General features: G+C 68.7%; 55 protein-coding genes (2 of these 55 cut by a window edge). 21 read left to right on the top strand and 34 right to left on the bottom strand.

The window, feature by feature from the left end:
- On the bottom strand, nucleotides 1-206 hold the start of the coding sequence (locus NI2_RS22460; RefSeq protein WP_084476634.1) for a PucR family transcriptional regulator. The gene continues 1,069 nt to the left of window position 1, outside the view; only the first 206 of its 1,275 coding nucleotides appear in the window; it begins with the start codon at nucleotides 204-206; its stop codon lies beyond the left edge, outside the window.
- A gap of 147 nt (nucleotides 207-353) precedes the next feature.
- On the opposite strand from NI2_RS22460, the gene NI2_RS22455 reads away from it, so the two are divergent.
- The gene (locus tag NI2_RS22455; RefSeq protein ID WP_067493714.1) at nucleotides 354-986 is read left to right on the top strand and encodes a TetR/AcrR family transcriptional regulator; all 633 of its coding nucleotides are present in this window, start codon (nucleotides 354-356) and stop codon (nucleotides 984-986) included.
- A 52-nt stretch (nucleotides 987-1,038) separates the two neighbouring features.
- On the opposite strand, the gene NI2_RS22450 is transcribed toward NI2_RS22455, so the two are convergent.
- The 11 genes from NI2_RS22450 to NI2_RS22400 all read right to left on the bottom strand — a co-directional run bounded on the left by NI2_RS22450 (nucleotide 1,039) and on the right by NI2_RS22400 (nucleotide 10,949).
- Nucleotides 1,039-1,467, bottom strand: coding sequence for a DUF4189 domain-containing protein (locus NI2_RS22450; RefSeq protein ID WP_067493712.1), 429 nt, complete (start codon nucleotides 1,465-1,467; stop codon nucleotides 1,039-1,041).
- A 148-nt stretch (nucleotides 1,468-1,615) separates the two neighbouring features.
- A complete protein-coding gene (locus NI2_RS22445; protein ID WP_067493710.1) occupies nucleotides 1,616-2,044 on the bottom strand; it encodes a DUF4189 domain-containing protein in 429 nt (142 codons plus the stop codon).
- Nucleotides 2,045-2,224: 180 nt separating this feature from the next.
- Nucleotides 2,225-2,659, bottom strand: a complete 435-nt coding sequence (locus tag NI2_RS22440) for a DUF4189 domain-containing protein (protein ID WP_067493708.1) — start codon at nucleotides 2,657-2,659, stop codon at nucleotides 2,225-2,227.
- A gap of 170 nt (nucleotides 2,660-2,829) precedes the next feature.
- Nucleotides 2,830-3,222, bottom strand: coding sequence for a metal-sulfur cluster assembly factor (locus NI2_RS22435; RefSeq protein ID WP_067493905.1), 393 nt, complete (start codon nucleotides 3,220-3,222; stop codon nucleotides 2,830-2,832).
- Nucleotides 3,222-3,698, bottom strand: a complete 477-nt coding sequence (sufU, locus tag NI2_RS22430) for a Fe-S cluster assembly sulfur transfer protein SufU (RefSeq protein WP_067493706.1) — start codon at nucleotides 3,696-3,698, stop codon at nucleotides 3,222-3,224. The genes NI2_RS22435 and sufU overlap by 1 nt, the downstream gene beginning before the upstream one ends.
- A gap of 3 nt (nucleotides 3,699-3,701) precedes the next feature.
- Nucleotides 3,702-4,964: a cysteine desulfurase gene (locus tag NI2_RS22425; RefSeq protein ID WP_133733774.1), complete on the bottom strand. Its 1,263-nt coding sequence runs from the start codon at nucleotides 4,962-4,964 to the stop codon at nucleotides 3,702-3,704.
- A gap of 5 nt (nucleotides 4,965-4,969) precedes the next feature.
- Entirely contained in the window at nucleotides 4,970-5,737 is a 768-nt protein-coding gene (gene sufC, locus NI2_RS22420) for a Fe-S cluster assembly ATPase SufC (RefSeq protein WP_067493704.1), read from the bottom strand.
- A 33-nt stretch (nucleotides 5,738-5,770) separates the two neighbouring features.
- A complete protein-coding gene (sufD, locus tag NI2_RS22415; protein ID WP_067493702.1) occupies nucleotides 5,771-6,949 on the bottom strand; it encodes a Fe-S cluster assembly protein SufD in 1,179 nt (392 codons plus the stop codon).
- On the bottom strand, nucleotides 6,949-8,385 hold the full coding sequence (gene sufB / locus NI2_RS22410; protein ID WP_067493700.1) for a Fe-S cluster assembly protein SufB: 1,437 nt from the start codon (nucleotides 8,383-8,385) through the stop codon (nucleotides 6,949-6,951). The genes sufD and sufB overlap by 1 nt, the downstream gene beginning before the upstream one ends.
- Nucleotides 8,382-9,158, bottom strand: coding sequence for a helix-turn-helix transcriptional regulator (locus NI2_RS22405; RefSeq protein WP_371851999.1), 777 nt, complete (start codon nucleotides 9,156-9,158; stop codon nucleotides 8,382-8,384). The genes sufB and NI2_RS22405 overlap by 4 nt, the downstream gene beginning before the upstream one ends.
- Before the next feature lie 315 nt (nucleotides 9,159-9,473).
- Nucleotides 9,474-10,949: an FAD-dependent oxidoreductase gene (locus tag NI2_RS22400; protein WP_067493696.1), complete on the bottom strand. Its 1,476-nt coding sequence runs from the start codon at nucleotides 10,947-10,949 to the stop codon at nucleotides 9,474-9,476.
- A 189-nt stretch (nucleotides 10,950-11,138) separates the two neighbouring features.
- On the opposite strand from NI2_RS22400, the gene NI2_RS22395 reads away from it, so the two are divergent.
- The 5 genes from NI2_RS22395 (at nucleotide 11,139) to NI2_RS22375 (ending at nucleotide 16,568) form a co-directional block, all read left to right on the top strand.
- A complete protein-coding gene (locus NI2_RS22395; RefSeq protein WP_067493694.1) occupies nucleotides 11,139-12,035 on the top strand; it encodes a rhomboid family intramembrane serine protease in 897 nt (298 codons plus the stop codon).
- Nucleotides 12,036-12,108: 73 nt separating this feature from the next.
- Nucleotides 12,109-13,824, top strand: a complete 1,716-nt coding sequence (gene mptB, locus NI2_RS22390) for a polyprenol phosphomannose-dependent alpha 1,6 mannosyltransferase MptB (protein WP_067493692.1) — start codon at nucleotides 12,109-12,111, stop codon at nucleotides 13,822-13,824.
- A complete protein-coding gene (locus tag NI2_RS22385; RefSeq protein ID WP_174552227.1) occupies nucleotides 13,818-14,753 on the top strand; it encodes an ABC transporter ATP-binding protein in 936 nt (311 codons plus the stop codon). The genes mptB and NI2_RS22385 overlap by 7 nt, the downstream gene beginning before the upstream one ends.
- Nucleotides 14,750-15,529: an ABC transporter permease gene (locus NI2_RS22380; protein WP_067493687.1), complete on the top strand. Its 780-nt coding sequence runs from the start codon at nucleotides 14,750-14,752 to the stop codon at nucleotides 15,527-15,529. Before NI2_RS22385 ends, NI2_RS22380 begins: the two co-directional genes overlap by 4 nt.
- 67 nt (nucleotides 15,530-15,596) lie before the next feature.
- Nucleotides 15,597-16,568, top strand: a complete 972-nt coding sequence (locus tag NI2_RS22375; protein ID WP_067493685.1) for a COX15/CtaA family protein — start codon at nucleotides 15,597-15,599, stop codon at nucleotides 16,566-16,568.
- Between the two features lie 106 nt (nucleotides 16,569-16,674).
- Here the strand turns inward: NI2_RS22375 and NI2_RS22370 are convergent, their stop codons facing one another.
- A complete protein-coding gene (locus tag NI2_RS22370; RefSeq protein WP_067493899.1) occupies nucleotides 16,675-17,040 on the bottom strand; it encodes a hypothetical protein in 366 nt (121 codons plus the stop codon).
- Nucleotides 17,041-17,116: 76 nt separating this feature from the next.
- Between NI2_RS22370 and NI2_RS22365 the strand changes: the two genes are divergently transcribed.
- Complete coding sequence (locus NI2_RS22365) at nucleotides 17,117-18,082, top strand: quinone oxidoreductase family protein (protein ID WP_067493683.1); 966 nt, start codon at nucleotides 17,117-17,119, stop codon at nucleotides 18,080-18,082.
- Between the two features lie 59 nt (nucleotides 18,083-18,141).
- Here NI2_RS22365 and NI2_RS22360 read toward each other — a convergent pair whose 3' ends face one another.
- The gene (locus NI2_RS22360; protein WP_067493681.1) at nucleotides 18,142-19,131 is read right to left on the bottom strand and encodes a heme o synthase; all 990 of its coding nucleotides are present in this window, start codon (nucleotides 19,129-19,131) and stop codon (nucleotides 18,142-18,144) included.
- A 418-nt stretch (nucleotides 19,132-19,549) separates the two neighbouring features.
- Here NI2_RS22360 and tkt point away from each other — a divergent pair, with 418 nt between their 5' ends.
- From tkt to pgl, 5 genes are read left to right on the top strand one after another with little or no spacing between them, the layout of a single operon-like run.
- Nucleotides 19,550-21,691: a transketolase gene (gene tkt, locus NI2_RS22355; RefSeq protein WP_067493679.1), complete on the top strand. Its 2,142-nt coding sequence runs from the start codon at nucleotides 19,550-19,552 to the stop codon at nucleotides 21,689-21,691.
- Nucleotides 21,692-21,695: 4 nt separating this feature from the next.
- Nucleotides 21,696-22,832, top strand: a complete 1,137-nt coding sequence (gene tal / locus NI2_RS22350; protein WP_067493676.1) for a transaldolase — start codon at nucleotides 21,696-21,698, stop codon at nucleotides 22,830-22,832.
- Between the two features lie 4 nt (nucleotides 22,833-22,836).
- Complete coding sequence (gene zwf / locus NI2_RS22345; RefSeq protein ID WP_067493674.1) at nucleotides 22,837-24,405, top strand: glucose-6-phosphate dehydrogenase; 1,569 nt, start codon at nucleotides 22,837-22,839, stop codon at nucleotides 24,403-24,405.
- A complete protein-coding gene (gene opcA, locus NI2_RS22340) occupies nucleotides 24,402-25,310 on the top strand; it encodes a glucose-6-phosphate dehydrogenase assembly protein OpcA (protein WP_067493895.1) in 909 nt (302 codons plus the stop codon). The genes zwf and opcA overlap by 4 nt, the downstream gene beginning before the upstream one ends.
- Nucleotides 25,303-26,100: a 6-phosphogluconolactonase gene (pgl, locus tag NI2_RS22335; protein ID WP_084476612.1), complete on the top strand. Its 798-nt coding sequence runs from the start codon at nucleotides 25,303-25,305 to the stop codon at nucleotides 26,098-26,100. The genes opcA and pgl overlap by 8 nt, the downstream gene beginning before the upstream one ends.
- A gap of 43 nt (nucleotides 26,101-26,143) precedes the next feature.
- Here the strand turns inward: pgl and NI2_RS22330 are convergent, their stop codons facing one another.
- Together NI2_RS22330 and NI2_RS22325 are read right to left on the bottom strand one after the other, a co-directional pair.
- Nucleotides 26,144-26,599, bottom strand: coding sequence for a MarR family winged helix-turn-helix transcriptional regulator (locus tag NI2_RS22330; protein ID WP_067493672.1), 456 nt, complete (start codon nucleotides 26,597-26,599; stop codon nucleotides 26,144-26,146).
- Complete coding sequence (locus NI2_RS22325; protein ID WP_208115303.1) at nucleotides 26,596-26,883, bottom strand: hypothetical protein; 288 nt, start codon at nucleotides 26,881-26,883, stop codon at nucleotides 26,596-26,598. Before NI2_RS22325 ends, NI2_RS22330 begins: the two co-directional genes overlap by 4 nt.
- A 264-nt stretch (nucleotides 26,884-27,147) precedes the next feature.
- Between NI2_RS22325 and NI2_RS22320 the strand changes: the two genes are divergently transcribed.
- The 3 genes from NI2_RS22320 (at nucleotide 27,148) to NI2_RS22310 (ending at nucleotide 34,089) form a co-directional block, all read left to right on the top strand.
- A complete protein-coding gene (locus NI2_RS22320) occupies nucleotides 27,148-29,325 on the top strand; it encodes a dehydrogenase E1 component subunit alpha/beta (protein ID WP_067493891.1) in 2,178 nt (725 codons plus the stop codon).
- A gap of 119 nt (nucleotides 29,326-29,444) precedes the next feature.
- On the top strand, nucleotides 29,445-29,921 hold the full coding sequence (locus NI2_RS22315) for a hypothetical protein (RefSeq protein WP_166655709.1): 477 nt from the start codon (nucleotides 29,445-29,447) through the stop codon (nucleotides 29,919-29,921).
- Between the two features lie 112 nt (nucleotides 29,922-30,033).
- Nucleotides 30,034-34,089, top strand: coding sequence for a non-ribosomal peptide synthetase (locus tag NI2_RS22310; RefSeq protein ID WP_067493668.1), 4,056 nt, complete (start codon nucleotides 30,034-30,036; stop codon nucleotides 34,087-34,089).
- On the opposite strand, the gene NI2_RS22305 is transcribed toward NI2_RS22310, so the two are convergent.
- From NI2_RS22305 to NI2_RS22295, 3 genes are read right to left on the bottom strand one after another with little or no spacing between them, the layout of a single operon-like run.
- Nucleotides 34,090-34,650, bottom strand: coding sequence for a hypothetical protein (locus NI2_RS22305; RefSeq protein WP_133733775.1), 561 nt, complete (start codon nucleotides 34,648-34,650; stop codon nucleotides 34,090-34,092).
- Between the two features lie 36 nt (nucleotides 34,651-34,686).
- On the bottom strand, nucleotides 34,687-34,920 hold the full coding sequence (gene secG / locus NI2_RS22300; RefSeq protein ID WP_067493884.1) for a preprotein translocase subunit SecG: 234 nt from the start codon (nucleotides 34,918-34,920) through the stop codon (nucleotides 34,687-34,689).
- A gap of 34 nt (nucleotides 34,921-34,954) precedes the next feature.
- Nucleotides 34,955-36,562 carry an MFS transporter gene (locus tag NI2_RS22295; protein WP_067493664.1) on the bottom strand — a complete coding sequence of 536 codons (1,608 nt, stop codon included), beginning with the start codon at nucleotides 36,560-36,562 and terminating at the stop codon, nucleotides 34,955-34,957.
- A gap of 124 nt (nucleotides 36,563-36,686) precedes the next feature.
- Here NI2_RS22295 and NI2_RS22290 point away from each other — a divergent pair, with 124 nt between their 5' ends.
- Nucleotides 36,687-37,472 (top strand): META domain-containing protein, encoded by a 786-nt coding sequence (locus NI2_RS22290; RefSeq protein WP_084476610.1) that lies wholly within the window; start codon nucleotides 36,687-36,689, stop codon nucleotides 37,470-37,472.
- A gap of 57 nt (nucleotides 37,473-37,529) precedes the next feature.
- On the opposite strand, the gene tpiA is transcribed toward NI2_RS22290, so the two are convergent.
- From tpiA to uvrC, 7 genes are all read right to left on the bottom strand, one after another.
- Nucleotides 37,530-38,318: a triose-phosphate isomerase gene (gene tpiA / locus NI2_RS22285; protein WP_067493662.1), complete on the bottom strand. Its 789-nt coding sequence runs from the start codon at nucleotides 38,316-38,318 to the stop codon at nucleotides 37,530-37,532.
- A gap of 3 nt (nucleotides 38,319-38,321) precedes the next feature.
- On the bottom strand, nucleotides 38,322-39,536 hold the full coding sequence (locus NI2_RS22280; protein ID WP_067493659.1) for a phosphoglycerate kinase: 1,215 nt from the start codon (nucleotides 39,534-39,536) through the stop codon (nucleotides 38,322-38,324).
- 5 nt (nucleotides 39,537-39,541) lie between these two features.
- A complete protein-coding gene (gap, locus tag NI2_RS22275; RefSeq protein ID WP_067493657.1) occupies nucleotides 39,542-40,558 on the bottom strand; it encodes a type I glyceraldehyde-3-phosphate dehydrogenase in 1,017 nt (338 codons plus the stop codon).
- Between the two features lie 201 nt (nucleotides 40,559-40,759).
- The gene (gene whiA / locus NI2_RS22270; protein WP_067493655.1) at nucleotides 40,760-41,743 is read right to left on the bottom strand and encodes a DNA-binding protein WhiA; all 984 of its coding nucleotides are present in this window, start codon (nucleotides 41,741-41,743) and stop codon (nucleotides 40,760-40,762) included.
- Nucleotides 41,734-42,798 (bottom strand): gluconeogenesis factor YvcK family protein, encoded by a 1,065-nt coding sequence (locus NI2_RS22265; protein ID WP_067493653.1) that lies wholly within the window; start codon nucleotides 42,796-42,798, stop codon nucleotides 41,734-41,736. The genes whiA and NI2_RS22265 overlap by 10 nt, the downstream gene beginning before the upstream one ends.
- Nucleotides 42,795-43,751, bottom strand: a complete 957-nt coding sequence (gene rapZ, locus NI2_RS22260; protein WP_084456406.1) for an RNase adapter RapZ — start codon at nucleotides 43,749-43,751, stop codon at nucleotides 42,795-42,797. Before rapZ ends, NI2_RS22265 begins: the two co-directional genes overlap by 4 nt.
- A gap of 106 nt (nucleotides 43,752-43,857) precedes the next feature.
- Nucleotides 43,858-45,861: an excinuclease ABC subunit UvrC gene (gene uvrC, locus NI2_RS22255; RefSeq protein WP_067493652.1), complete on the bottom strand. Its 2,004-nt coding sequence runs from the start codon at nucleotides 45,859-45,861 to the stop codon at nucleotides 43,858-43,860.
- Between the two features lie 136 nt (nucleotides 45,862-45,997).
- On the opposite strand from uvrC, the gene NI2_RS22250 reads away from it, so the two are divergent.
- Entirely contained in the window at nucleotides 45,998-46,408 is a 411-nt protein-coding gene (locus NI2_RS22250) for a hypothetical protein (RefSeq protein ID WP_067493649.1), read from the top strand.
- Nucleotides 46,409-46,494: 86 nt separating this feature from the next.
- On the opposite strand, the gene NI2_RS22245 is transcribed toward NI2_RS22250, so the two are convergent.
- Entirely contained in the window at nucleotides 46,495-47,184 is a 690-nt protein-coding gene (locus NI2_RS22245; protein WP_067493647.1) for an HAD family hydrolase, read from the bottom strand.
- A 75-nt stretch (nucleotides 47,185-47,259) separates the two neighbouring features.
- Here NI2_RS22245 and NI2_RS22240 point away from each other — a divergent pair, with 75 nt between their 5' ends.
- Nucleotides 47,260-49,209 (top strand): gamma-glutamyltransferase family protein, encoded by a 1,950-nt coding sequence (locus tag NI2_RS22240; protein ID WP_067493645.1) that lies wholly within the window; start codon nucleotides 47,260-47,262, stop codon nucleotides 49,207-49,209.
- 105 nt (nucleotides 49,210-49,314) lie between these two features.
- Here NI2_RS22240 and NI2_RS22235 read toward each other — a convergent pair whose 3' ends face one another.
- From NI2_RS22235 to NI2_RS22220, 4 genes are all read right to left on the bottom strand, one after another.
- Nucleotides 49,315-49,773: a PH domain-containing protein gene (locus NI2_RS22235; RefSeq protein WP_243749680.1), complete on the bottom strand. Its 459-nt coding sequence runs from the start codon at nucleotides 49,771-49,773 to the stop codon at nucleotides 49,315-49,317.
- Complete coding sequence (ribH, locus tag NI2_RS22230; RefSeq protein WP_067493643.1) at nucleotides 49,770-50,246, bottom strand: 6,7-dimethyl-8-ribityllumazine synthase; 477 nt, start codon at nucleotides 50,244-50,246, stop codon at nucleotides 49,770-49,772. Before ribH ends, NI2_RS22235 begins: the two co-directional genes overlap by 4 nt.
- A gap of 25 nt (nucleotides 50,247-50,271) precedes the next feature.
- Nucleotides 50,272-51,516 (bottom strand): bifunctional 3,4-dihydroxy-2-butanone-4-phosphate synthase/GTP cyclohydrolase II, encoded by a 1,245-nt coding sequence (locus NI2_RS22225; protein WP_067493641.1) that lies wholly within the window; start codon nucleotides 51,514-51,516, stop codon nucleotides 50,272-50,274.
- A 203-nt stretch (nucleotides 51,517-51,719) separates the two neighbouring features.
- Nucleotides 51,720-52,343, bottom strand: a complete 624-nt coding sequence (locus NI2_RS22220; protein WP_067493640.1) for a riboflavin synthase — start codon at nucleotides 52,341-52,343, stop codon at nucleotides 51,720-51,722.
- A 403-nt stretch (nucleotides 52,344-52,746) separates the two neighbouring features.
- On the opposite strand from NI2_RS22220, the gene NI2_RS22215 reads away from it, so the two are divergent.
- Entirely contained in the window at nucleotides 52,747-53,220 is a 474-nt protein-coding gene (locus NI2_RS22215; protein ID WP_225280667.1) for a hypothetical protein, read from the top strand.
- 10 nt (nucleotides 53,221-53,230) lie between these two features.
- Here NI2_RS22215 and rpe read toward each other — a convergent pair whose 3' ends face one another.
- Nucleotides 53,231-53,887, bottom strand: a complete 657-nt coding sequence (gene rpe, locus NI2_RS22210; RefSeq protein WP_067493871.1) for a ribulose-phosphate 3-epimerase — start codon at nucleotides 53,885-53,887, stop codon at nucleotides 53,231-53,233.
- A gap of 96 nt (nucleotides 53,888-53,983) precedes the next feature.
- Between rpe and NI2_RS22205 the strand changes: the two genes are divergently transcribed.
- Both NI2_RS22205 and NI2_RS22200 read left to right on the top strand, forming a co-directional pair.
- Nucleotides 53,984-54,406 (top strand): ATP-binding protein, encoded by a 423-nt coding sequence (locus NI2_RS22205; protein WP_067493638.1) that lies wholly within the window; start codon nucleotides 53,984-53,986, stop codon nucleotides 54,404-54,406.
- Between the two features lie 83 nt (nucleotides 54,407-54,489).
- Nucleotides 54,490-55,296 (top strand): RNA polymerase sigma factor SigF, encoded by an 807-nt coding sequence (locus NI2_RS22200; RefSeq protein WP_371851998.1) that lies wholly within the window; start codon nucleotides 54,490-54,492, stop codon nucleotides 55,294-55,296.
- 27 nt (nucleotides 55,297-55,323) lie between these two features.
- Here the strand turns inward: NI2_RS22200 and NI2_RS22195 are convergent, their stop codons facing one another.
- Both NI2_RS22195 and NI2_RS22190 read right to left on the bottom strand, forming a co-directional pair.
- Nucleotides 55,324-55,662, bottom strand: a complete 339-nt coding sequence (locus tag NI2_RS22195; RefSeq protein WP_067493866.1) for an MmcQ/YjbR family DNA-binding protein — start codon at nucleotides 55,660-55,662, stop codon at nucleotides 55,324-55,326.
- Between the two features lie 329 nt (nucleotides 55,663-55,991).
- Nucleotides 55,992-56,853 carry the 3' portion of an RsmB/NOP family class I SAM-dependent RNA methyltransferase gene (locus tag NI2_RS22190; RefSeq protein WP_243749798.1) on the bottom strand. The gene runs 497 nt beyond the window's last position, so only the last 862 of its 1,359 coding nucleotides appear in the window; its start codon lies off the right edge, out of view — the gene reads right to left on this strand; it ends in the stop codon at nucleotides 55,992-55,994.

The raw sequence follows: 56,853 nt of genomic DNA, 5'->3' as shown, positions 1-56,853 counted from the left end.
CCCGACGCCGCGACCGCGAGCCGGTGCAGCTTGGCCTCCTCGTCGCGCCCGTCGAGCAACCCGGCGCAGATCTCGAGGCACATCCTCGTCACCGAGGTCACCTCGCCGGAGATCGCGTCACCGGGCAACGTCCGGCAGGTCGCCACGTTGTTCACGAAATGGGTGACCAGCGTGGATGTCAGCCCCCTGTCCACTGGGATCGTCATCGTCGACTCCTCCTCGTTCACACCGTTCGGTGCTGCTTCCCCGGTACGTGTCCCAACGTGATGGCCGACACCGAGGCCTTCCTCGTGACATGACTGTAGGGTGAGTAACCGCTCACCTTCTACTCCTCTTTCCCGCGAGGTGCACCGATGCCCCCACAAGCCGATAAGCAGCGCAAACGTCCGAAACAGGATCGGGCACGGGAGACGCGGGCACGCATTCTGGAGGTATCCGCTCACCTTTTCGGCACCCGGGGCATCGGCAACACCTCGACCAACCGGATCGCCAGCGAGGCGGGCATCAGCATCGGCACGCTGTACCGGTATTTCAACGACCGCGACGAGATCGTGAAAGAGCTGACCGACAGTCTGTTTCTGCAGGTGGAGGACCGATACAGCAAGTTCCTCACCGTCGCCGCGGACAAGACACCGCGCGATTCGGTCGCCGAGGTGATCCGCACCGCCGTGCAGATTCTCGTTGCCAACGGGCCCCTGGTCCGGGCACTCGTCGCCGATCTGCACTTCTACGGCAGCGGTATCCCCGAATTCGAGCCGCGGCTGCGCATGATCATCAAGTTGTATCTGATCCACCTGCTCGGCCCGACCAAGACCATCGATATCGACACGATGGCGTTCGTGGTGCTCAACGCCGGTTTCGCCACGGCGCTGCGGTCGGTGGAAATGGAAGACGAGGGTCTGGACCGCGATGTGGTGATCGACCAGACCGCCGACATGATCGGCGCCTGGATCGCCTCGGCGCTCGAGGCCGAACCGGCCCGATAACGCGACGGGCCCGGATCCCACGAGAGGATCCGGGCCCGGTGTTCCGTATCGATCAGCGCGCGTTGGCGGTGCAGATCGCGTCGACGACGTGAGCGCCGCTCAGGTTGGCCGAACCGGTGTTGGCCAGCATGGCGGTCGGGGTCAGCTCGGTCAGGCTCTCGTAGGCCGTGCGCTCGGCATCGGCGCGGGTCGGGCCGGACGCCCACGCGAGGCCGTCGTTGCTCTGGACCAGAACGCCGCAGCCGTTGGCCCAGGTCATGACCTCGTTGCAGTCGGCCAGGTGGCAGTCGGCGATCGCCGCGGCGATGGCGGCCTCGGCGCTGCCCTCGTTCACGCTGATGCCGTAGATGGCCTCGTTGTCGCTCAACGCGACCGACGCCCACTGGTCACCCGCCGCGCTCGCCGAACCGGCACCGAGCACCGACCCGGCCGCAAGGCCGAGTGCCACAACGGCGAAGCCGGCCCTACTCATGAAACTCATTCGAATGTTCTCCTCTGGAAACTGTTCCGGAAGTCCGGAACCTTCCAGATCATCATCGAAAGATCGGTGATAGCCAACTCGAGGGGGAAAGGCACCGACGCAAAAGGGCCCGGATCCGCTCGAGATCCGGGCCCGATTGCTATCGCGTTCAGCTCGCGTTGGTGGTGCACACCGTTTCGATCACGGTGCCCCCTGCCATCTGCGACGAGCCGAGGTTGACGAGCAGGTTCTGCGGGGTGCCCTCGGTGAGCGCGAGGTAGGCCTCCCGCTCGGCCTCGGCGCGGTTCGAGCCCTTGCCCCAGGCGATGTACTGCTCGTTCTCCACCAGGGCCAGGCAGCCGTTCACCCAGGACACCTCGATGGCGCAGCCGTCCGCGCCGCACTGATCCAGTGCGGCGGCCTCGGCCTCGGCGCGGGTGGGGTAGTCGACCGAACGGCCGTAGTTCGACCAGTCGGCGTCCACGGCCATGGCGCCCCACTGGTCACCCGCCGCACTCGCCGAACCGGCACCGAACACCGACCCGGCCGCAAGGCCGAGTGCCACAACGGCGAAGCCGGCCTTACTCATGAAACTCATTCGAATGTTCTCCTCTGGAAGCAGTTCCGGAAGTCCGGAACTTTCCAGATCATCATGCAATTCGCGTGAAAGGCCAACCGAAACGCGAAATCTCACATCACCGGCTTCGGTGTATCACCGACGGAGAAAACGAGGGGCCCGGATCACGAGAGAGGATCCGGGCCCGCGTCGTACGGTCGATCAGCGCGCGTTGGCGGTGCAGACCACGCGGGCGACCTTGGCGCCACTCAGGTCCGAGGACCCGAAGTTCGCGAGCTGCGCGGTCGGGGTGAGCTCGGAGAGCCGCTCGAACGCCGCGCGCGTCGCCTCGGCCGCGGTGCGCCCGGAGGCGGCCGCGACGCCGTCGTCGCTGACGACCAGCGTGCCGCAGCCGTTCGCCCACGAGATCATGACCCTGCAGTCGGCGGCGCCGTTGGTGCCGCAGCTCGCGATCGCCTGCTCGCGCGCCTCTTGCTCACTCGGCCAGCTGCTGCTCGACCCGTAGGTCCAATCGGTCGTACTGAAAGCGATCGCGCCGAACATGCTCTGCGCGTTCGCGGCACCGGCGCCGAACACCGACCCGGCCACAAGACCGAGCGCCGCGACGGCGAAGCCGGCCTTACCCATGAAACTCATTCGAAAGTTCTCCTCTGACAAACAGTTCCGCGATCGCGGAACCGACAAGTGGACCATTTGGGACCACCGGCCGCCAATCGGAGTGACGCACTTCACGTTTGAACGCAGATGCGAAAACGCCGCAGGCCCGGCACCCACGCGGGGTCCGGGCCTGCGGCGAAAAGTGTTGTCTAGACCGTGAAGCCGAGGGCGCGCAGCTGTTCGCGGCCGTCGTCGGTGATCTTGTCCGGACCCCACGGGGGCATCCAGACCCAGTTGATCTTCAGGTCCTCGACCAGGCCGCTGCGCACCAGGGCGTTGCGGGACTGGTCCTCGATGACGTCGGTCAGCGGGCAGGCCGCCGAGGTGAGCGTCATGTCGAGGGTGCAGATGTTGGCGTCGTCGACGGACATGCCGTACACGAGGCCGAGGTCGACGACATTGATCCCGAGTTCGGGGTCGACCACATCGCGCATGGCCTCTTCCAGATCGGCGATGTGCTGGATCTGCTCGGGCGTCAACTCCGCTTCGGGAGTGGGCGCGGCAGTTTCGGTCGTGGCTTCGTCAGCCTTGGTCTCACTCATCACGCATCCCCATTTCCCATGGCAGGCTTCACATCTTCGGCCGAGGCGATCTGCACGACAGCGTCCTTGAACGCCATCCACCCCAGCAGGGCGCACTTCACGCGCGCGGGGTACTTGGCGACACCGGCGAGCGCGATACCGTCGCCGATCATGTCCTCGTCGCCCTCGACGGTGCCGCGGCTCGAGATCATCTCGCTGTAGGAGTCGACCACCTTCAGCGCCTGCTGCACCGGCAGTCCGATCACCTGATCGGTGAGGATCGAGGTGGCGGCCTGGCTGATCGAGCAGCCCTGACCGTCGTAGGAGACATCGGCGACCTCGCCCGCGTCGTCGATGTGCACGCGCAGGGTCACCTCGTCACCGCAGGTCGGGTTCACGTGGTGCACCTGGGCACCGAACGGTTCCCGCAGCCCGCGGTGGTGCGGGTGCTTGTAGTGGTCCAGGATCACTTCCTGGTACATCTGCTCCATGCGCATGTTCTATGCAACTCCGAAGAAGGTCTGAGCCTTCCGCACGGCCGTGACCAGTGCGTCGACCTCGTCGAGCGTGTTGTAGGCGGCGAAGGACGCCCGCGCGGTCGCGGCGACACCGAAGCGTCGGTGCAGCGGCCACGCGCAGTGGTGCCCGACCCGGATGGCGACACCCTGGTCGTCGAGGATCTGGCCCACGTCGTGGGCGTGTACCCCGTCGACGACGAACGACACCGCGCCACCGCGCTCCACGTTCTCGGTGGGCCCGATGATGCGCACACCCTCGATGGCGCCCAGACCTTCGAGCGCGGCACCGGTGAGCGCGTGTTCGTGCGCGGCGATCGCGTCCATGCCGAGATCTTCGAGATACCGCACCGCGGCGGCCAGACCGACGACCTGCGAGGTCATCGGGGTGCCCGCCTCGAAGCGCTGCGGCGGCGGCGCGTAGGTGGTCTTCTCCATGGTGACGGTCTCGATCATCGACCCGCCCGTGATGTACGGCGGGGTCTCCTCGAGCAGCGCCCGACGACCGTACAGGCCGCCCACCCCCATCGGGCCGAACATCTTGTGACCCGAGAACGCGGCGAAATCGACGCCGAGCTCACGGAAGTCCACCCCGAGGTGCGGTACCGACTGGCAGGCGTCGAGCACGACCAGCGCGCCGACTTCCTTTGCGCGCCGGACCAATTCGGCAACCGGAGCAACCGCACCGGTGACGTTGGACTGGTGGGTGAACGCGAGAACCTTTGTCGCGGGCGACAGTTCGAGCGAATCCAGGTCGATGCGTCCGTCGTCGGTGACCCCGTACCACTCGAGCGTGGCACCGGTGCGACGCGCGAGTTCCTGCCACGGCACGAGATTCGCGTGGTGTTCGAGTTCGGTGATCACGATCTCGTCGCCGGGTCCGACCTTGTACGGGAACCGGTCGTCACCGAAGGCGTTGGCCACCAGGTTCAACGACTCGGTCGCGTTCTTGGTGAACACGATCTCGCCCGCGTCGGCACCGACGAAGCGCGCGATGACCTCCCGCGCGTCCTCATAGGAGTCGGTGGCCTCCTCGGCGAGCTGATGCGCACCGCGGTGCACCGCCGAGTTGCGGGTGAGCAGGAAGTCACGCTCGGCGTCGAGCACCTGCAGCGGACGCTGCGAGGTGGCACCGGAATCCAGGTACACCAACGGTTTCCCGTCCCGCACCGTGCGGTGCAGGATGGGGAAGTCGGCCCGGATGCGGGCCACGTCGAGGGCCGATCCCGAGACGGACACAGCGGTCATGGTCGTCAGGCTCCAGTGGTCGCGGACGTGAAGCGCACGTAGCCGTTCGCGTCGAGTTCCTCGGCCAGCTCGGAGCCGCCTTCGGCGACGATGCGGCCGTTGACGAACACGTGCACGAAGTCGGGCTTGATGTAGCGCAGGATGCGGGTGTAGTGCGTGATCAGCAGGACGCCGCCGTCCTCGCGATCCTTGTAGCGGTTCACGCCGTCGGAGACGATGCGCAGCGCGTCGACGTCGAGGCCGGAGTCGGTCTCGTCGAGGATCGCGATCTTCGGCTTGAGCAGGCCGAGCTGCAGCACCTCGTGGCGCTTCTTCTCGCCACCGGAGAAGCCCTCGTTCACCGAGCGGTCGGCGAAGGCCGAGTCGATGTCGAGCTCCTTCATCGACTCCTTGACTTCCTTGACCCAGGTGCGCAGCTTCGGCGCCTCACCGCGCACGGCGGTGGCGGCGGTGCGCAGGAAGTTCGACATCGAGACACCGGGGACCTCGACCGGGTACTGCATGGCCAGGAACAGGCCCGCGCGGGCACGCTCGTCGACCGACATGTCCAGGACGTTCTCGCCGTCGAGGGTGATGGTGCCCTGGGTGACGGTGTACTTGGGGTGTCCGGCGATCACGTAGGACAGCGTGGACTTGCCCGAGCCGTTGGGGCCCATGATGGCGTGCGTCTCGCCGGACTTCACCGTGAGGTTCACACCGTTGAGGATCTGCTTGGACTCACCCTCGGGGGTGGTGATCTCCGCGTGCAGGTCCTTGATTTCCAAGGTGGTCATCGAATTCGAATCCTTCGTTGCAGTAAGTGGGTGTCAGATACCGACAGTGGCGAGTTCGGCCTCGATGGCCGCCTCGAGCCGCTCCCGGACCTCGGGGACCGTGACCTTCTGGATGATCTCGAAGAAGAAGCCACGCACGACGAGGCGGCGGGCGACGTCCTCGGGGATGCCACGAGCGCGCAGGTAGAACAGCTGCTCGTCGTCGAAGCGGCCGGTGGCACTGGCGTGTCCGGCACCGGCGATCTCACCGGTCTCGATCTCCAGGTTCGGCACCGAATCGGCGCGGGCGCCGTCGGTGAGCACCAGGTTGCGGTTCGCCTCGTAGGTGTCGGTGCCCTCGGCCGCGGCGCGGATCAGCACGTCGCCGATCCAGACCGTGCGGGCGTCGCCCTTCGGCGAGGACGGGTCACCCTGCAACGCACCCTTGTACAGCACGTTGGACTTGCAGTTGGGCTCGGCGTGATCGACCAGCAGTCGCTGCTCGAAATGCTGGCCCGCGTCGGCGAAGTACAGACCGAACAGCTCGGCCTCGCCGCCGGGACCGGCGTAGCGCACGGTGCCCGACAGGCGGACCAGGTCGCCGCCGAGGGTCGCCGACACGTGCCGCAGGTTCGCGTCGCGACCCAGCTTCAGGTGATGCGCGGTGACGTGCACGGCGTCGTCGGCCCATTCCTGGACGGCGACGACGGTGAGCTTGGCGCTGTCACCGAGCACGAATTCGACGTTCTCGGCGTAGGTTCCGCTGCCGCGCTGATCGAGCACGATCGTGGCGACGGCGAAGTTGTCCAGCCGGATCTGCAGGTGACCGTAGGCGGTCTTGCCCTCGCCCGGACCGGTGACGGTCACGGTGACGGGGTCGGAAACCTCGGTCTCCTTGCCGACGGTGATGACGGTCGCGGTCTCGAAGCCCGAATAGGCCTGGGCGGCAACGCGATCGGCGGGGATACCGGCCTGACCGAGCCGGGCGTCGGTGCGGTCGACCGTTTCCACGGTGACACCGGCGACCTGGCTCACCTCGACGGTCGCCTGACCGTCGGCCACAGCCGTACCGTCGTGCAGGCCGCGCAGACGACGCAGCGGGGTGAACCGCCACGCCTCGTCACGACCCGACGGGATCTCGAACTGGTCGACATCGAACGAGGTGAAGACCTCGCCCTTGTTGACCGCGGCGCCCGCGCCCGGGTTCTGGGTCGGCGTCTCGAGCGTCGACATCAGCCCACGGCCCCTTCCATCTGCAGCTCGATGAGCCGGTTCAGTTCCAGTGCGTATTCCATCGGCAGTTCCTTGGCGATGGGCTCCACGAAGCCGCGCACCACCATGGCCATCGCCTCGTCCTCGGTGAGACCGCGGCTCATCAGGTAGAACAGCTGATCCTCGGACACCTTGGAGACCGTGGCCTCGTGGCCCATGGTCACGTCGTCCTCGCGGATGTCGACGTAGGGGTAGGTGTCGGAGCGGCTGATCGTGTCGACCAGCAGCGCGTCACACTTCACCGTCGACTTGGAGCCGTTGGCACCCTTGTTGACCTGCACCAGGCCGCGGTACGACGCGCGACCGCCGCCACGCGCCACCGACTTCGACACGATGGTCGAGGAGGTGTGCGGGGCCAGGTGCAGCATCTTGGCGCCGGTGTCCTGGTGCTGGCCGGGGCCGGCGAACGCGACGGAGAGGACCTCGCCGTGCGCGTGCTCACCGGTCATCCAGACCGCCGGGTACTTCATGGTGACCTTGGAGCCGATGTTGCCGTCGACCCACTCCATGGTGGCGCCCGCCTCCGCCTTGGCCCGCTTGGTGACCAGGTTGTAGACGTTGTTGGACCAGTTCTGGATGGTCGTGTAGCGGCAGCGGCCGCCCTTCTTCACGATGATCTCGACGACCGCGGAGTGCAGCGAGTCGGACTTGTAGATCGGCGCGGTGCAGCCCTCGACGTAGTGGACGTAGGCGTCCTCGTCGACGATGATCAGCGTCCGCTCGAACTGGCCCATGTTCTCGGTGTTGATCCGGAAGTAGGCCTGCAGCGGGATGTCGACGTGCACGCCCGGCGGCACGTAGATGAACGAGCCACCCGACCACACGGCGGTGTTGAGCGCGGAGAACTTGTTGTCACCGGCGGGGATCACCGAGCCGAAGTACTCCTGGAAGATCTCCGGGTGCTCCTTGAGCGCGGTGTCGGTGTCGAGGAAGATGACGCCCTGCTTCTCCAGATCCTCGCGGATGGAGTGGTAGACGACCTCGGACTCGTACTGCGCGGCGACACCGGACACGAGGCGCTGCTTCTCGGCCTCGGGGATGCCCAGCTTGTCGTAGGTGTTCTTGATGTCCTCGGGCAGGTCTTCCCAGCTCTCGGCCTGCTTCTCCGACGAGCGAACGAAGTACTTGATGTTGTCGAAGTCGATGCCGTCGAGGTTGGAACCCCAGTTCGGCATGGGCTTGCGGTCGAAGATGCGCAGCGCCTTGAGGCGGATGTCGAGCATCCACTCGGGCTCGCTCTTCTTGGCCGAGATGTCGCGAACGACAGCCTCCGACAGGCCGCGTTGCGCACTGGCACCGGCCACATCCGAATCGGCCCAGCCGTAACCGTAGTTACCCAGCGAGGCGATGGTCTCGTCCTGGGTCAGCGGTTGCACCTGGTCGGTGGTCGTCGTCATTCGGCACTCCTTCCGGAGTCGTTCGTTCGTCCCGCCGCGGGCTGTGCGGCGGATGGGATTTTCGGCACCGCGACCAGCGGCACGTGGGTGGTGCAGGCGCAATCGCCGTTGGCGATCGTCGCAAGTCGCTGCACGTGGGTGCCGAGCAGGTCGCGGAAAGCGTCCAGTTCGGCGGCGCACAGCTGCGGGAACTCCTCGGCCACGTGGGCCACCGGGCAATGATGCTGGCAGATCTGCACACCGGCACCCACCTGGCGGGTGGTCGCGGCGAAACCGGCATCGGCGAACGCCTCGGCGATCTCCTCGACCTTGGCCTCGATCACGGGGGCACTGTGCTCGGCGACCGGCTCGATGCCGTCGACGATCGTGCGCACCCGTTTGCGGGCGAACTCGCTGATCGCCTCGTCGCCACCGATCTCACCGAGCTGACGGATGGCGGCACCGGCCAGGTCGTCGTAGGCATGGCCGAGGTTGCCACGTCCGGCGGCGGTGAGCTGGTATTGCTTGGCGGGCCTGCCGCGGCCCTTCTGCTGCCACGGCGCCGACCGGCTCGCGCGCGCCTGACCTGCGTCGATCAGCGCGTCGAGGTGCCTGCGCACCCCCGCGGGGGCGAGCCCGAGTTCGGCACTGATGGCGGTGGCGGTGATGGGACCCTGCTCGAGCAGCAACTGGACGATGGCCGCCCGGGTCTGCCCCTCGTGCGCGGGCACAGCAGACGACCGGGTGCCGGTCGTCTTACGACCGGTCCCTTCCACGCCTGTCCGCAAACCCACGGTTTTCACAACACCAGTGTGGCGGAATTACTTCCCTAAATCTAATAAGGGTCACCTTGCCAAGGGCACCCTGACCTGCGACGAAGACGTCACACCACCGCACGGCCTTCGTAAAACCCCAGGTGCGGCCCCTACCCGCCGACCCGTTCACCGACCGCGAGGTGACTCATCGCACACCCGCGCAGATCTCCTCACGCCCCGGCGGGCAACCCCGAGACCAGCGCATACCCGTCCTGAACACCCGGTTACCACGCCCCGGTGGCGGGAGACTCTCGCGAGACGCCGCCATCAGAGCGTGGTGATCGGTTGTCCAGCTCAGCGGGGAGAGAGCGGGTGGGTGGCCGGGCCTTCGATGACGGCGCCGTCGGGTTCGAAGCGGGAGCCGTGCAGGGGGCAGTCCCAGGTGCGTTCGGCGTCGTTCCAGTGGAGGATGCCGCCCAGGTGCGGGCAGATCGCGGAGATCTCGGTGGTGACGCCGTCGACGGTGGAGACGGCGGTGGGATGCAGCCCGTGGCGTTCGACGCGGCCGCAGCCTTCCGGGGGGATGCTGTGCTCGTCGGCGCCGAGCAGGTGCAGCCAGCCGGTGGACAGGTAGCGGGCGACGGTCGCGTTGACGCGGGCGCCCGCCGGGAGGGAGGCGACTTCGCCGAGCCGCCAGGCGGAGAGGGTGTCGGCCCATTTCGGAGCGTCGCCGGTGATGCGGCCCGCGAGGGCGAGCGCGGCGGCGGCGCCGTTGGTGAAACCCCACTTGGCGAACCCGGTGGCGACGAGGACTTCCTCGCGACCGGGAACGAGCGGGCCGACGTAGGGAAGTTCGCCCACGGGGTGGTAGTCCTGCGCCGACCAGCGGTGCAGCAGCTCCGCGCCCGGGAACCACCGGCCGGTCCAGTCGAGCAGGTCTTGCACGTGGGTCTCCGCGGAATCCTCGCGGCCCACCTCGTGGCCGCTGCCGCCGACCAGGAGCACGTCGTCGGCCGGGTAGCGGCGCAGCGACCGGATCGGTTGTCCCGCACTGATATACATCTCCTCCGGCACCGGCCCGGGCACCTTGAACGCGGCCAGATAGGAGCGCTGGGCGGTGACGCGGGCGAAGTAACCGCCCCGGTCGAAGATCGGTGTTCCGGTCGCGACGACGACGTTGTTCGCATCCACCTCGCCGTGTTCGGTACCGATCACCACCCGGCCGTCGTGATGGCGAAGCCGTTGTGCGCGCGTCGATTCGAAGATCGACCCGCCCTGGGTTTCGACTTCGGCGGCGAGGGCGGCCAGGAAGGCCATCGGGTTGAGCTGGGCCTGCTCGCGCAGCCGCACGGCACCGTGGAGCGGGAACGGAACGTCGACGTCGTCGACCAGGTCGGTGGGCAGTCCGGCCGACCGCGTCGCCTCGAATTCCGCCCGCACAGCGGACATCTCGGATTCGTTCTGGGCATAGGTGTAGGCGGCCACGCGCTCGACGGCGAGGTCGCGTCCGGCGCAGAAATCCAGCAGCCAGTCGAAGCCGTCGAGATTGGCGGCGACGTAACGCGAGAGGGTCGCGATGCCGTGCCTGCGGGCGATGGTCTGGGCCCGGGTGCCCTGCAGGAGCGAGACTTTCGCCGTCGACGCGGCCGTGGTGCCCGCGCCGACCCGTTTCGCCTCGATCACCGCCACCTCGCGGCCGCGCTCGGCCAACAGCAGCGCGGTCGTCAACCCGACGATGCCCGCGCCGAGGACGACGGTGTCGAAGTGCGAACCGGGGGTCAGCCGTAACCGGGCGGGGACTTCGGCGTTGTTCAACCACAGAGACGTCATGAGGAGCGCATAGCCCGGCCTGGCCGGTCGAAACCGGACACGCCCACCGGACCGCCGCACCCCTCGGCCGACCCGTGCGCCTCGCCGAGGTACAGACGGTCTGCCGTCGCCGGGAACCGTGGGCGAGCCGCCGACCGACGACGTTCTCACAGCCCGACTCGTGTCGGTGACTCATGGCACGATGACCATGTGTCACACCCGCCCGCACAGACGTGCGTCCGCCACCCCGATCGCCGAACCGGCCTCGCCTGCACCCGCTGCGGGCGGCCCGCCTGCCCTGAATGCCTGCGGCCCGCCGCCGTCGGCCAGCACTGCGTGGACTGCGTGCGGCAAGGGCAGCGCGACGTGCGGCAGGTGCGCACCGTCGCGGGCGCCCGGGCAGGCGCGTCGCCGGTACCGATGGTGACCTACGGGCTGATCGCGATCAATGTCCTGGTCTACCTGGTGACCGCCGCGCAGGCGGGCAACCCGATGCAGAACCATCGGGGTTCGTCGGTGTTCGGCGAGTTCGTGCTGGTCCCGCTGCTGGTCGCCGACGGTGAGTGGTGGCGGGTGCTCGGTTCGGGGTTCCTGCACTACGGCGCGATCCACCTGCTGGTCAACATGTTCGCGCTCTACGTCGTCGGCCGCGATCTCGAGCAGGTGCTCGGCCGGGTCACCTACGGCTGCCTGTATCTGGTCTCGCTGCTCGGCGGTTCGGCGGCGGTGATGGCGCTGTCGGATCCGTACACCATGACCGCGGGCGCGTCGGGCGCGGTGTACGGCCTGTTCGGCGCCGTGACGGTGACGCTGATCCGCTTGCGGCAGAGCCCGACTCCGATGCTGGTGGTGATCGGCGTCAACGTGCTCATCAGCTTCTCGCTGCCGGGAATCTCGCTGTGGGGTCACCTCGGTGGACTGGCGGCGGGCACGCTCAGCGCGCTGGGCATCCTGTTCGTTCCCGGCTGGCTGTCGGCGCGGGACCTGCGGTCGGCGCAGCGCATCGGCTGGGTGGCGATGGGCCTGGTCGCGGTGATCTGTCTGGTCGTCGTCGTCGCGGCCGCGCTCTGGGTAAGCACCGACCCGGTGTTCGTCGGTCCCGCCTGATTCGCGCTGGTCGGGGCGGCGACGCCGACCGGTGCCACAACGATCACGGCCGGGCGCACTAGGCTTCGACCCCGTGGCGGTACTGGAGGGCGCGGCGCGCAAGACACTGGCGTTCGGGCGGCGAGCCCTCGGGTTCGACGTGCCCGCGCCCGATCACACCGTCGCGGCCCTGCACCGCGACGAGACCGAAGTCCCCGGCCTCGACAAACGCGAACGCGCCCAGCTGGACCGCATCCGGTTGATGGGCGCCACCGGTGCCGTGCTGATGGCCATCGCCGCGCTCGGCATCGGCGCACAGCCCGTGCACCAGAATCCGGTCTCCGGTGTACGGGTGCTCGGCATCTTCGCCCGCGCCCACACCGGGTCGCTGGCGATGTGCATGTTCGGCACCGTGCTGGTGATCGGGGCCTGGTTGCTGTTGGGCCGCTTCGCGATCGGCGGCCTGGCCGGATCGCCGCTGCACCGGCTCACCCGGTCCCAGCTCGACCGGACATTGCTGTTGTGGATCATCCCGCTGTCGGTGGCGCCGCCGATGTTCAGCAACGACGTCTACTCCTACCTGGCCCAGAGCGAGATCGCCGCGCGCGGCATCGACCCGTACGCCGAAGGGCCCGTCGCCGGGCTCGGGATCGACAATGTCCTCACCAACAATGTGCCGACCATCTGGCGTGACACACCGGCGCCCTACGGCCCGCTCTTCCTGTGGATCGGGCGCGGTATCGCCGAGCTGACCGGCGACAACATCATCGCGGGCGTGTGGGTGCACCGGTTGCTCGCGCTCGCGGGGGTCGCCTTGATCGTGTGGGCGCTGCCCCGGCTCTCGGTGCGCTGCGGGGTGGCGCCGGTGAGCGCGCTGTGGCTCGGCGCGGCCAACCCGCTCGTGCTGTTCCACCTGGTCGGCGGCGTGCACAACGACGCGCTGATGATCGGCCTGATGCTGGCGGGCATGGAGCTCACGCTGCGCGCCATCTACGGCGACGGGGGACGGCGCGACAGCCTCAACGGCGCCATGCCACCACTGGACGCCCGCGGCTACGCGCTGCTGATCGGCGGCGCGGTGGTGATCACGCTGTCGTCGTCGGTCAAGTTCACCTCCATCATCGCGCTCGGCTTCGTCGGGATGGCGCTGGCCCGGCGCTGGGGCGGCAGCCTGCTCGCCGTCGTCAAGGCCGCCGCCCTGCTGGGGGTAATCGCCGGGGCGACAACACTTTTCGTGAGCTGGGCCAGCGGGCTCGGCTTCGGGTGGGTGTTCACCCTCAGCGTGGCCAACGCGGTGCGCAGCTGGATGTCGCTGCCGACGGTGATCGGTGTCATCACGGGTTTCGGCGGGGTGCTGCTCGGGCTCGGCGACCACACCACGGCACTGCTGTCGATCACCCGGCCCATCGCGGGGCTCGTCGCGGGCTATGTGACGGTGCGGATGCTGGTGGCGACCGGCACCGGCCGCCTGCACCCGGTGGGCGCGCTCGGTGTGTCGCTCGGTGCGATCGTGCTGCTGTTCCCGGTGGTCCAGCCCTGGTACCTGCTGTGGGCGATCGTCCCGCTCGCCGCCTGGGCTACGCAACCGGTGTTCCGCGTGCCCGCCGTGGCGTTCTCGGCGGTGGTGTCGATGCTCGTCATGCCGCGTGGTGCCGAATTCCAGGTCTTTCAGATCATCGGCGCCGCCCTGGCGGCCGCGGTGTGCTTCGCGCTGTTCTACGTCCTCACCCGGCACACCCTGCCGTGGCGGGCCCAGGCGGGGGTGTCGGCTCCGTCACAGGAGGCGACGGCTTACCGTGTCACATCGTGACGAGAAGCCCGGGACCCGCCGTTAGCGTCGACGGCGTGGTCAAGCGCTACGGCGACACCGCCGCGGTCGACGGCCTGCGTTTCGACGTGGAGCAGGCACAGGTTTTCGCGCTGCTCGGCCCCAACGGCGCCGGTAAGACCACCACCGTGGAGATGTGCGAGGGCTTCGTGCGCCCCGACGCGGGCACGGTCCGCGTGCTCGGTCTCGACCCGATCGCCGACTCCGAACAGCTACGGCCACGCATCGGGGTGATGTTGCAGGGCGGCGGCGCCTACCCCGGCGCCCGCGCGGGCGAGATGCTCGACCTGGTCGCGGCCTATTCCGCCGACCCCATCGACCCCGACTGGCTGCTGCGCACCCTCGGCCTGCAGGACAACCGGCGCACCCCCTACCGGCGCCTCTCGGGCGGTCAGCAGCAGCGCCTCGCCCTCGCCTGCGCCCTGGTCGGCAGGCCGGAGATCGTGTTCCTCGACGAACCGACGGCCGGTCTGGACGCCCAGGCCCGGCTGATCGTGTGGGAACTGATCGATGCCCTGCGCCGCGACGGGGTGAGCGTCGTGCTCACCACACACATGATGGACGAGGCCGAACAGCTCGCCGACCAGCTCGTCATCATCGACCACGGTGAGATCGTCGCCCAGGGCACCCCCGCCGAGGTCACCGCGCACGGCGCCGCCGGTCAGCTGCGGTTCTGCGCCCCACCGAAACTCGATATCGAACTGCTGAAATCAGCTCTGCCCGAAGGGTTCTCGCCACACGAGACCACGCCGGGCACCTATCTGGTCGAGGGCGAGATCACCCCGCAGGTACTGGCGACGGTCACTGCCTGGTGCGCGCGCATGGACGTGCTCGCCACCGACATCCGCATCGATCAGCGACGCCTCGAGGACGTCTTCCTCGAACTCACCGGACGGGACCTGCGCGGATGACCGAGACCGTGAGCCGGTTCCAGCCCGGCACCTTCACCCCCGACCCGCGCCCCGCCTCGCGCGCCGCGATGCTCGTCGCGCAGACCACGCTCGAACTGAAACTGTTGCTGCGCAACGGCGAACAGCTGCTGCTCACCATGTTCATCCCGATCACCCTGCTGATCGGGCTGACCCTGCTGCCGTTCGGCGATCTGGGTGCCGACCGCGTGAACCGGGTCGTGCCGATGGTGATGATGACGGCGGTGATGTCGACCGCGTTCACCGGTCAGGCCATCGCGGTGGGCTTCGACCGCCGCTACGGCGCCCTCAAACGGCTCGGTGCCACCCCGCTGCCGCGCTGGGGTGTGATCGCGGGCAAGTGTGCCGCCGTACTGATCGTGGTGGTGCTGCAGGCGGTGCTGCTCGGGGCGATCGGGATGGCGCTCGGGTGGCGTCCCGGCGCGGGCGGGCTGGCCATCGGCGCGCTGGTGATCGCGCTCGGCACGGCGACCTTCGCGGCGATGGGTCTGCTGCTCGGCGGCACACTCAAGGCCGAGATCGTGCTCGCCTTGGCCAATATCCTGTGGTTCGTCATGCTCGGTATCGCCAGTCTCGTCCTGGTCGACACGGTGCCCGCCGCGCTGACGGTGATCGCGCGCCTGGTTCCCTCCGGCGCGCTGGCCTACGCCCTGGAAGCGGCTCTGGCCGGGTCGATCGACTGGTTCGGCGTCGCGGTACTCGCGGTGTGGGGCGTGGTGTGCGGGTCACTGGCCACCCGGCTGTTCCGCTTCAGCTGACGTGACCAACGACGCACTGTAGTAGCCCGGGTATCGAGCGGGAATCTCCTGCCAGTACCATCGTGACGTGCTGTATCGCGCCTTCACCGGCCTCGTCGACCGGCTGCCACTGCCCTCGCTGCGGACCCAGCGGCTCATCGCCCTCGCAGTGATTCTGAGCCAGGCCGGGATCTCGGTGACCGGCGCGATCGTGCGCGTCACCGCGTCCGGTCTCGGCTGCCCCACCTGGCCGCAGTGCTTCCCCGGCAGCTTCACTCCCGTCGGGGTGTCGGAGGTGCCGGTGCTGCACCAGACCGTCGAATTCGGCAACCGGCTGCTCACCTTCGTGGTGACACTGTGCGCGGCGCTGATCGTGCTGGCCGTCGTCCGGGCCCGCCGTCGCAAGGAAGTCCTCGTCTATGCCTGGCTGATGCCCGGCGGCACCGTCGTGCAGGCGATCATCGGCGGCATCACCGTGCGCACCGGCCTGCTGTGGTGGACGGTGGCCGTGCACCTGCTCGCCTCGATGGTGATGGTGTGGCTGGCGGTGGTGCTGTACGCGAAGATCGGTCAGCCCGACGACGGTATCGACACCGTGCAGGTGCCCGCTCCCCTGCGCCGGCTCACCGCGCTGAGCGGCGTGGCGCTGGCGGGCGTGCTGATCGCGGGCACGCTGGTCACCGCCGCCGGACCGCACGCCGGCGACAAGAGCATCGACCGCCCGGTGGCACGCCTCGAGGTCGAGATCGTCACCCTGGTGCACCTGCACTCGCAGTTGCTCATCGGGTATCTGGCTCTGCTCATCGGCCTGGCCTTCGGCCTCTACGCCGTCGGCATCACCCCCGCGATCCGCAAGCGGCTGTTCGTGCTGCTCGGGATCGTCCTGTCCCAGGCGCTGGTCGGTGTCGTCCAGTACTTCACCGACGTCCCCGCCGCCCTGGTCGCCATCCACGTCGGCGGCGCCGCGGCCTGCACCGCCGCCACCGCTGCCCTGTGGGCATCCCTGCGCACCAGAGAGACCGTCGACGCCCCCGCTGTGTCCGCCGCGGCGACGCACTGACCACCGGCTCCCGACTTCCGGGTACGGAAAGCACGCGGTCGCCGCAGCCTCACATCGTGAGTGCTGCGGCGACCGGCTGAAAGCTTGGATCGCGGCGGTCCAGGAATCAGGCTCCGGGGAAGACGTTCGCGTTGCGGGCCTTGGGGAACTTGGTCGAGCGAGCGACCCAGCCAGCCATCTTCGCCCAGTGCCCCTTGGCCGGGGTGACCTTGGAGACCAGCTCGCGGTCCCACTCTTCGGTCTCGGTGAGCCCCTCGACGCGCTCGACGACGGCCTTGGCGGTCGCCAGATCGGCCACCACACGGTCGCCGAGGACGCCGTCCTCGCCGACGAGGGTGATGCGCACCCCCTGCTCGCCCAGGTACTGCAGCACCGCCGTGCCCGAACCGCCGTGCTCGGCGACGAACTTCGCGATGGACTTCTCGACCTCGGCGGGCACCTTCACGGCCTCGGGCGCGGCGGTTGTACTCATGGGCGAGAGTTTACCGGTCGGTAGTTTCGCGTCCACCCCCGAGTGACACCGAACACGGGGTGTACAAAGGGGACTCATGCGCGCGATTCAGGTTTCCGAGCACGGTGGTCCCGAGGTCCTGCGGTCGGTGGAGGTGGACGACCCACGAATCGGCCCGAAACAACTGCTGGTCGACACCGAGGGTGTGGGTGTCAACTACATCGACATCTACTTCCGCACCGGGTTGTATCCGCAGGCCACGCCCTATGTCCCGGGCTCCGAGGGCACCGGCGTGGTCGCCGAGGTCGGCGCCGAGGTCACCGAGTTCGCCGTCGGCGACCGGGTGGCGTGGGCGGCCGCGCCGGGCAGTTACGCCGAGAAGGTGGCCGTCGACGAGGCGGTGGCCGTGAAGGTGCCCGAGGGCGTGGAACCGGCCGTCGCGGCGGCGGCCCTGCTGCAGGGCATGACCGCGCACTACCTGGTCGAATCAATCTTCACCCCCGAACCCGGCGACCCGGTCCTCGTCCACGCGGGCGCGGGCGGGGTCGGTCTGCTGCTCACTCAGCTGGCCGCCGCCAAGGGCGCGCGCGTCATCACCACGGTTTCGACCGATGCCAAGGAGAAGCTCTCCCGCGAGGCGGGTGCCGCCGAGGTCCTGCGCTACGACGACGACCTCGCCGCCCGGGTCCGCGAGCTCACCGACGGGCAGGGCGTGGCGGCGGTCTACGACGGCGTCGGCGCGAGCACCTTCGAAGCGAGCCTCGCCTCGCTCCGGGTGCGCGGCACCCTCGCCCTGTTCGGCGCGGCCAGCGGTCCGGTACCGCCGTTCGATCCGCAGCGCCTCAATCCGGCCGGTTCGCTGTGGCTGACGCGCCCGTCGCTGGGTGCCTACACCCGCGACCGCGCCGAATTCCTCTGGCGCGCAACCGATATCTTCGACGCCATCGCGACGGGCACGCTGAAACTGCGCATCGGCGCCACCTACCCGCTCGCCGACGCGGCCGATGCCCACCGCGACCTCGCGGCGCGCAAGACCACCGGTTCGATCGTCCTGCTGCCGTAGACGCGAAACCGGCGGCCGGGCAATCACTGCCCGGCCGCCGGTTCGAGTGCGCGCGAAAGCTACAGACCGACGATGCTGCCCAGCGTGGTCCAGCCGAGCACCGAGTCCACGGCCAGACCGCAGAACACCACGGCCAGATAGTTGTTGGACTGCAGGAACAGTCGCAGCGGCTTCACCGATTCACCCCGGCGCACTCCCGCGTACAGCTGGTGCGCCATGAGCAGGAACCAGGCACCGGCGACCAGCGCGACGGCCGCGTAGATGACACCGGTCGCCGGGACGAGGGCGAGGGTGGCCAGCACGGTCAGCCAGGTGTAGATGACGATCTGCTTGGTGACGACCTGCTCGGTGGCGACCACCGGCAGCATCGGCACGCCCGCCGCGCGGTAGTCCTCCTTGTAGCGCATGGCCAGCGCCCAGGTGTGCGGCGGCGTCCAGAAGAAGATGACCGCGAACAGCACGATCGCGGGCCAGCCGATGTTCCCGGTGACCGCCGACCAGCCGACCAAGGCGGGCATACAGCCGGCCGCGCCGCCCCACACCACGTTCTGCGAGGTCCGGCGCTTGAGGCCCTTGGTGTAGACGAAAACGTAGAACAGGATGGTCGCGACCACGAGCACGCCGCTGAGCAGGTTGGCCTGCCACCACAGCCAGGCGAAGGAGATCGCGCCGAGCGCCAGGCCGAAGACCAGCGCGTGCGAGGTGGGCACCGCGTCGCGGGCCAGCGGGCGGCGCGCGGTCCGCTTCATCACCTTGTCGATGTCGGCGTCGGCGACACAGTTGAGGGTGTTGGCGCTGGCCGCGCCCATCCAGCCACCGAACAGGGTGACCAGGATCAGCCGGATGTCGACATTGCCCCGGTCTGCCAGGAGCATGGTCGGGATGGTCGCGACGAGCAGGAGCTCGATGACTCGCGGTTTGGTGAGCGCGATGTAGGCCAGCGGCTTACGCACGACCCGGGCGAACACGCTGTCGCCCGCCAGACGATCGGCGAGAGCCGTCGAGGAATCGTGCGCACCGCTACTACCCGGCTGGTTACCGATCCGCACTGTTTCTCCTCGCACGCTGTGCTTCGCATCCGGCATTGGAACGAGCAGCGCGCGGCTGCGGCGCGGCCACTACTACAGACGATGGTAGACGGTGACACAGGCGGCTGGCGCCGCGGGTCGCGGCGCTTGACTCCGCGACCGGGACCAGTTGCGCTCGCTGTCTGCGGGTGAACCGGTACCGACACGCAGGTGAACGACGTGCCGCGCGCCGCGCCGATTCCCGGGGACGACCCCCGGCGTGATCGCGGGATGGGCAACTAGACTCACACTCAGGGTTCGCGCCGATCAGGTGGAACAGCACCTCTAGGGTATTCCTGTACATCGGTACGCACCCCCGGCCGCGTGCGGTCCAGTACGACACCATCGCCGCTGCCATCTACTCGCCGTCGACGAAACCTAGGTCAGGAGAACCACGGTCGTGTCAGTCACAGACGACATTCGCGCCCTCACTCAGCGGAACTATCCCAGCGACTGGACGGACCTGGACACCAAGGCCGTCGATACCGCCCGTGTTCTCGCCGCCGACGCGGTGCAGAAGGCGGGCAACGGTCACCCGGGCACCGCGATGAGCCTCGCCCCCGTCGCCTACAGCCTCTTCCAGCGCGTCATGCGCCACAACCCGGCCGACCCGAGCTGGTCCGGCCGCGACCGCTTCGTGCTCTCGTGTGGGCATTCCAGCCTCACCCTCTACATCCAGCTGTACCTGGCCGGTTTCGGCCTCGAGCTGTCCGACCTCGAGCAGCTGCGCCAGTGGGATTCGCTGACCCCGGGTCACCCCGAGTTCCGGCACACCGACGGCGTCGAGATCACCACCGGCCCGCTCGGCCAGGGTCTGGCCTCGGCGGTCGGCATGGCGATGGCGGCCCGGCGCGAGCGCGGCCTGTTCGACCCCGACGCCCCGGAAGGCGCCAGCCCGTTCGACCACCACATCTTCGTCATCGCCTCCGACGGTGACATGCAGGAAGGTGTCACGGCCGAGGCGTCCTCGATCGCGGGTACCCAGCAGCTGGGCAACCTCGTGCTGATCTACGACGACAACGAGATCTCCATCGAGGACAACACCGACATCGCCTTCACCGAGGACGTGGCCGCGCGCTACGAGGCCTACGGCTGGCACGTGCAGACCGTCATGGGCGGCGAGGACGTGGTGGCGATCGAGGCGGCGATCGAGGCGGCCAAGGCGGTGACCGACAAGCCGTCGATCATCATCCTGCGCACCATCATCGGCTTCCCGGCTCCCTCCAAGATGAACACCGGTGGCGTGCACGGCGCGGCGCTCGGCCCCGACGAGGTCGCCGCGGTGAAGAAGGCGCTCGGCTTCGACCCGGACAAGTCCTTCGACGTCGACCCGGCCGTCATCGAGCACACCCGCAAGGCGCTCGAGCGCGGCGCGGCGGCCCAGCAGGCCTGGCAGGCCGACTACGACGCCTGGGCCGCGGCGAACCCGTCGAACAAGGAACTGTTCGACCGCCTGCTCACCCGCTCGCTGCCCAAGGGCTGGACCGAGCACCTGCCCACCTTCGAGCCCGACCCGAAGGGCATGGCCACCCGCAAGGCCTCCGGCAAGGTGCTGGCCTCGCTCGCCGACGTGCTGCCCGAACTGTGGGGCGGTTCGGCCGACCTGGCCGAGTCCAACAACACCACCATGCCCGGTCAGCCCAGCTTCGGCCCCGAAGCCATCTCCACCGGCATGTGGAAGGCGCAGCCCTACGGCCGCACCCTGCACTTCGGTATCCGTGAGCACGCCATGGGCTCGATCCTCAACGGCATCGCCCTGCACGGCCCGACCCGTCCCTACGGCGGCACCTTCCTGGTGTTCTCCGACTACATGCGCCCGGCGGTCCGCCTGGCCGCGCTGATGCGGGTGCCCGCGATCTACGTGTGGACCCACGACTCCATCGGCCTCGGCGAGGACGGCCCGACGCACCAGCCGATCGAGCACCTGGCCGCGCTGCGCGCCATCCCCGGCCTCAACGTGGTGCGCCCCGGCGACGCGAACGAGACCGCCTACGCCTGGCGAACCATCCTCGAGCGCGACTCCGACGAGCACGCCTCGCACTTCCACACCTACGACGCTCCCCACCAGGACGGCCCGTCCGCGCTGGCGCTCACCCGCCAGGACGTGCCGACCCTCGAGGGCACCAGTTACGAGGGCGTGCGCAAGGGCGGCTACGTGCTGGCCGAGGCGTCCACCGGCACCCCGGAGCTGATCCTCGTCGGCACCGGTTCGGAGCTGCAGCTGGCCGTCGAAGCACGCACTACCCTGGAGGCACAGGGCATTCCGACCCGCGTGGTCTCGATGCCGTGTGTGGAATGGTTCGACGCACAGGACCAGGCCTACCGCGACGAGGTGTTCCCGCCCACGGTCCGCGCCAGGGTCGTCGTCGAGGCCGGCATCGCGATGCCGTGGTACCGGCTCGTCGGTGACGCGGGCGAGATCGTGTCGATCGAGCACTTCGGCGCGTCCGCGAACTTCAAGAAGCTCTACAGCGAATTCGGTATCACCGCCGATGCCGTCGTCGCCGCCGCGCAGCGCACGCTCGACAAGGTGAAGGGGTAAAACCATGGCACAGAACGAGAATCTCGCCGCACTCGCGGCAGCGGGGGTCTCGGTGTGGCTCGACGATCTGTCCCGTGACCGCATCAAGTCCGGCAACCTCGCCGACCTGATCGCGACCAGGGGCGTCGTCGGTGTCACCACGAACCCGTCCATCTTCCAGGCCGCGCTGAGCGTCGGTCACGCCTACGACGCACAGGTGAAAGACCTTGCGGCCCAAGGCGCCGACGCCGATGCGGCGATCCGCACCATCACCACCGACGACGTGCGCGCCGCCTGCGACGTGCTCGCCCCGGTGTTCGAGTCGACGGGCGGTGTCGACGGCCGGGTCTCGATCGAGGTCGACCCGCGCTTCGCCTTCGACGCCGACAAGACGGTCGCCCAGGCGATCGAGCTGTGGAAGATCGTCGACCGCAAGAATCTGTTCATCAAGATCCCGGCCACCGAGGCGGGCCTGCCCGCCATCACCTCGGTGATCGCCGAGGGCATCAGCGTGAACGTGACGCTGATCTTCTCCGTGCCGCGCTACCGCGCGGTGATGGGCGCCTACCTCGACGGTCTGCGGCAGGCCAAGGTCGCGGGCCACGATCTGGCCAAGATCCACTCGGTCGCGTCGTTCTTCGTCTCCCGCGTGGACACCGAGATCGACAAGCGGCTCGAGGCGATCGGCACCCCCGAAGCGCTCGCGCTGCGCGGCAAGGCGGGCGTGGCCAACGCCCGGCTGGCCTACGCCGAGTACCAGGACGTGTTCGACGGTGGGGCGCACACCTCCACCTACAACCACCTGGCCTCCCAGGGCGCCAACCGGCAGCGGCCGCTGTGGGCCTCCACCGGTGTGAAGAACCCGGACTACCCCGACACCCTGTACGTCACCGAGCTGGTCGGCCCGAACACGGTCAACACGCTGCCGGAGAAGACGCTGCAGGCCTTCGCCGACCACGGCGAGGTGCGGGGCGACACGCTCAGCGGCAAGGCCGTCGAAGCCGCGCAGGTGTTCAGCGACCTCGAGGCCGCGGGCATCGACCTGGCCGACGTGTTCGAGGTGCTCGAGCGCGAGGGTGTCGACAAGTTCGAGGCCTCCTGGGGTGAGCTGATCGACGCCACCACCGAGGAACTGCGCACCGCGGCGGCAGGGGGCAACTGATCTGATGGCCGGCACAGCAACGACGGACAAGGCGGGGCTGTGGCACAACCCGCTGCGCGACGAACGCGACAAACGGGTGCCTTTCATCGCGGGGCCCTGCTGCATGGTGATCTTCGGTGTCACCGGAGATCTGTCCCGTAAGAAGCTGATGCCGGCCATCTACGACCTGGCGAACCAGGGGCTGTTGCCCCCTGGTTTCGCCCTGGTCGGTTTCGCCCGGCGCAATTACGCCGACGAGGATTTCGCCGCGGTGGTGCTCAGCGCGGTGAAACAGCACGCGCGCACCCCGTTCCGCCAGGAGGTCTGGGACCACCTGGCCGAAGGGTTGCGTTTCGTGCAGGGCAGTTTCGACGACGACACCGCCTTCGCCACCCTCGCCACCACCCTGAAAGACCTCGACGCCACCCGTGGCACCGGCGGCAATTACGCCTTCTACCTGTCGATTCCACCGAATATGTTCCCGGTGGTCCTCGACCAGCTCTCCGAACACGAACTGGCCAAGGCCGCCCCCCGCCCCGAGGGCTACACCCCGTGGCGGCGGGTGGTGATCGAGAAGCCCTTCGGGCACGATCTGGCCAGCGCCCAGGAGCTGAACGCCCTGGTCAACCGGGTGTTCCCGGAGGAGCATGTGTTCCGCATCGACCACTATCTCGGTAAGGAGACGGTGCAGAACATTCTGGCGTTGCGCTTCGCCAACGAACTCTACGAGCCGATCTGGAACGCCAATTTCGTCGACAGCGTGCAGATCACCATGGCCGAGGACATCGGATTGGGTGGGCGCGCGGGCTATTACGACGGCATCGGCGCCGCGCGTGACGTCATCCAGAACCACCTGCTGCAACTGCTGGCGCTGACCGCCATGGAGGAACCGACCTCCTTCGAACCGATGCAGCTCACCACCGAGAAGATCAAGGCGCTCTCGGCGACCAAACTCGTCGAACCACTCGACGAGACCACCGCGCGCGGCCAGTACACCGAGGGCTGGCAGGGCAGCGAACACGTGGTCGGCCTGCACCAGGAGGAGGGGTTCGACCCGCAGTCGCGCACCGAGACCTACGCCGCGATCACCCTGCACGTGGAGAACCGGCGCTGGGCCGGGGTGCCGTTCTACCTGCGCACCGGAAAACGCCTGGGCCGCAGGGTGACCGAGATCGCGGTGGTGTTCAAACGCGCGCCGCACCTACCCTTCGACCAGACCATGACCGAGGAGCTCGGCCAGAACGCCCTGGTCATCCGGGTACAGCCCGACGAGGGCATCACCCTGCGCTTCGGTTCCAAGGTGCCTGGCTCGGGAATGGAGGTGCGCGATGTGAACATGGACTTCAGCTACGGCGAGGCGTTCACCGAGTCCTCCCCCGAGGCCTACGAACGCCTGATCCTGGACGTGCTACTCGGCGTGCCGTCCCTGTTCCCCGTCAACGCGGAGGTCGAATTGTCCTGGCGCATCCTCGATCCGGTGATCGCGCACTGGGCCGCCGAGGGCAAACCCGAACCCTATGAAGCAGGCACCTGGGGGCCGACCTCGGCCGACGAGATGCTCGCGCGCAGCGGGCGCGAATGGCGGCGCCCGTGATCGTCGACATGCCCGACACCAACACCGTCGAGGTCGCCAAGCGGATGGTGCAGCTGCGCGAGTCCAACGGTGTCATCACCCAGGGCCGAGTGCTCACCCTCGTCGTGTGCACCCTGGATTCGTCCGAGGCCGAGGACGCCATCGACGCCGCCAACGACGCCAGCCGCGAACACCCCTGTCGCGTGATCGTGCTCGCCCGTGGCGACCGCGACGCCGAGACCCGGCTCGACGCCCAGATCCGGGTGGGCGGTGACGCCGGGGCGGCCGAGGTGATCGTGCTGCGGTTGCAGGGTCCGCTGGTGAACCACGAGAGCAGCGTGGTGACGCCGTTCCTGCTGCCCGACACCCCGGTGGTGGCGTGGTGGCCGCGTGGGGCACCGGACTTTCCGTCCCAGGACTCGGTGGGCAAGCTGGCCAAGCGGCGCATCACCGACGCCACGTTCGCGCCCGACCCGCAGGCCGCGCTCGGCAAACGCTGCGCCTCCTACGCGCCCGGCGACACCGACCTGTCGTGGAGCCGCATCACCTACTGGCGGGCGCTGCTCGCCGCCGCGCTGGACGAGCCGCCGTTCGAACCGGTGCTGTCGGTGAGCGTGTCCGGGCTGGCCAGTGAGCCCGCGCTGGATACGCTGGCGGGGTGGTTGGCCGCGCGGCTGGACTGCCCGGTCGTCCGCAGGACCGGTGAGCTGCGGGTGGAGATCCGCCGGGCCACCGATTCGATCGCCATCGCTCGACCGCAATTGGGCAGGACGGCAACGCTGACCCGCACCGGTGCCCCCGACCAGCGAATCGCGCTGGCGCGCCGGGAAACTCGCGATTGTCTCGCCGAGGAACTGCGCCGGCTCGACGCCGACGAGATCTACGCCGAGGCGCTCGCCGGAATCGCAAAGGTGACCTATGAGTGACCGTATCGAACTGCACGACGAGCTCGGCGAGGAATTCCCCGCCAACACCGTCGAGGTGCACGACGACAAGGAACTGCTCGCCGACGCCGCCGCCGAACGTTTCGTCGCCGTGATCGTCGCCGCACAGGCCGAGCGCGGCAACGCGTCGGTGTCGCTCACCGGTGGCAGCGACGGCATCCGCCTGCTCGAGAAGGTCCGCCAGGCGCCCGGCGACATCGACTGGTCCAACCTGTACGTCTACTGGGGCGACGAGCGTTTCGTCCCGTCGGGCGACCCGGACCGCAACGAGCTGCAGGCGCGCGAGGCGCTGCTCGACTTCGTCCCGCTCGATCCGGCGAAGGTGTTCCCGATGGCCGCCTCCGACGGCCCGTACGGTTCGCCCGAGGAAGCCGCGGCCGCCTACGCCCAGCTGCTGCACACCGAACTCGACGAGCGCGGTGACATCGACCTGACGGTGCTCGGCATGGGCCCCGAAGGACACATCGACTCGATCTTCCCGCACTCCCCCGCCGTCCGCGAGCAGACGGATTACGTTGTGGCGGTCCATGATTGCCCCAAGCCCCCACCCACCCGCGTCTCCCTCACCCTGCCCGCCGTGCATCGCTCCCGCCACGTGATGCTGGTGGTCAGCGGTGAAGGCAAGGCCGCCGCGGTAGCCGCCGCCGTCAACGGTGCCTCCCCCGACGACGTCCCCTCCGCGGGCGCGGTCGGCATCGAATCCACCACCTGGGTCATCGACGAAGCCGCCGCGACGGACCTGCTGGTCGATATCGACGACGAAGAAGAGTGACGCGCGGCTGACGGTGCCGACCGGTTCGACATGATCGGCGCCGTCAGCCTTGTTCGACGGCTCGGACCTCCACCGCGTACGAGCTGTCCATCAGGTCGGTCATCGCGTGCTGGAAGTCGCGGCGCTTCTGCTCACTCCAGCCTGTCGTCAGCTGAGCGAAGACGGCCTCCTGCCAGCGGTGTGCCTGCTCCAGCAGGGACCGGCCCGCAGGAGTGAGCGATGCTTCGCGTCGTCGACCATCGCCGGCGGACGTAGTCATATCCAGATAGCCCGCTGATACGGCGCTCTTGATCAACCGAGAAGCGCCGCTCTGATCGATCCCGATCTCGTCCCCGATCGCCGTGACCGTCGCCCGGGTTCCCCGCTGCCCGAGCGCATGGACCGCCTCGCACACCACCACGATGCGCCCCTGATCACCCTCGATGTCCGCCGAAACCGGCCGACGTGCCCAGTGCCGGACGAAGTGGAACAGAACCTGCCCCGGTCCCTGTTCGTTCACTCGGATGCCGCCATCTCGCGGCAGATGTGCGCCAGTTCGAGGGCGGCGTCGAGGTCCGGCATCCGCAACGCGGCGGTGACCTTCCCGCCTGTGGCGCGGAAGACCGTGGCCACTCGCATAGGCTCCGTGCTCTCCGGCCAAGTCGCGTCCTGCTCCACCACCGCCAGATGCTTGCTGACCGCGTGCCAGGACCGAGGGACCAGGGTGATTCCCGAACGCTGGACCCACTCCGCGAACTGCGCTGGCGTGATCGAGCCCGCGCCCTTCGGACCCAGAACCACCACCGGATCTCCGACGGCCCTCGCAGACCGCGCGAGGTCGCCGGAGTCGACACTCGCGTGCCACTCCTCTATCGCTGCTCGCAGGCTCGAATCCATATCCAGAACTATATGCGAATCGCATACATTCGCGCTCTCGTAGGCACTACATTCGGCCCGGTCGCGATGCAGCGGTAGCCGAGTCGGCCGTGGACCGGTGGTCGCGGCGTTAGCATCGGGGCTCTCGGCATGGCGATCGGCGTCGGCTCGGCTGCGGGCGAGGAGTGGGCAATGGGCGAGGTGGGCAGAGGGTCGGTGGATCTGGATGCGGCGTTCCGGGCTGCTGTGGTGGGTCTCGAGGCGGGGTCGATCGATAGCAGGGCGGGGATCGATGCGGCGTTCGGGTTGGAGTTGTTCGAATCGCAAATGGCGAGTAGGCATCTCGACCTGGCGGCCCGGCGGCTGGGGGCCGCACGGCAGGGGTTCTACAGCATCGGATCGTCGGGGCACGAGGGGAATGCGGCGGTGGCCGCGGCCCTACGGGTGGATGATCCGGCCCTGCTGCACTATCGGTCCGGGGCGTTCTTCGTACAGCGGTGCAAGCGGGTGCCCGGCCTGGATCCGATCCGGGATGTGCTGCTCGGGGTGGTCGCGGCGGCGAGCGATCCGATCTCCGGTGGACGGCACAAGGTGTTCGGTAGCGCCGCCGCGTCGATCATTCCCCAGACCTCGACCATCGCCTCGCATCTACCCCGCGCCGTCGGTCTCGCGTTCGCGATCGAAAGGGCTGGCCGCCAAGGCATCCCGTGCCCGTGGCCCCGAGATTCCGTGGTGGTGTGCAGTTTCGGTGACGCCTCGGCCAACCACTCCACCGCCACCGGTGCGATCAATGCCGCCGTGCACGCCTCCCACCAGGGCGTGCCGATGCCCATCGTGTTCGTCTGCGAGGACAACGGGATCGGAATCAGCGTGCCGACACCGGCCGACTGGATCGAGCGCGCCTACGGTCCACGCCCCGGCCTGACCTATCTCGCCGCCGACGGATGCGACCTGCCCGACGTACTAGGTGCCGCCGAGGACGCGGTGTATCTGGCCCGCACCTGGCGGGTCCCGGTCTTCCTGCACATGCGCACGGTCCGCCTCGGCGGCCACGCGGGTTCGGATGTGGAATCGGGCTACCGTGGCCCGGCCGATATCGCCGCCGACCTGGCCCGCGACCCCCTCCTCGGCACCGCCCGCCACCTGCTCGCCACCGGCGTCACCGATACATCCGACCTGCTCGCCCGCTACGACCGCATCGCCGACCGGGTGCGCGAGGTCAGCGACGAGGTGGTGCGCGAGGCGAGGCTGGATTCCGCGTCGGCCGTCATCGCTCCCCTCGCCCCCTCCCACCCGTCGGCCGTCCGCGCAGACGTTCTCCGCTCCGCGACCACCACCGACTCCCCGAGCGAGGACCTGTCTGTCAGCCCCAGGACGACCCTCGCCCAGGCGATCAACCACACCCTCGGCGAACTCCTCGCCCGCGACCCCGACGTGCTGGTCTTCGGTGAGGACGTGGGCCGCAAGGGCGGGGTGTACGGGGTGACGAAGGGTCTGCGGAAGCGATTCGGGGCGCGGCGGGTGTTCGACACCTTGCTCGACGAGCAGGCCGTGCTCGGCACCGCGCTCGGCACCGCATTGGCCGGATTCGTGCCGATTCCGGAGATCCAGTACCTGGCGTACGTGCACAATGCCGCCGACCAGATCCGGGGCGAAGCGGCGACGCTGCAGTTCTTCTCCGCCGGGCACTACCGCAACCCGATGGTGGTCCGCATCGCGGGCCTGGCCTACCAGAAGGGTTTCGGCGGGCACTTCCACAACGACAATTCCCTTGCGGCACTACGCGACATCCCCGGCGTGGTGGTGGCCGTCCCGGCCCGCGCCGACGATGCCGCCGCCCTGTTGCGCACGTGTGTTTCGGCGGCACGGGTGGACGGCCGGGTCTGCGTGTTCGTCGAACCGATCGCCCTGTATCACACTCGCGACCTGCATCCCGGCGACGACGGATGGCTCGCGTCGCCCACCACCGAACACGTCCCGATCGGCAGCGCCCGCGTCTACGGCGACGGCACCGATCTCACCATCGTCACGTTCGGCAACGGTGTTCCGATGAGTCTGCGCGTCGCCGATCGCCTCGCGGACAGAGGCGTGCGTGCCCGCGTCCTCGATCTACGGTGGCTGAACCCTTTGCCGATCGCGGACCTGCTCGAGCAGGCCGTCGCGACCGGCCGGGTGCTGGTGGCCGACGAGACCCGCCACAGCGGCGGTGTGTCCGAATCGGTCTTCGCCGCGCTCCTCGACGCCGGATATCGTGGCGCCCTCGCCCGCGTCACCAGCATCGACAGTTTCGTGCCGCTCGGCCCCGCCGCGGACACCGTGCTGCTGAGCGAAACGGACATCGAGAAGGCGGCACTGGCCCTCCTGCCCTGAATTCGGTCCGCTTTGCGAGGAATTCGCCGAATCCTGTCGAGAAGTACGCGATCGGCGCGGTTTGGTGACCGTGCGCCGGGTACACGCCGCACACACTCGTCTACTCGGAGGATTTCGTCATGAGGACAGGGCTTACACGTTTCGGCATCGCGACGGTGGCGGCAGCGGCGGTCGCCGCGGGTGCGGGGCAGGCAGCGGCGGCACCGGCGACGGTGTCGATCGACGGCAGTATGCAGGTACTCGGGTTGAACATCCTGCACGTCGACGCGCAGGGGCAGGGTGACGGTCCCGCCACGGGTACCTACGTCGCCACCGGGCAGTTCGGGAACATGCCGTTGCCGGTGAAGGTCACCGGGCCGGTCACCTGCCTGCGGGTTCAGGGCAACAAGGTGTCGCTGGTGTATCCGATCACCACCGCCGAACCGGTGATGGTGTTCGCCCCGGATTCGATGGCCATCCAGATCACGGTGGCCAAGGGCGAGAACGGTGCGTCCAACATGATCGGTTACGGGGTGCCGATGCCGACCAGCTCGTTCACCGACTGTCTGCCCGGCCCGACGCCGCTGATGTTCAACGGAACGATCGACATCAGCTGACCCGATCCCTCTCGCCGGGGACACACCCGCCGCCGAAAACGGGCCGCGGGCACGCGATGTGCCGTAGGTTTGCCGGGAACATTTCAGCGGTGCGGTGTCAACCCATGGAGGCGTGTTCACGGTGCGGTCGGATGTCGGGGTCACCTGCCCACTGTCCCAAGCGCAATGGAGCTGGTGGCTCGCCCAGCAATTGCACCCCGACGTCCCCGCCACCGTGGCGATGTACCTGGATCTGGCGGGCGAGGCCGACCTCGATCTGCTCGCCCGCTGCACCCGGCAGGCCGCCGCCGAGTTCGAATCCCCCCAGGTGCGGCTCACTCTCGTGGGCGGCATCCCGCACCAATTCGTCGACTCCGCGACCCCACTGGCCTTCGACATCGTCGATCTGAGCACCGCCCCCGACGCCGTCGCGGTGGCCCTCGACCACATGGAACGCGACCACAGCACCCCGCTCGACCCGCTCGCCCCCGATCTGACCGTCGCCTCGATCTTCACCATCACCCCCACCCGCCACCTGCTGTACCTGCGCAGCCACCACATCGTCCTCGACGGTATGGGCGCCGCCGCCCTCCTCACCCGAACAGGCGACCTCTACCGCACCGCTCTCCGCGAGACGAGCGCGGTCGTCGAATCGCCGAGCAGAGCGGCCAGGTCCGACCGGCGACCGTTGTCAGTCTCGCAACTGCTGGACGACGACCGCGCCTACCGGGCATCCGCCCGCGCCGAAGCAGACCGCGCCTACTGGCGGCAGCAGTTGGCGCGGGTCGGTGAGCCGGTGAGCTTGGCCCGACGGGCGGCGGCCCCCGCGCCCCGCCCGCATCAGGTGAGCACCACCCTCGATGCCGGAACCGTGCGGCAGCTCGTGAACGCCAAGGCCCGGCACGGCGCGACCTTTCCGGAACTGGTCATCGCCGCTTTCGGGTGTTATCTGGCGCGTATGACGGGGGGCGCGGAGGTGACCCTGACCATTCCGGTCACCGCGCGACCGACCGCCGCGCTGCGTCGTTCGGCGGGTTCGATGTCGAATGTGGTTCCGCTTCGGCTGTCCGGATTGGACGACATCACCGTCGGCGCTGTGATCGCACAGGTGCGGGCGGCGGTGATCGGTGCGTTGCGTCATCAACGGCACCGGCACGAGGACATCCGCGGCGACCACCCCACCCTGCGGGAGGGATTCGGTCCGGTGGTCAACACTCTCGCCTTCACCGAGCCCTTACACCTGGGCCCACTGTCGGGTCAGGTGCGTTTGCTCGCCCTGGGTCCGGTCACGGATCTGCATGTCAACGGTTACCAGATCGGCCCGGACGAGGTCTCCATCGACTTCCAGGCCAACCCCGCCCGCTACTCCCACGACGCCGTCCTCACCCACCACCGCACGTTCCTCACCTACTTCACCCACTTCCTCACCGCCCACCCCCACGACCCCATCACCATGCACGCCCCGACCGCCGATTCCAGGCGGTCACCGAACCAGTTGTCCCCCAGCTCAATACGCCCGAACGCGCCTACGCGAACTCTGTCCGAGCTCCTGTGCTCAGCCCTCTCGACACCCGACTGCCTGCCACCACAGGTCACACCGCCACCGCAGGCCGTCGCTTCGCCACCAACCCAGCCGACCCGGCAGGACACGGCGGGCGACAACGCAGCCTGCGAGGCGACGTATTCCTCAGTGGCGCTGCAAGACCGGGACCGTACGCTCACCTACTCGGAGCTGGACGAGATCTCGTCGCGGTGGGCTCGGGCACTCCTCGCGCGCGGCGCCGGGCCCGGGACATTCGTCGTCGTCGCGATTCCACGTTCGCTGGAGTCGGTGGTGGCGTTGTGGACGGTGGCGAAGACGGGGGCCTGCTTCGTCCCCATCGATCCGGACGAACCCGCGAACCGGTTGTCCACCATCATCGCGCGCTGTGGGGCGCCGCTCGGGGTGACGGTTTCGTGGGTGAGCGTCGGATGCGATGCGATCACCTGGCTCGCCATCGACGATCCGGCCGAGGCGAACCGCTATCCGGGTACCCCGGTCGATGACCACGATCGCCCTCGCCCGCTGCTGCCGGGCGATCCGGCGTACGTGATCCACACCTCGGGCACCACCGGCACGCCCAAAGGTGTCGTCGTCGCCCACCACGCGTTGGGTGATCTCACCGACTACCTGCTGAAACGGTATGCGCTGAAACGTGATTCGGTTCTTCTACACTCCCACAGCGCCACCTACGACGCGCACCTGCTCGAGCTGCTCGCCGGTTTCGCGGCAGGTGCCCGGGTGGTTGTCGCCCCGCCGACGGTCGTGGCCGGTCAGGAAATGGCCGAGCTGATCCGCGCTACCGGCTGCACCGTTTTCCAGACCGCGCCTGCCGTGCTCGCCACGCTGTCACCCGAGCAACTCCCGACCGTCGAGGTCGTCGCGATCGGCGGCGAAGCGTGCCCGGCGGCGCTGATGGTCGAGTGGGCAACGCGGGTGCGGTTGTTCAACGGGTACGGGCCGACCGAGACCACCATCATGGTGACCGAGACGGATGCCATGCGCCCCGACGACGCGGTGACGGTCGGCCATCCTCTGCCGGGCGTGTCCGCGTGGGTCCTCGATACCCGCCTGCGTCAGGCCCCGGTCACCGCGCGGGGTGAGCTCTACGTGGGCGGCGCATGCGTCGCCGACGGGTATCTGAACGACCCGGCCGCCACCGCCTCACGTTTCGTCGCCGACCCGTTCGGTGACGGCTCCCGCCTGTACCGCACCGGCGATCTGGTCGGCGCCCGCCCCGACGGGAAGTTCGAATTCTTCGGCAGGCTCGACGCCCAGCTCGAGATCCACGGCAGGCGTATCGAACCCGCGGAGATCGAGGCGGCGCTGCTCACCGAACCAGAGATCGCCTACGCCGTGGTCACCGCCGCCGATGCGAGCACACCGGGCGCGCGTCTGATCGGCTACGTGGTTCCCGTACCGGGAAGGCACGTCGACACCGCTGCCGTCCTGGCCCGGTTGCGTGCCGCGCTGCCACAAGCCCTCGTCCCGGCCACCCTGATCGAACTCGACCGACTGCCTTTGGGCGGCAACGGGAAAGTCGTCCGCTCCGCCCTCCCCGCACCGACGATCACCGCGAACCCCACCCGCCCACCGGCCACCGAGCTCCAACGCCTGATCGCCGACCGCATCGCCGCAACGCTCGGCAGCCCCGTCGGCCTCGACGACGACTTCTTCGAACTCGGCGGCAATTCCCTTCTCGGCGTGCTGGTTTCGTCCGACATCGCCGCCGCGACCGGCGTCCCCGTCACCGTGCGCTGGCTCTACACCACACCGACGGTGGCGGCGCTGGCCGAACGCATCGCCGGCTTCGACGGCCACAGCGGCGACGACGACGCACTCGGCACAGTTCTCGTCCTGCGCCGCAAGGGTTCTCGCCCGCCCCTGTTCTGCGTGCACTCGGCGGTTCCGCTGGCCTGGTGTTATGCGGGCCTGACCGGTTACCTCCCCGACCGCCCCGTCTACGGCCTGCAAGCCACCGAACTCACGGGCACCCCGACAATCGACGACCTGGTCGAGCACTACCTCGCGGCCGTCCTCGAACTACAACCCCGTGGCCCGTATCACCTGCTCGGCTGGTCGCTCGGCGGCCAGATCGCCCACGCCCTCGCCGTCCGCCTGCGCGACACCGGCGCCCGGGTCGGTGTGCTGACCATGCTCGACAGCGTCGTCTTCACCCCGGAGGAACCACCGACGCCGCGCATGCGCGACCTGCTGACCCACCTGCTCGGTGACGAACCCGAAGACGCCGACGCCGCCCCGGATGTCACCGCCGCCGAGGCGGCCGCGACCCTGGCGAGCACGAAAACCTCGTTCGGCACCGGACTTTCGGCCAGCCAGCTCGAACGCCTGCACCGGGGCTACATCGCGGGCGTGCGGTTGTCGCACACCTACCGCCCCGCCCGCTTCGACGGTGATCTGCTGTATTTCTCGGCGACGCGCGGCATCACGGCGATGTTCGACGGCGACATGTGGCAACCATTCGTCACCGGCGAGGTGATCGAGCATCCGGTCGAGGCCACCCACGCCCAGCTCACCAACACCTCGGTCTTCGCCCACATCGGTCCATTGCTCGCTCGTCACCTCGACCGGGTGGAAAAACCTTCCGAACCGGCGCTCGCGACTACCGCAGCCGAGGAACCGTGGTGATCACCACCCCGAAAACCGGTACCACACACCGTCATACGGCCGGTAGGTCTCGTCGTACTCCCCCGTCGGCTCGGGTGCGCCGCCGGGCAGGTAGGCGTAGCCGACACTGCCGATGAAGCCGCCGGGAGTTCGGAAGAGGCATCCGCCGTCTTCCTGGTGAACCTCGGTGACGGTGAACAATCCGATGCGCTGGTCGGCGGTGGACGGCTCACATGTCTGCGCGGCTCGTTCGAAGTCGGGTTTGGACAGCGACCAACCGAATCGCTGCGCGGCGCCTGTCCCGCCCAGCACCGCGGTGAGCACCACGATCAACGGTGCGACCACGGTGAGCCAGGTTCCACGGAACACCACCAGCCCGACGATCCCGAAGGCGAACCACAGCACACCGACCGCACCGAGTACCACGAAGGCGACCAGCAGGCGTTCGATCGGCCCATCGACCGTGTTCTGCCAGAGCAGGGCACCACAGCTCAGTGCGGTCGCGACCGCGATGCAGCACATGACAACGGTCCACCAGGTCGGCACCGACCGACGTGACCGCACGACTCCCCCAGAGTTCATGTCCGTCACCGTACGTGACGGATCACCCCGGCGGAATCAGGAGAACTTGATCTCCAGACCGATACCGAGAATGGCGATCAGCCAGACGATGCCCACGAAGATGGTGACACGGTCGAGGTTCTTCTCGACGACAGTGGAACCCGACAGGCTCGACTGCACGCCGCCACCGAAGAGGCTGGACAGGCCGCCGCCCTTGGCGCGGTGCAGCAGCACCAGCAGCACCAACAGCACGCTGGTGATCACAAGGAGGATATCGAGGAACAGCGACATGGCGACCATCCTAGGTGCTGGGCGGGCGCCCGGTCTAACCAGGCTCGACCGCGACCAGATGCGACACGGTCTCGGGCCCCGCCGCGTAGTGCGCCACGGCTTGTTCGATCTCCCGATCACGCGCGGTGAGCCGCACCTGATGCTGATGCATGTGCTCGGCCCACGAGCGCACGACGAACGCCTCGACGAACCGGTCGACGGTCCCGACATCGCGATACAGCCGCCACTCCATCGCCCCCGTGCGCTGCCGCGACCGTCCGACCAGCGCCATCGCGTCGGTGAAGGCCGCTACGTCCTCCGGCGGCACGTCGTAACCGCGCAGCACGAGTACGGGCCCGTCGGCCGGGTCGGGCTCGACGACGAGCTGCGGTTCGGGCCAGTACGCGGCCGGTGAGAGGTCGATCTCCTCGACGTTGTGCCGGATCGGCCACCACACCGTGCTCACCGCGCACGCCCCGAGCAGCACCGCCGCGATGAGCAACGCGGTGACGGCGCCGTAGGCCCCGGCGACCAGACCCCACAGCAGCGAGCCGATGGCCTGCCCGCCCATGAACACCAGCATGTACACCGACAGCCCGCGCGCCCGCACCCAGGCGGGCAGCAGCAGCTGCATGGTCGAGTTCAGTGTCGACATGGCGAGCAGCCAGGCCAGCCCGGCGCCGACGAGCAGCACGAGCACCAGCACGACACTGTGCACCAGCGCGGTCGCCACCGCGCCGATCCCGAACAGCACCGCGGCCAGCGCCAACCGCTGGGTCGGCGTGAACAGCACCCGCAACCGCGACAACCCGAGCGCGCCGCACACCGCACCGAGCCCGAGCGCACCGAGCAGCAGGCCGTATCCGTCGGAGGCCAGCCCGAGCCGGTCGTGCGCGATCACCGGAAGCAGCGACCACACCGCGCTGGCGGGCGCGATGAACAGAATGGAGCGGAACAACACCCGCCGGATGGCGGGCGCGGCCCGGATGAACCGGGTGCCCGCCTGCAACGCGGCCAGCGGGCGTTCGCTCGGCAGCGAGCGAACCCGGACCGGCCATTTCGACGCCAGCAACACCGCCACGATGCCGACGAACGAGAGCGTGTTGAACCCGAACACCACCGTCGGCCCGGCCACCGACACCAGCACGCCCGCCACGGCGGGCCCGACCGCGCGACCGATGTTCACGCTCATACTGCCCAGCGCCGCTACCGAGGTGATCTGGTCGCGTGGCACGAGTTCGGGCTGGATCGCCTGCCACGCGGGTGCGGTGAGCGCCTGCCCGCACCCGAGCAGGAACAACAGCGTGAGCAGCACCGCGGGCGTGGTGTGACCGGTCGCGGTGAAGACCGTCAGCGTCAGCGAGGCCATCGCCATACCTGCCTGCGCACCGATCAGCAATCGGCGCCGATCGAGCAGATCGGCCAGCACCCCGGACGGAATGGACAGCAACATCACCGGCAGTGTGATCGCGGTCTGCACGAACGACACGAGCACCGCGGCATTGGGTTGGTCGACGAGAATCCACTGTGCGCCGACGGTCTGCATCCAGGTGCCCAGATTCGACACGAGCTGCGCGATCCACAACGCCCGGAACACCGGCGATCGCAGCGGAGCCCAGGTCGACACCCGCTCACCCGCCACACCCGTCACATTCCCGAGCATATCCCCGGCCCCCCGGCTGGACGCACGCTCACCACGCTGGGGTGGCGGCATCGGCCGAGAACCGAACGCCACCAGCGCGTGGTGATCTTGATCTGCTGTCGCCGGGCGGACGTACGATGGGCCGATGCCGGGATTTCCGCTCCGCCTCGCCGCTCTGTGTGTGCTCGCCGTCGCGGCAGGCGCCTGTTCGTCCGGTGACTCGGGTGACGCGCCACCGAAGCCGACGCCGATGGGACACACCTACCTGTCGACGCGGGTGGAGGGCGGGGCGATCCCCGGCGGTGGTCCGATGACGCTCACCTTCGACAACGGGCGGATCACCGCGAACTCCGGGTGCAATACCAGCAGCGGCACCGTCGATTTGAGCGACAACGTGCTGCGCACCTCCCGGCTCGCCGGCACCCTGATGGGCTGTCCCGGCGAACGCGGCCAGGCCGACGCCTGGCAGAACTCGTTCCTCGAGGCGAGCCCCACCTGGCGGCTCGACGGCGACGATCTGACCCTCACCGGCAAGGACGTCACCGTTCACCTCACCGACAAGAAGATCGTCACCCCGGACAAACCGCTGACCGGGACCACCTGGATCGCGACCACCCTGCTCACCCCGGACGCCAAGATCCGTTCGGCCGCGCTCGACGAGGCCCGACCCACCCTCATGATCACCGCCGACGGTCAGGTCAGCGGCACCGCCGGATGCAATCGCCTGACCGGCACCGCGCAGCTCAGCCCCGGCGACGAGGTGAGCTTCGAGGTGGCCACCACGAAGATGATGTGCACGCCGGAGGTGATGGAGGTCGAACGGCACGTCCTGGGCGTCCTCGACGGTCACACCGAGGCCACCATCGACGCCGACACTCTCACCCTGCGCAACGCCAACGGTACGGGCCTGGAACTGCGCGCCCAGCAGTAGCGAAAGGGCCGGAACCCGTTTTCCACGGATTCCGGCCCTTCGGCACAGCAGAACAGGTCAGGGCAGCGGACCACCGGCTGCGATCGCGGACAGGGTGGCGAACTCGTCACCCTTGAGCGAGGCACCGCCGACGAGGGCGCCGTCGATATCCGGCTGACCGATCAGTTCGCCGATGTTCTTGGCGTTCACCGACCCGCCGTAGAGCACACGGACACCGGCGGCGACCTCCGGGGAGGCCAGCTTCTCCAGCTCGCCGCGGATCGCACCGCACACTTCCTGCGCGTCGGCCGCCGAAGCCACCTTGCCGGTGCCGATGGCCCACACCGGTTCGTAGGCGATGACGACCTTCGAGATCTCCTCGGCGGTCAGGCCTTTCAGCGAACCACGCAGCTGCTCGAGGTTGAACTCGACGTGCGTGCCCGCCTCGCGAACACCGAGCCCCTCGCCGATGCAGACGATCGGGGTGAGGTCGTTCTTCAGCGCCTGCTTGGCCTTGGCCAGCACCGTGGCGTCGTCCTCGGTGTGGTACTGGCGCCGCTCCGAATGCCCGACCACCACGAAGGTGCAGCCCAGCTTGGCCAGCATGGACCCGCTGATCTCACCGGTGTAGGCACCTGAATCGTGCACCGACACGTCCTGCGCACCATAGGTGAGCAGCAGCTTGTCGCCGTCGACGATCGACTGCACGCTGCGGATGTCGGTGAACGGCGGGATGACCGCCACGTCGACCTTCGCGAAGTACTTCTCCGGCAGCGCGAACGCCACCTTCTGCACCAGTGCGATGGCCTCGAGGTGGTTGAGGTTCATCTTCCAGTTGCCCGCGATGAGCGGCTTACGTGCTGCCATCGCTCAGCCCTCCAGCACCGAAATACCGGGCAGCTCTTCGCCTTCCAGGTATTCCAGGGACGCGCCACCACCGGTGGAGATGTGCGAGAAGCCGTCGTCGGGCAGGCCGAGGGTACGCACGGCCGCGGCCGAGTCACCGCCGCCGACAACCGTGAACGCACCCTTGCCGGTGGCGGTCACGATGGCCTCGGCCACACCACGGGTGCCCGCGGCGAACTTCTCGAACTCGAACACGCCCATCGGCCCGTTCCAGAACACCGTCTTTGCCTCGGTGAGCAACGCGGCGAACCGCGACACCGACTCCGGGCCGATGTCCAGGCCCATCCAGCCGTCGGGGATCTCGGTCGACGCGACGGTCAAGCTGTCGGCGTCGGCGGCGAACTTGTCGGCCGCGACGATGTCGACCGGCAGGTGCAGCACGTCGCCGAAGCGCTCCAGCAGGCTCTTGCAGGTATCGATCATCTCTTCCTGCAGCAGCGAACTGCCGACCGAAATGCCCTGTGCGGCAAGGAAGGTGAAGCACATGCCGCCGCCGATCACCAGGGTGTCGACCTTGGGGGCCAGCGCCTCGATCACCGCGAGCTTGTCGGAGACCTTGGAACCACCGAGCACCACCGCGTACGGGCGGGCCGGGTCCTGGGTGAGCTTGCGCAGCACCTCGACCTCGGCGGCGACCAGCGTGCCCGCGTAGTGCGGGAGCACCTGGGCCACGTCGTAGACCGAGGCCTGCTTGCGGTGCACCACACCGAAACCGTCGGACACGAACGCGCCGTCGTCGCCGACGAGTTCCACGTACGCCGCCGCCAGCTTGGCCCGCTCGGCGTCGTCCTTGCTGGTCTCGCGCGCGTCGAAACGCACGTTCTCGAGCAGCAGCACGTCACCGTCGGTGAGGCCCTCCGAGCGCGAGAGCGCGTCGTAGCCGACCACGTCACCGGCCAGCTGGACATTGCGGCCCAGCAGCTCGGCCAGCTTCGCGGCCACCGGGGCCAGCGAGAACTTCGGGTCCGGTTCACCCTTCGGGCGGCCGAGGTGCGCCATCACGACGACCTTGGCGCCCGCTTCGACCAGCGCCTGGATCGTCGGCACCGAGGCGATGATGCGACCCGGGTCGGTGATCCGGCCGTTGTCGTCGAGGGGGACGTTCAGGTCGGAACGCACGAGCACGCCCCGACCTTCGACACCCTCGGCCAGGAGATCCTGGAGTGTCTTGACCGTCATCGCGTTCAGAGCGACTTGCCGACGAGACCGATGAGGTCGGCGAGGCGGTTGGAGTAGCCCCACTCGTTGTCGTACCAGGACACGACCTTGACCTCGTTGCCGATGACCTTGGTCAGCGGGGCGTCGTAGATCGAGGAGTGCGGGTCGGTGACGATGTCGCTCGACACGATCGGGTCCACGTTGTACTTGAGGATGCCCTTCAGCGGGCCCTCGGCGGCGGCCTTCATCGCGGCGTTGATCTCGTCGATGGTGGCGGACTCGGCCAGCGTGGCGGTCAGGTCGGTGACCGAGCCGGTCGGGACCGGAACGCGCAGCGCGTAACCGTCGAGCTTGCCCTGCAGCTCGGGCAGCACCAGGCCGATGGCCTTGGCCGCACCGGTGCCGGTGGGCACGATGTTCAGGGCCGCGGCGCGGGCGCGACGCAGGTCCTTGTGCGGCGCGTCCTGCAGGTTCTGGTCCTGGGTGTACGCGTGGATGGTGGTCATCAGGCCCTGAACGATGCCGAACTCGTCGTTGAGCACCTTGGCGATGGGGCCGAGGCAGTTCGTGGTGCACGAGGCGTTGGAGATGATGTTCTGGCTGCCGTCGTACTTGTCGTCGTTGACGCCCATCACGATGGTGATGTCCTCGCCGGAGGCCGGCGCGGAGATGATGACCTTCTTCGCACCCGCGGACAGGTGACCCTTGGCCTTGGCGGCGTCGGTGAAGATACCGGTCGACTCGACGACGATGTCCACGCCCAGGTCGCCCCACGGCAGCGCCGACGGGCCTTCCTTGATGGCGAGCGCCTTGATGCGCTGCTCGCCGACGACGATGGTGTCACCGTCGACGGACACGTCCTGCGGCAGGCGACCCAGGATCGAGTCGTACTTCAGGAGCGTCGCAAGAGTGTTGATGTCGGTGAGGTCGTTGACCGCGACGATCTCGATATCGGTCTTGCCGACAGCCTTCAGCGCCTCCACCGCACGGAAGAAGTTACGTCCGATACGACCGAAGCCGTTGATACCTACCCGGACAGTCACGTTATCGCTCCTCAGCTTTCAAGCGGATTCATTCCGACGATGACCACAGTAGTAGCCGACCCAACCCCACCGACAGCCACCTGCGGTTTGTGAGTCGCGCGCCCCTGAGCACCTGGAATGCACAGAGTAAAGGGCATAGCGATCGCACATGACCGCTATGCCCTAAACGTCGGATACGCCACAACGGCGTGGCGCGAATCCTCAGGCGTCGTCGAGAAGTTCGGCCGTCACCGCCGACTCGGTATCGGGGATGCCGAGGTCCTTGGCGCGCCGGTCGGCCATCGACAGCAGGCGCCGGATGCGGCCCGCGACAGCGTCTTTCGTCATCGGCGGCTCGGCGAGCTGACCCAGTTCCTCGAGCGAGGCCTGCCGGTGCTGCACGCGCAGCTTGCCCGCGGCGGCCAAGTGGTCGGGCACGTCGTCGGCGAGGATCTCCAGCGCGCGCTCCACCCGCGCCGCCGCCGCGACGGCCGCGCGGGCCGAACGGCGCAGGTTGGCGTCGTCGAAGTTGGCCAGCCGGTTGGCCGTCGCGCGAACCTCGCGGCGCATGCGGCGCTCCTCCCAGGTGAGCCTGGTGTCCTGGGCACCCATGCGGGTGAGCAGCGCGCCGATCGCCTCGCCGTCACGCACCACCACCCGGTCGGTGCCGCGAACCTCACGGGCCTTGGCGGTGATCCCGAGCCGCCGCGCCGCGCCGACCAGCGCCAGCGCCGCCTCCGGTCCAGGGCAGCTCACCTCGAGCGCGGAGGAGCGGCCCGGCTCGGTGAGCGAACCGTGCGCGAGAAAAGCACCGCGCCACGCGGCTTCGGCGTCACCGATGCTGCCGCCGACCACCTGGGCGGGCAATCCGCGCACCGGCCTGCCGCGCACGTCGAGCAGCCCGGTCTGGCGGGCCAGCGCCTCGCCCTCCTTGGAAACCCGGACCACGTAGCGGGAGGTCTTGCGTAAGCCACCCGCGCCGAGCACGTGCACATCGGAGCCGTAGCCGTACAACTCGAAGATCTCGCGGCGCAGCCTGCGGGCGATGGACCCCATGTCCACCTCGGCTTCCACGATCACCCGGCCCCCGACGATGTGCAGACCGCCCGCGAATCGCAGCAACGCCGACAATTCCGCCTTGCGCGAGCTGACCTGCGACACCACGAGCCTGCTCAGCTCGTCCTTCACCTCGGCTGTCATCGCCACGAGACGCGCTCCTTTCCCACCGACCCCGAACGCTCATCTGCAACACTGTGCACATCCGTGGCACTGTGCTGTCTCTCGACTCGAAGCCCAGCCAGTTGCGACCGCGGCGACCGAATCAGCTGATCCAGTGCGGCGGCTAGTTTTCCGGGATGATGCCGATCCGTTCCCGGCTCGGCCACATCGCAGAACGTTACCCGTGCGCGCAACTGTTCGGCGGCTCTTGACACATGTTCCCGCTGCCGCCCCTCGGGCACCGATGCCGAGTCGACGAGCACATCGTCGACCGCGAAACCCGGTGCGTGCTGGGACAATACATGGAGATGACGCTCGGCGGAAAAGCCGGCCGTCTCCCCCGGCTCCGCGGCCAGATTCAGCACGAGTACCTTACGCGCCCTGGTGCGGACCAGTGCGTCGCGCAGACCGGGGACGAGCACGTGCGGGATCACACTGGTGAACCACGAACCCGGCCCGAGCACAACGACATCCGCGTGTTCGATCGCCGACACGGCCGCCGGGCCGGCGGGTGGATCCGAGGGAATCAGCCGCACCCGGCGGACCTTACCCGGTGTGGTCGCCACCGCGACCTGACCGCGTACACACCGGCCGACTCGCGGATCCGCTTCCAGCCCCGATACTTCCGCCTCGATGTCGAGCGGGATCGGCGACATCGGCAGCACCCGGCCCGTGATGCGCAGCAGCCTGCCCACCTCGTCGAGCGCCGCGACCGGGTCGCCGAGGATGTCGGTGAGCCCGGCGAGCAGCAGGTTGCCGAGCGAGTGCCCGGCGAGCGCGCCGGATCCGCCGAAGCGGTGCTGCACGGTGGTCGTCCAGATGCCGTCGGCGTCCTCGGCCAGCGCGGCGAGCGCCATCCGCAGGTCACCGGGCGGGAGCATGCCGAGTTCGGCACGCAGGCGTCCGGATGAACCGCCGTCGTCGGCGACCGTGACCACGGCGGTGATCCGTCTGGTCAGCCTGCGCACCGCGGTGAGTGTCGCGTACAGGCCGTGACCACCGCCCAGCGCGACGACGGCTGGGTCGGCTTCCCATCCACTCATTCGCGCCCCAGGTCCCGATGCACCACGCGCACGACGTCGACCGCCGCGGGGCCGGTGTCGGCACCGATGCGTTCGCCGAGCGCCTCGGCGATCGCGACGCTGCGGTGTTTCCCGCCGGTGCACCCCACTGCCACCGTCATGTATCGCTTCCCCTCTTGCCGGTATCCGGTCGTGGTCAGGTCGACCAGGTGGTGGCAGGTGCGCAGGTAGTCCTGCGCGCCCGGCTGCGACAACACATAGTCGCTGACCACCGATTCCTGGCCCGTGTGTTCCCGCAACTCGGGAATCCAATGCGGATTCGGCAGGAAACGCACATCCAACACCGTGTCGGCGTCGAGTGGCACACCGTACTTGAAACCGAAGGACTGCACAGTGAGCTGCAGCGCGGCGGGCACGCCCGCGCCGTACACCTCTTCCAGCTTGCGATGCAGCTGGTGGATCGACAGCTCGGTGGTGTCGATGACGACATCGGCGGCGGCCTTCACGGCCGACAGGCGCACCCGTTCGGCGGTGATGCCCGCCGAGAGGGTGCCGTCGGGGCTGTCGCTCTGCAGCGGATGCCTGCGCCTGGCGAAGCCGAAACGCCGGATCAGCACGTCGTCGGAGGCCTCCAGGAACAGCACCCGCGTACGGATGCCCGCCGCGCGCAACTGTTCGGTCACGCCGGAGAGGTCACCGGTGAAGAACCGGCTCCGCACGTCCATGACCAGCGCGAGCCGCCGGATCGGCGGGTCGGCGGCGGCACCGAGTTCGACCATGCGGCCGATCAGTTCCGGTGGCAGATTGTCGGTGACGTACCAGCCGAGATCCTCCAGGACGCGCGCGGCAGTGCCGCGGCCCGCGCCGGACAAGCCGGTAACGATGACCACTTCTACTGGCTGCTGTGTGTCGGTGACTGTCCCGGCGTTGTCCGGTGCCGCCCCCGCCTTGTTGTTCGATTCGACGCTTGTCATGTCCTACCGGATCCGTTTCTGGGTGCCTTTCGATCATTCCGCACCGGTTCGGGTATCGGGCGCAGACACAACGTACGGCACTCGCAATCTTGCGTCTCGCTGATCGCTACGTGCTGTTGAGTGCCTCGAGTACCGCTTTGGCCGTGGAAACGCCGATACCGGGCACCGCGGTGATCTCGTCGACCGTCGCGTCCTTGATCCGCGCGACCGAACCGAAATGGGTGACCAGGGCGGCGCGTCGTGTCTCGCCGAGCCCGCGTACCGAGTCGAGCGCCGATGCCGTCATCCGGCGGGAGCGCTTGCTGCGGTGGAAGTTGATGGCGAAGCGGTGCGCCTCGTCGCGCACACGCTGCAGCAGGAAGAGCGCCTCGCTCGTCCTCGGCATGATGACGGGATCCGGTTCGCCGGGTACCCACACCTCTTCCAGGCGTTTGGCCAGGCCGATCACCGCCACATCGGTGATGCCGAGTTCGTCGAGCACCTCCGCGGCGGCGGCGACCTGTGGTGCGCCGCCGTCGACGACGTAGAGGTTGGGCGGGTAGGCGAAGCGGCGCGGTTTGCCGGTCGTGGGATCGATGCCGGGGCGTGAGCCGGGCTCGTCGGTGTCGTCGGCGGCGAGTTCCGCCGGCAGGTCGACGGGCTGCTGGCGTTCGCGCGCCAGCCGGGCGAAGCGGCGACGGGTCACCTCGGCGATGCTGGCGACGTCGTCGGAGCGTCCGCCGCCCGCGGCCTCCTTGATCGCGAAGTGGCGGTACTCGGATTTGCGGGCCAGGCCGTCCTCGAACACCACAAGCGAGGCGACCACGTCGGTGCCCTGCACATGGCTGATATCGACGCATTCGATGCGCAGCGGGGCACTGTCGAGTTCGAGTGCGTCCTGAATGTCTTGCAGCGCTTGCGATCTCGACGTGAGGTCGCCCGCGCGCTTGAGCTTGTGCTGGGCCAGCGCCTCACCCGCGTTGCGCTGCACGGTTTCGGCGAGCGCCTTCTTGTCACCGCGCTGCGGGATGCGCAGCGACACCGCCGAACCGCGCAGTTTGCTCAACCACGCCTGAATTTCGGGGGCGTCGGCGGGCAGTACGGGTACGAGCACCTCGCGCGGCACGACGTTCGCCGCCTCCGGTTCCACAATCTGGTCGGCCATGGCGGCCTGCTCGCCGTAGAACTGGGTGAGGAACTGTTCGACGAGGGCGGCCAGTTCGGTGCCGGATTCGGCGATGTCGAGCGCGTCGCCGGATTTGTCGACCACCCAGCCGCGCTGACCACGCACGCGCCCGTCGCGCACGTGGAAGATCTGCACGGCGGCCTCGAGTTCGTCGGTGGCGAAGGCGATCACATCGGCGTCGGTGCCGGTGCCGAGCACCACCGCCTGCTTCTCGAGTGCCCGGCGCAGGGCCTGCACGTCGTCGCGCAGGCGGGCGGCGGTCTCGAAGTCGAGGTCGTCGGCGGCCTCGTGCATGCGGCGTTCGATGGCGCGGACCATCTTGTCGGTCTTGCCGGACAGGAAGTCGCAGAAGTCGTCGACGATGTGGCGGTGCTCGTCGGCGCTGACCCGGCCGACGCACGGCGCCGAGCACTTGTCGATGTAGCCGAGCAGGCAGGGGCGCCCGATCTGGTTGTGCCGCTTGAAGACTCCGTTGGAACAGGTGCGCGCGGGGAACACCCGCAGCAGCAGGTCGAGAGTTTCGCGGATGGCCCAGGCGTGGGCGTAGGGGCCGAAGTAGCGCACGCCCTTCTTGCGGGCGCCCCGGTAGACGAAGAGCCGCGGATATTCCTCGTTGAGGGTCACCGCGAGCACCGGGTAGGACTTGTCGTCGCGGTAGCGCACATTGAAGCGCGGATCGAATTCCTTGATCCAGTTGTATTCGAGCTGTAGCGCCTCGACCTCGGTGGACACCACGGTCCACTCCACGCTCGCGGCCGTTGTCACCATCTGCCTGGTGCGCGGATGCAGTGACGCCACGTCGGCGAAGTAGGAGTTCAACCGGCTGCGCAGGCTCTTGGCCTTACCGACATAGATCACCCGCCCGTAGGCGTCCCGGAATTTGTACACACCGGGTTCGACGGGAATCGTGCCCGGCGCCGGCCGGTATGTCGCGGGATCTGCCACGTATCCAGGGTAGCGAGGCCTACCGACAATCCCGCCGCCCGTGCTGGGTGGGACGGCCGAGGGCGAACCGTCGGGTCCGGCGCCGGAGGCCGGTGTGTAGCGTTGATGTTCGGCTTGCCGCCGGAAAGGACCCCCGATGACCGACGCCCCCGCCCTGCACCCCTACGACGACCTGGACGACGAGGCGACCCCGTCGTGGCTGATGCCCGCCACGGTGCGCGGCGCGCGCTTGATCGCCCTGGTCTCCGCGGCGGTCGGCGTGGTGCTGATCGTGATCGGCGCCGCACTGGGCAAGCAGAGCCCACTCGGCGTGGTGGTCGGCTACCTCCCGACCTTCGCCCTGGTTCCGTTGGTCGTGCTCTTCGGCCGGGCGGGCGACCGGGTGCGCGTCGCCGCGGTGACCCTGGCGGCCATCGGCGCACTCACCTCCTGCACCGGCATCCTCACCGGCCTTCCGCCGGGCGCGGTGGGCATCGTCGCCTCGGGCGCCGTCGCCGTCCTGCTGATGCGCCCGTCGGCCAAGACCTGGTTCACCCGCCGCCGCTGACGGCAGGCCGCTGATCGGCAGCGCGGTGGCGAACCTGTTCGGTCAGGGACCCGGCGGTCGGTGGTTCGCACGACCGTCCTGAGCCTCTACTGGGTGGCGATCCCGTGCAGTGCCAGAGCGTCGATCAGGGCGCGTGGACGGTCTGCGGTCGGAAGCGGGTCGACGAGGGCGAACCGGGCGCCGAGGGCGGTGGCCCCGCCGTCTGCCTCGGCGCTGTCACCGACCATCAGGACACGGTTCGGGTCGACACCGAGGCGGTCGATCGCGTCCTGGAAGATCCGTGCGTCGGGTTTGATGGCGCCGACCTCGTAGGACAGGGTCATCGCGCCGACCAGTGTGTCCCAGCCTTGGGTGGCGAACGCGGGCCGGATGTCGAAGGCGATATTGCTCACCACGCCCACGGGGATGCCCTGGGCGCCAAGAGCTTTCAGCACGGTGCCGGTGTCGGGGTACGGCGTCCAGGCCAGCGGGTCGATGAGCCGCCCGTACAGGTCGGCGGCCTGTGCTTCGGGAACGCCCGAACCGCGCAGCACCTCGAGATAGGCCTGGCGGTGCAGGACGGGATCGAGGTCGCGGTTGTCCCAGGCGTGCTGGCCGGGCGGGTCGAAGGTCATGAACTGTTCGACCGGTGCCGTCATGCGCCGCAGGATCTCGGCCTTGGCCGCCACGTCGAACGGGGTGCCGTCGTCGCCGACGAGGACGTCGGCCCAGCTCGGGTCGTCCTCCAACCGGAACACCGTGCCGGAGAAATCGAACAGCACCGCATCGATCGCCATGTCAGCCAGGGTAACGCTGCCGCGCCCGGCCGGAAATCCCTGTGCGCGACGACGGTTCGGGGTTACGCTGCCACGATGACGCCAAGGCGACGGACGTGGATCGGGGCCACGACGGCCGCAGTGCTCACGGTGGGGCTGCTGGCCGGTTGTTCGACAGACGACACCGAGGCGGCGGAGTGCACCAGCCCGCCCAACGGCACCCCGATCACGGCGGCGCCCGCGACCCCGACGGGCCCGACCACCCAGAATCTGAGCACCAACCCCGAGATCGCCTCGGGTTACCGCAGCGACATGTCACCGGTCCGCACCAGCACCTATGCGGTGTCGACGGCGAACCCCATCGCCACCGAGGCCGCCTGCCGGGTGCTGCGGGCGGGCGGCACCGCCACGGACGCCCTGGTCACCGCCCAGGCGGTGCTCGGTCTGGTGGAACCGCAGGCCTCCGGCATCGGCGGCGGCGCGTTCCTCGTGCACTACGACGCGAAGTCCCGCACGGTCGAGGCCTACGACGGGCGTGAGACCGCACCCGCCGCCGCCACCGAGAACTACCTGCGCTGGGTGAGCGACACCGACCGCACCGAGCCGGCGCCGAACACCCGCGCCAGTGGCCGTTCGATCGGGGTGCCCGGTGTGGTGCGGATGCTCGAGCTCGCGCACCGCGAGCACGGCATGACCGCCTGGAAGGAACTGTTCGATCCCGCGATCGACCTGGCCGACAGCGGTTTCGAGATCAGCCCGCGACTGGCGGGCCAGATCGCCGAATCGGCCAAGGATCTCGCGACCGACGAGGGCGCGCGCGCCTACTTCCTGGAACCGGACGGCTCGCCGAAACGCACCGGCACCGTGCTCACCAACCCCGCCTACTCGAAAACCCTGTCGGCCCTGGCAACCGACGGCGCCGAGGCACTCTACAGCGGCCCCATCGCCCAGGACATCGTCGAGGCGGCGGGCAGCACGGCGGGCGGGCGTACGCCGAGCCTGCTCACCACCACCGACCTGGCGAACTACGAACCGAAGAAGCGCACCGCGCTGTGCACCGGGTACCGCAAGTACGAACTGTGCGGCATGCCCGCGCCGTCCTCGGGCGGCAGCACCGTGGCGGCAACGATGGGCATCCTCGCCAATTTCGATCTGGCCGCGCTCGGCCCGCAGGACGTGAACCGCAACGGCGGCAAGCCCGATGCCCGCGCCGTGCACCTGATCTCGGAGGCCGAGCGCCTGGCCTACGCCGACCGCAACAAGTACGTCGCCGACCCGGATTTCATTCCGCTGCCGGGCAATTCGGCGCTGTCGCTGGTCCATCCGCAGTACCTGAAGGAACGCTCCACGCTCATCAATCCGGACCGCAGCATGGGCACTGCCCAGCCGGGCAATCTCGGCCCGGTGCCGCTGGGCAACGGCCCGCAGCCGCCCGAGCACGGCACCAGCCACATCTCGGTGGTCGACAAGTACGGCAACGCGGCCGCGATGACGACCACGGTCGAATCGGCCTTCGGTTCGTTCCATTTCGTCGACGGGTTCCTGCTGAACAACCAGCTCACCGACTTCGCCGCCGACCCGCTCGACCCCGACGGCACCCCCGTCGCCAACCGCCTGCAGCCGGGTAAGCGGCCGCGCAGCTCGATGAGCCCGACCCTGGTGTTCGATCGCGACGACCAGGGCAACCGTGGCGAGCTCGCCCTGGTCACCGGTTCCCCCGGCGGCTCGGTGATCATCCAGTTCGTGGTGAAAACCCTTGTCGGAGCGCTCGATTGGGGCCTTGATCCGCAGCAGGCGGTGTCCGGGGTGTCCTTCGGGGCGGGCAATTCGCCGAGCACGGGTATCGGCGGCGAGCATCCGGCGATCGACGCCACCGCCAACGGTGACAACGACCCCCTCGTGCGCAAGCTGCGCGAGATGGGTCACCAGGTCACGGTCGCACCGCAGTCCAGCGGCCTCAGCGCATTGCAGCGCGACGGCAAGGACGGCTGGATCGGTGGGGCCGACCCCCGCCGCGAAGGAGCGGTACTCGGCGACACCCGCTGACCGCCGCGACCGCGCTGTGGTGGCGGCATCGGGTGAGAGCCGAACGCCGCCACGGCGTGGTGATCAGGTGTCCACCTCAGCCCCGCGAGCTCCGGTGGTGCGAACTCAGGCGGTGTAGCGGGCGCCGAGTTCGCGCAGCCGCTCGATGGCGTCGGCGGCGTAGGTCTTGTCGTTGGACCGGATGGCCAGCATCGGCACGTAGTCGTCATCGATGAGTTCGAGCCGCGCCCACGCCTTGCGGTCAGGGAAGGCGGCGCCGCGGATGACGTCCCACGGGTATTCGTGGTAGCCGAGGATATTGCGCACGGCCACCCCGCGCGCACCGGCACGTACCCGCGGCCGGGTGAGCAGCAGTACCGCTCCCGCGCCGAGGACGCCGATCAGGATCATCGCGACCTGGTCGGCGACCCGGAAGTTCACCCCGGTGGACCCGGTGCGCAGCAGCAACCCGCCCGCGGTGAAGAACGCGAGCACGAGCACCGCGGCCACGACGGCGGTCCGGGTCGCGCGCCGAGGACGCACCTCGAGCTCCCAGTCCGCGTGCTGTTCCACCGGCACGGTCACGCCGATCGCAGCGCGCGCAGGGTGAGCGCGGCGTCCAGCGCGGCGGCGCACGCCTGCTCGCCCTTGTCCTCGGCCGAACCGGGCAGCCCGGCACGGTCGCGCGCCTGCTCCTCGGTGTTGGTGGTGAGTACGCCGTTGGTGACCGGGGTCGACTCGTCCAGCGACACCCGCGTGAGACCGGCGGTCACCGCATCACACACGTACTCGAAATGCGGTGTGCCACCACGGATCACGACACCGAGCGCGACGACAGCGTCATGACTGCGCGCCAATTCCTGTGCGACGACGGGCAATTCCATCGCCCCGGCGCAGCGCACGACGGTGACGTGCTCGACCCCGGCCTCCTTCGCGACGCGCTGCGCGTTCGCGACCAGGGTGTCGCAGATCTCGGTGTGCCAGCGCGAGGCCACAATCGCGAGCTTGAGGTCGGTGGCCTTGGCCAGCGCGAATTCCGGAACGCCGGTGCCGCTCATCGTCTGATGCTGCCTTTCGGAAGAGTTACTGCGCGGTTTCGCCGAGATCCAGGTCGTCGAGACCGACCAGGTCATGGCCCATGCGATCGCGCTTGGTGCGCAGATAGTGCAGGTTCTCGGCGTTGGCGCGCAACGGCATCGGCACTCGCTCGGTGATCCGCAGCCCGTACCCGTCGAGGCCCACGCGCTTGGCCGGGTTGTTCGTGAGCAGCCGCATCGACCGGATCCCGAGATCCACCAGGATCTGCGCGCCCGTGCCGTAGTCGCGGGCGTCGGCGGGCAGGCCGAGGTCGAGGTTGGCGTCGACGGTGTCGCGCCCGGTGTCCTGCAACTGGTAGGCCTGCAGCTTGTGCATCAGGCCGATGCCACGGCCCTCGTGCCCGCGCATGTACAGCACCACGCCGCGACCCTCTGTGTCGACCATTTCCAGCGCCGCGTCGAGCTGCGGGCCGCAATCGCAGCGCAGCGAACCGAACACGTCACCGGTCAGGCACTCCGAGTGCACCCGGACCAGCACGTCCTCGCCGTCGCCGATGTCGCCGCGCACCAGCGCCACGTGCTCGGCCTCGTCGAAGATGCTCTGGTAGCCGACGGCCTTGAAATCGCCGTGCGCGGTCGGGATGCGCGCCTCGGCGACCCGGACGACGTGCTTCTCGTGCTTGCGCCGCCAGGCGATCATGTCGGCGATCGAGATCATCGCCAGGTCGTGCTCGTCGGCGAACACCCGCAGCTCGTCGGTGCGGGCCATGTGCCCGTCGTCCTTCTGGCTGACGATCTCGCAGATCACGCCCGCCGGCCGCAACCCGGCCATCCGGGCCAGATCCACCGCGGCCTCGGTGTGGCCGGGCCTGCGCAGCACCCCGCCGTCCTTGGCGCGCAACGGCACCACATGACCCGGACGGGTGAAATCGTCGGCCTTGGCTTCGGCGCTGGCCAGCAGCCGCATGGTGACGGCCCGGTCGGCGCCGGAGATACCGGTGGTGATGCCCTCGCGCGCGTCGACCGACACGGTGTAGGCGGTGCCGTGCTTGTCCTGATTCATCGCGTACGCGGGCGGCAGACCGAGGCGGTCGCAGTCGTCGGCGGTCAACGGCACACAGATATAGCCGGAGGTGTAGCGGATCATGAACGCGACCAGCTCCGGGGTGGCCTTCTCGGCCGCGAAGATGAGATCGCCCTCGTTCTCACGGTCCTCGTCGTCGATGACGACAACAGCCTTGCCGGCCGCGATATCGGCGATCGCGCGCTCGATGCTGTCCAACCTGGTCACGTCTGCTTGCTCCGTAATATTGGCGGCTGGCGCCGCGGGTTTCTCGGCCCTGGGGGCCTCGATCTTCCCTCCCGGCGGGCACTCCTTCGTCGCACCCTCTGGTCAGTCCAGATCGAGGCGGCCGAGAAACGGCTCCGGGATGGCAATCACTACTACAGTACGGCGTGCGTGGGGGTCTCTCCGAGGCGCCCGACGCGGGTGTGTCAGCCTCGCTGTGCCAGGCGCTCCACGTACTTCGCGATGACGTCGACCTCGAGGTTCACGGTGGTGCCGACCGGCGCGGTGCCGAGCACGGTCAGTGCGAGGGTGGTGGGGATCAGCGAGACCTCGAACCAGTCGCGGTTGCCGTCGGCGGCGGGTTCGTCGTCGATGCCGAGGTTCGACACGGTGAGCGAGACGCCGTCGACGGTGATCGAGCCCTTCTGGACGACGTAGCGGGCGATGGCGTCGGGCAGGGAGATCCGGACCACCTCCCAGTTCTCGGACGGGGTGCGGGCAAGCACTGTGCCGGTGCCGTCGACGTGACCCTGGACCAGATGTCCACCGAGGCGGCTGTTGATCGCGGCAGCGCGTTCGAGGTTCACCCGGGAGCCGGGCACGAGGGCGCCGATACTCGACCGGTCGAGGGTCTCGGCCATCACGTCGACGGTGAAGCTGTCGCCGTCGAGCACATCGACGACAGTGAGACACACGCCGTTCACCGCGATCGAATCGCCGTGTCCGGCATCGGAAGTCACCAGCTTGCCGCGGATCGTCAACCGGGCGGCGTCGGCCAGCTGCTCGGTGGCCACGACCTCGCCGAGTTCCTCGACGATCCCTGTGAACATGTCTGACTCCCTTGTCGCGTCATCCGTACCCGTTGGGCCCAACAGCGGGTAGACGACCGCTATTCCCGCTCGACGCACAGCCTAGTGGCGGCACAGGTGAGGGCGGAATCCGACCGCGCGCTGAGCGGGAGGCCGCAAAACCCGCGCGGCGCCGGAAAATCATGGGAAAATAATCCGCACATAAAGAATCCCGCCGAAATAGAATGCGGCGGCAATCCTTCGTCCGATTTTCTCCGCGTGCCGGTGCAATAAATCTTCCGGCCACGACTACGCCGCTTTGTACCCCGAGCTCCGAAAGAAGAAACACGGAGATCCACGGACTTGCCACGCCCTCGCCACTGACGCAATATTGTTACGTCAACGATTCCCGACGTTCAACGATGCGATACCGGGAGACAACACTGTGAGCTACCCACTGCTCGATTCCACGCTGGAAAGTCGCTGCGTCCATTACCGGCGGGAGCTACACCTGCCCGCGACGGTCGACCCCGACTCCCGGCGCATCCTCCTGCAGATCGGCACGCACTACGGTGCGGTGACCATGCCGGGCGACCTGGGCGAGCGGGTACAGGCGCAGTTGCGTGCCGACGGTATCGCCGGACCGGTCGTCGACCATCCGCGCGCCCATTGCTGGACCTTCCTCACCGGCCCCTGCCACCTCGACACCCTCACGCCGACAGCCGAAGCCGAACTGTTCCGCCTCTACGCGAGCGTCGCGTGCGCGGGCAGCCACATCGTGCTGCCCTCCCCCGACGACGAACGCACCGGCTACCGCACCTGGGTGCGCGCACCGGAGGCGGCCGACAACCGGCCACCGCTCGAGGCCGTGATCGAGACAGCGCGGGCGCTGGGCAGCCACGCCCTGCACCCGCACTGACCGAACCGGGTCACGGCAACCAGGCGGCGGTTGCCAGACTGCGCAGATTCTGGACGGCCGCACCGGGATCGGCGGTGTTGTAGACCGCCGACCCGGCCACGAAACAATCGATGCCCGCCGCGGCGGCCTGCTCGATGGTGTCGGTATTGATGCCACCGTCGATTTCGACGAGCAGCTGCAATTCGCCCGCGTCCACGAGATTGCGCACGATCCGCGCCTTCTCCAGCACCTCGGGAATGAACGACTGACCGCCGAAACCCGGTTCCACGCTCATCACGAGCAGGGTGTCGAATTCGCGCAGAATCTCGAGATACGGCTCGATCGGGGTGTTCGGCTTGACCGACAGACCGGCCTTGGCACCCGCGGCGCGGATATCGCGAGCCACGGCGATCGGGTCGTCGGTGGCTTCGGCGTGGAAGGTGACGTTGTAGGCGCCCGCCTCGGCGTAGCCGGGCGCCCAACGGCCCGGGTTCTCGATCATCAGGTGGCAGTCGAACGGGATGTCGGTGGCCTTGAGCAGGCTCTGCACCACCGGCAGACCGAGTGTGAGGTTCGGCACGAAGTGGGCGTCCATCACGTCCACATGCAGCCAGTCGGAACCTTCGACAGCGGCGGCCTCGGCGGCCAGGTTCGCGAAGTCCGCGGACAGGATGGACGGGGCGATCATCGGCTCGGCCGGGCGGTGGAACGTCGGTGTGGACACAGCGCGCAAGTGTAGCGACCGCGTGGTGATCGGCGCCCGGTTGTGGGTAGCCTACAGAGCGTGACCAACATTTCGGCGGAACAAGAGCTGTTCAGCGATCCGGTGCAGATTCGCGTGGCAGCGTCGGTGACCCAGCTGCCGATCCTGCGTGGATTGGCCGAAACACTGGTCCTGCTCAGCGATTTCACCCTCGACGAGGTGGCCGACGTGCGCCTGGCGGTCGACGAGGTGTGCTCCACGCTCATCGCGATCGCCGCGCCCGGCTCGCAGCTCACCTGCGAGTTCGTCGTCGGTGACACCGAACTCGTCGTGCGGGTGGAGGGTGTCGCGGCCGCGGAGGGGTTGCCCGACCAGCGCAGCTTCGGCTGGCATGTCCTGCGCACGCTGAGCGACGAGGTGAACGCCGACCAGCAAGGGTTCGACGCCGCCAGGTCCGGGTATCCGACGAGTGTCCGTATCCGTCGGGTCCGGGGGAAGGCGTAGTGCACGGCGAAACCAACGAAGAGCACAAGCCCGATCCGGAAATTCTCGAACAGCCCGCCGAAGCCGTGCTCGACGAGCCGGTCATCGAGGAGCAGGTCGTCGAGGAGCAGCTGACCGAGCCCGCGCCCGCTGCGCCCTCCGGGTACGACGATGTGAGCGCGCTGTTCGAACGGCTCGCGGCGACCGAACCCGGCAGCGCCGCGCACGCCGTGGCCCGGGACGCGCTGATCAACCGCTGCATCCCGCTGGCCGACCACATCGCCCGCAAGTTCAGCGGTCGTGGTGAGCCGTTCGACGATCTGTCGCAGGTGGCGCGGGTCGGCCTGGTGCACGCGGTCGACCGGTTCGATCTGAGCCGTGGCTCGAACTTCCTGTCCTTCGCGGTGCCGACGATCATGGGCGAGGTGCGGCGGTACTTCCGCGACAACACCTGGGCCATGCGGGTGCCGCGGCGGGTGAAGGAAACCCATCTGCGTATCGGTGCGGCCGTGGACCAGCTCTCCCAGCGGTTGGGTCGTTCGCCGACGGCCAAGGAGATCGCGGCCGAACTCGATGTCGACCCCGACGAGGTGACCCAGGCGGTCATCGCCGGAAACGCCTACCAGCCCACCTCGATCGATGCCGCCTCGGTCGGTCGTGACAGCGACGCCTCGCTCCTCGACACCCTCGGCGAGGAGGAGTCGCAGTTCGACCGGGTCGAGGAGTACATCGCAGTCCGCCCGCTGCTGGCGGGCCTGCCCGAACGGGAGCGGCGGATCCTCACGATGCGCTTCTTCGAGTCGATGACCCAGACCCAGATCGCGAACCAGCTCGGCATCTCGCAGATGCACGTCTCGCGCATCCTCGCGAAAACCCTTGCGCGCCTGCGTGATCTGTCCGAACGGGACTGAATCCGCCACGGAGACAACGGTGTCTCCCTACGCGCGTTCGCGCCGCAGTTTCGCAGGCGCGCGCAACCACCACGCGCTGTCGATCAGCTCGGCGAGCTGTTGCCGGTCGACCACTTCCAGATCGATGAGCACATACGGGTGCCCGTCGTAGTGCGGCGTCGTATAGAACGCCGGATCCCCCGAGGCGAGTAGCGCCTCCTTCTCCGACGGCTCACACAAGAGCACCAGCCCGCCCTCGGCCTCCGACCGCAGCCGCGCGAAACTCTTCCCGCCGACCGACAGCCCCGGACTGCGCCACCACGTCCCCTCCGCCACCCCCGGCAGCGTGGTCGCGATCTCCACCACCTGTTCCCACGTCATCGCCATAGGAGAATTCTCCCCCGCGAGACACGCCACGCCTTGGACGAATGTCACCGCTCGCTGTCGAGACGCGGTGGGTCCGAATCGGGCATACGCCCCCCCGTCACACAGCCACGGCCTGCCGCGATCTCCTTCGGCGACACATCTGAGACGTAAGGTTGCGAAACGCGGTGGGCGCGTCCACTCCTTCGCGCCGTCACCCGAGCGAGCATCAACGCCCAGGTCGTGCGACCTGGCCTCGAACAGCGGCGGCGCCAGCACGTGGGCGAGCCACCCGGCCGATGCTGTGGCGGTGCGGTGGACTCGGATCGCACCGCCTCAGCGCGTGATCGGGCCTACTTCTTGCGCAAGGCCGACAGGAACATCGCGTCGGTGCCGTGGCGGTGGGGCCAGAGCTGGGCCGAGGGGCCGTCGCCGAGGTCGGTGACGCCGGGAAGCAGTTCGCGGGTGTCGAGTTGTTCGGCGCCGGTGCGACGGACGAAATCGGCGACCACCGCGACGGTTTCGGACAGGTGCGGGGAGCAGGTGGAGTACACGACCACGCCGCCGGGGCGCAGGAGATCCCATGCGGCGGTGAGGAGTTCGCGCTGCAGGGTTACCAGTTCCGGGACGTCGGCGGGGGTGCGGCGCCAGCGTGCCTCGGGGCGGCGGCGCAGCGCGCCGAGGCCCGTGCAGGGGGCGTCGACCAGGATGCGGTCGTAGCCGGGTTCCAGACCGGTGTCGCGGCCGTCCTTCACGTGCACCGTGACGGGCAGGTCGCGGGTGGACTTGCGGACCAGTTCGGCGCGGTGCTCCGACGGCTCCACCGCATCGACGGTGAACAGGTCGATCGCGGCGAGCGCGCCGAGCAGTGCCGCCTTACCGCCGGGACCAGCGCACAAGTCGAGCCAGCGACCCTGGTCGGGGCCCTCGAGCGGTGCCCGGCTCAGGGCCAGCGCGACGAGCTGCGAACCTTCGTCCTGCACCGCGGCGATTCCCTCGCGCACCGGTTCGAGCTGACCGGGATCACCGCCGTCGAGGTACACCGCGTACGGCGACCAGCGACCTTCCTCACCGCCGGTGACCAGCGCCAATTCCTCGGACGTGATCTCACCGGGACGCGCGACCAGGTGCACCACCGGACGTTCGTCGTCGGCGGCCAGCAGGTCGGACAGTTCACCCGCCTGCGCACCGAGCGCGTCGGCGAAGGACTGGGCG

The sequence above is a fragment of the Nocardia ignorata NBRC 108230 genome, assembly GCF_001612905.1.
GTDB lineage: Bacteria > Actinomycetota > Actinomycetes > Mycobacteriales > Mycobacteriaceae > Nocardia > Nocardia ignorata.
The sequence above is the reverse complement of the archived record's forward strand: the minus strand, read 5'-3'. Positions and strand labels throughout refer to the sequence as shown.

Excerpts from the sequence above, each read along its gene's own strand:
- NI2_RS22280 (WP_067493659.1), bottom strand. The coding sequence starts at position 39,536 with ATGACGGTCAAGACACTCCAGGATCTCCTGGCCGAGGGTGTCGAAGGT.
- NI2_RS22380 (WP_067493687.1), top strand. The coding sequence starts at position 14,750 with ATGACCGAGACCGTGAGCCGGTTCCAGCCCGGCACCTTCACCCCCGAC.
- NI2_RS22295 (WP_067493664.1), bottom strand. The coding sequence starts at position 36,562 with ATGCTCGGGAATGTGACGGGTGTGGCGGGTGAGCGGGTGTCGACCTGG.
- NI2_RS22250 (WP_067493649.1), top strand. The coding sequence starts at position 45,998 with ATGACCGACGCCCCCGCCCTGCACCCCTACGACGACCTGGACGACGAG.
- NI2_RS22265 (WP_067493653.1), bottom strand. The coding sequence starts at position 42,798 with ATGAGTGGATGGGAAGCCGACCCAGCCGTCGTCGCGCTGGGCGGTGGT.
- sufC (WP_067493704.1), bottom strand. The coding sequence starts at position 5,737 with ATGACCACCTTGGAAATCAAGGACCTGCACGCGGAGATCACCACCCCC.
- NI2_RS22400 (WP_067493696.1), bottom strand. The coding sequence starts at position 10,949 with ATGACGTCTCTGTGGTTGAACAACGCCGAAGTCCCCGCCCGGTTACGG.
- NI2_RS22455 (WP_067493714.1), top strand. The coding sequence starts at position 354 with ATGCCCCCACAAGCCGATAAGCAGCGCAAACGTCCGAAACAGGATCGG.
- rpe (WP_067493871.1), bottom strand. The coding sequence starts at position 53,887 with ATGATCGCCCCGTCCATCCTGTCCGCGGACTTCGCGAACCTGGCCGCC.
- NI2_RS22365 (WP_067493683.1), top strand. The coding sequence starts at position 17,117 with ATGCGCGCGATTCAGGTTTCCGAGCACGGTGGTCCCGAGGTCCTGCGG.
- zwf (WP_067493674.1), top strand. The coding sequence starts at position 22,837 with ATGGCCGGCACAGCAACGACGGACAAGGCGGGGCTGTGGCACAACCCG.
- NI2_RS22440 (WP_067493708.1), bottom strand. The coding sequence starts at position 2,659 with ATGAGTTTCATGGGTAAGGCCGGCTTCGCCGTCGCGGCGCTCGGTCTT.
- tal (WP_067493676.1), top strand. The coding sequence starts at position 21,696 with ATGGCACAGAACGAGAATCTCGCCGCACTCGCGGCAGCGGGGGTCTCG.
- NI2_RS22370 (WP_067493899.1), bottom strand. The coding sequence starts at position 17,040 with ATGAGTACAACCGCCGCGCCCGAGGCCGTGAAGGTGCCCGCCGAGGTC.
- NI2_RS22425 (WP_133733774.1), bottom strand. The coding sequence starts at position 4,964 with ATGACCGCTGTGTCCGTCTCGGGATCGGCCCTCGACGTGGCCCGCATC.
- secG (WP_067493884.1), bottom strand. The coding sequence starts at position 34,920 with ATGTCGCTGTTCCTCGATATCCTCCTTGTGATCACCAGCGTGCTGTTG.
- sufB (WP_067493700.1), bottom strand. The coding sequence starts at position 8,385 with ATGACGACGACCACCGACCAGGTGCAACCGCTGACCCAGGACGAGACC.
- NI2_RS22435 (WP_067493905.1), bottom strand. The coding sequence starts at position 3,222 with ATGAGTGAGACCAAGGCTGACGAAGCCACGACCGAAACTGCCGCGCCC.
- tpiA (WP_067493662.1), bottom strand. The coding sequence starts at position 38,318 with ATGGCAGCACGTAAGCCGCTCATCGCGGGCAACTGGAAGATGAACCTC.
- NI2_RS22305 (WP_133733775.1), bottom strand. The coding sequence starts at position 34,650 with ATGAACTCTGGGGGAGTCGTGCGGTCACGTCGGTCGGTGCCGACCTGG.
- NI2_RS22320 (WP_067493891.1), top strand. The coding sequence starts at position 27,148 with ATGGGCGAGGTGGGCAGAGGGTCGGTGGATCTGGATGCGGCGTTCCGG.
- NI2_RS22450 (WP_067493712.1), bottom strand. The coding sequence starts at position 1,467 with ATGAGTTTCATGAGTAGGGCCGGCTTCGCCGTTGTGGCACTCGGCCTT.
- NI2_RS22220 (WP_067493640.1), bottom strand. The coding sequence starts at position 52,343 with ATGTTCACAGGGATCGTCGAGGAACTCGGCGAGGTCGTGGCCACCGAG.
- pgl (WP_084476612.1), top strand. The coding sequence starts at position 25,303 with ATGAGTGACCGTATCGAACTGCACGACGAGCTCGGCGAGGAATTCCCC.
- NI2_RS22315 (WP_166655709.1), top strand. The coding sequence starts at position 29,445 with ATGAGGACAGGGCTTACACGTTTCGGCATCGCGACGGTGGCGGCAGCG.
- sufU (WP_067493706.1), bottom strand. The coding sequence starts at position 3,698 with ATGCGCATGGAGCAGATGTACCAGGAAGTGATCCTGGACCACTACAAG.
- rapZ (WP_084456406.1), bottom strand. The coding sequence starts at position 43,751 with ATGACAAGCGTCGAATCGAACAACAAGGCGGGGGCGGCACCGGACAAC.
- NI2_RS22240 (WP_067493645.1), top strand. The coding sequence starts at position 47,260 with ATGACGCCAAGGCGACGGACGTGGATCGGGGCCACGACGGCCGCAGTG.
- NI2_RS22445 (WP_067493710.1), bottom strand. The coding sequence starts at position 2,044 with ATGAGTTTCATGAGTAAGGCCGGCTTCGCCGTTGTGGCACTCGGCCTT.
- ribH (WP_067493643.1), bottom strand. The coding sequence starts at position 50,246 with ATGAGCGGCACCGGCGTTCCGGAATTCGCGCTGGCCAAGGCCACCGAC.
- NI2_RS22195 (WP_067493866.1), bottom strand. The coding sequence starts at position 55,662 with ATGGCGATGACGTGGGAACAGGTGGTGGAGATCGCGACCACGCTGCCG.
- NI2_RS22245 (WP_067493647.1), bottom strand. The coding sequence starts at position 47,184 with ATGGCGATCGATGCGGTGCTGTTCGATTTCTCCGGCACGGTGTTCCGG.
- NI2_RS22290 (WP_084476610.1), top strand. The coding sequence starts at position 36,687 with ATGCCGGGATTTCCGCTCCGCCTCGCCGCTCTGTGTGTGCTCGCCGTC.
- sufD (WP_067493702.1), bottom strand. The coding sequence starts at position 6,949 with ATGTCGACGCTCGAGACGCCGACCCAGAACCCGGGCGCGGGCGCCGCG.